General features: G+C 33.2%; 35 protein-coding genes and 1 tRNA gene (1 of these 36 only partly in view). 14 read left to right on the top strand and 22 right to left on the bottom strand.

Annotation, left to right across the window (positions count from 1 at the left end):
• Window positions 1-169: 169 nt before the first annotated feature.
• The 5 genes from M2326_RS01000 to rplM all read right to left on the bottom strand — a co-directional run bounded on the left by M2326_RS01000 (window position 170) and on the right by rplM (window position 3,418).
• The gene (locus M2326_RS01000) at window positions 170-388 is read right to left on the bottom strand and encodes a hypothetical protein (protein WP_264617693.1); all 219 of its coding nucleotides are present in this window, start codon (window positions 386-388) and stop codon (window positions 170-172) included.
• Between the two features lie 242 nt (window positions 389-630).
• Window positions 631-1,455, bottom strand: coding sequence for a translation elongation factor Ts (gene tsf / locus M2326_RS00995; RefSeq protein WP_264617692.1), 825 nt, complete (start codon window positions 1,453-1,455; stop codon window positions 631-633).
• Window positions 1,456-1,599: 144 nt separating this feature from the next.
• Window positions 1,600-2,409, bottom strand: coding sequence for a 30S ribosomal protein S2 (rpsB, locus tag M2326_RS00990; protein WP_264617691.1), 810 nt, complete (start codon window positions 2,407-2,409; stop codon window positions 1,600-1,602).
• Window positions 2,410-2,576: 167 nt separating this feature from the next.
• Window positions 2,577-2,963, bottom strand: coding sequence for a 30S ribosomal protein S9 (gene rpsI, locus M2326_RS00985; RefSeq protein ID WP_264617690.1), 387 nt, complete (start codon window positions 2,961-2,963; stop codon window positions 2,577-2,579).
• Window positions 2,963-3,418, bottom strand: a complete 456-nt coding sequence (gene rplM / locus M2326_RS00980) for a 50S ribosomal protein L13 (RefSeq protein ID WP_239862858.1) — start codon at window positions 3,416-3,418, stop codon at window positions 2,963-2,965. Before rplM ends, rpsI begins: the two co-directional genes overlap by 1 nt.
• A 561-nt stretch (window positions 3,419-3,979) precedes the next feature.
• Here rplM and M2326_RS00975 point away from each other — a divergent pair.
• Window positions 3,980-5,020: a LacI family DNA-binding transcriptional regulator gene (locus M2326_RS00975; RefSeq protein ID WP_264617689.1), complete on the top strand. Its 1,041-nt coding sequence runs from the start codon at window positions 3,980-3,982 to the stop codon at window positions 5,018-5,020.
• Between the two features lie 97 nt (window positions 5,021-5,117).
• On the opposite strand, the gene M2326_RS00970 is transcribed toward M2326_RS00975, so the two are convergent.
• The 4 genes from M2326_RS00970 to M2326_RS00960 all read right to left on the bottom strand — a co-directional run bounded on the left by M2326_RS00970 (window position 5,118) and on the right by M2326_RS00960 (window position 10,649).
• Complete coding sequence (locus M2326_RS00970; RefSeq protein ID WP_264617688.1) at window positions 5,118-5,930, bottom strand: DUF2490 domain-containing protein; 813 nt, start codon at window positions 5,928-5,930, stop codon at window positions 5,118-5,120.
• Between the two features lie 655 nt (window positions 5,931-6,585).
• A complete protein-coding gene (gene polA, locus M2326_RS00965) occupies window positions 6,586-9,429 on the bottom strand; it encodes a DNA polymerase I (protein WP_264617687.1) in 2,844 nt (947 codons plus the stop codon).
• A gap of 343 nt (window positions 9,430-9,772) precedes the next feature.
• Entirely contained in the window at window positions 9,773-10,030 is a 258-nt protein-coding gene (locus M2326_RS17565) for a DUF3781 domain-containing protein (protein WP_413603252.1), read from the bottom strand.
• Window positions 10,031-10,037: 7 nt separating this feature from the next.
• Complete coding sequence (locus tag M2326_RS00960) at window positions 10,038-10,649, bottom strand: YhgN family NAAT transporter (RefSeq protein ID WP_264617686.1); 612 nt, start codon at window positions 10,647-10,649, stop codon at window positions 10,038-10,040.
• An 843-nt stretch (window positions 10,650-11,492) separates the two neighbouring features.
• On the opposite strand from M2326_RS00960, the gene M2326_RS00955 reads away from it, so the two are divergent.
• On the top strand, window positions 11,493-12,725 hold the full coding sequence (locus M2326_RS00955; RefSeq protein ID WP_264617685.1) for a metallophosphoesterase: 1,233 nt from the start codon (window positions 11,493-11,495) through the stop codon (window positions 12,723-12,725).
• A gap of 73 nt (window positions 12,726-12,798) precedes the next feature.
• On the top strand, window positions 12,799-13,095 hold the full coding sequence (locus M2326_RS00950) for a thioredoxin family protein (protein WP_264617684.1): 297 nt from the start codon (window positions 12,799-12,801) through the stop codon (window positions 13,093-13,095).
• 6 nt (window positions 13,096-13,101) lie between these two features.
• Here M2326_RS00950 and M2326_RS00945 read toward each other — a convergent pair whose 3' ends face one another.
• Together M2326_RS00945 and M2326_RS00940 are read right to left on the bottom strand one after the other, a co-directional pair.
• Complete coding sequence (locus tag M2326_RS00945) at window positions 13,102-13,752, bottom strand: polysaccharide deacetylase family protein (protein WP_264617683.1); 651 nt, start codon at window positions 13,750-13,752, stop codon at window positions 13,102-13,104.
• Window positions 13,753-13,848: 96 nt separating this feature from the next.
• Window positions 13,849-17,139, bottom strand: a complete 3,291-nt coding sequence (locus tag M2326_RS00940; protein WP_264617682.1) for a glycosyltransferase family 117 protein — start codon at window positions 17,137-17,139, stop codon at window positions 13,849-13,851.
• Between the two features lie 238 nt (window positions 17,140-17,377).
• On the opposite strand from M2326_RS00940, the gene M2326_RS00935 reads away from it, so the two are divergent.
• From M2326_RS00935 to infB, 4 genes are all read left to right on the top strand, one after another.
• A tRNA-Gln gene (locus M2326_RS00935) sits at window positions 17,378-17,448 on the top strand.
• Window positions 17,449-17,754: 306 nt separating this feature from the next.
• The gene (rimP, locus tag M2326_RS00930; RefSeq protein ID WP_264617695.1) at window positions 17,755-18,219 is read left to right on the top strand and encodes a ribosome assembly cofactor RimP; all 465 of its coding nucleotides are present in this window, start codon (window positions 17,755-17,757) and stop codon (window positions 18,217-18,219) included.
• Window positions 18,220-18,232: 13 nt separating this feature from the next.
• Window positions 18,233-19,486: a transcription termination factor NusA gene (gene nusA, locus M2326_RS00925; RefSeq protein ID WP_108739346.1), complete on the top strand. Its 1,254-nt coding sequence runs from the start codon at window positions 18,233-18,235 to the stop codon at window positions 19,484-19,486.
• A 52-nt stretch (window positions 19,487-19,538) separates the two neighbouring features.
• On the top strand, window positions 19,539-22,388 hold the full coding sequence (gene infB, locus M2326_RS00920) for a translation initiation factor IF-2 (RefSeq protein ID WP_264617681.1): 2,850 nt from the start codon (window positions 19,539-19,541) through the stop codon (window positions 22,386-22,388).
• A gap of 577 nt (window positions 22,389-22,965) precedes the next feature.
• On the opposite strand, the gene M2326_RS00915 is transcribed toward infB, so the two are convergent.
• The 4 genes from M2326_RS00915 to rplU all read right to left on the bottom strand — a co-directional run bounded on the left by M2326_RS00915 (window position 22,966) and on the right by rplU (window position 26,958).
• A complete protein-coding gene (locus M2326_RS00915; RefSeq protein ID WP_264617680.1) occupies window positions 22,966-25,272 on the bottom strand; it encodes a glycoside hydrolase family 65 protein in 2,307 nt (768 codons plus the stop codon).
• Between the two features lie 37 nt (window positions 25,273-25,309).
• Complete coding sequence (pgmB, locus tag M2326_RS00910) at window positions 25,310-25,975, bottom strand: beta-phosphoglucomutase (RefSeq protein ID WP_264617679.1); 666 nt, start codon at window positions 25,973-25,975, stop codon at window positions 25,310-25,312.
• 269 nt (window positions 25,976-26,244) lie between these two features.
• Window positions 26,245-26,511 carry a 50S ribosomal protein L27 gene (gene rpmA / locus M2326_RS00905; protein WP_007137428.1) on the bottom strand — a complete coding sequence of 89 codons (267 nt, stop codon included), beginning with the start codon at window positions 26,509-26,511 and terminating at the stop codon, window positions 26,245-26,247.
• A gap of 24 nt (window positions 26,512-26,535) precedes the next feature.
• A complete protein-coding gene (gene rplU / locus M2326_RS00900) occupies window positions 26,536-26,958 on the bottom strand; it encodes a 50S ribosomal protein L21 (protein ID WP_264617678.1) in 423 nt (140 codons plus the stop codon).
• Window positions 26,959-27,194: 236 nt separating this feature from the next.
• Here rplU and M2326_RS00895 point away from each other — a divergent pair, with 236 nt between their 5' ends.
• Complete coding sequence (locus M2326_RS00895) at window positions 27,195-28,517, top strand: M16 family metallopeptidase (RefSeq protein WP_264617677.1); 1,323 nt, start codon at window positions 27,195-27,197, stop codon at window positions 28,515-28,517.
• Window positions 28,518-28,614: 97 nt separating this feature from the next.
• The gene (locus M2326_RS00890; RefSeq protein WP_264617676.1) at window positions 28,615-30,030 is read left to right on the top strand and encodes a M16 family metallopeptidase; all 1,416 of its coding nucleotides are present in this window, start codon (window positions 28,615-28,617) and stop codon (window positions 30,028-30,030) included.
• Between the two features lie 161 nt (window positions 30,031-30,191).
• Here the strand turns inward: M2326_RS00890 and M2326_RS00885 are convergent, their stop codons facing one another.
• The gene (locus M2326_RS00885; protein WP_264617675.1) at window positions 30,192-31,064 is read right to left on the bottom strand and encodes a DMT family transporter; all 873 of its coding nucleotides are present in this window, start codon (window positions 31,062-31,064) and stop codon (window positions 30,192-30,194) included.
• Window positions 31,065-31,160: 96 nt separating this feature from the next.
• Here M2326_RS00885 and M2326_RS00880 point away from each other — a divergent pair, with 96 nt between their 5' ends.
• Window positions 31,161-31,541 carry a heavy-metal-associated domain-containing protein gene (locus M2326_RS00880; RefSeq protein WP_264617674.1) on the top strand — a complete coding sequence of 127 codons (381 nt, stop codon included), beginning with the start codon at window positions 31,161-31,163 and terminating at the stop codon, window positions 31,539-31,541.
• A 77-nt stretch (window positions 31,542-31,618) separates the two neighbouring features.
• On the opposite strand, the gene gldD is transcribed toward M2326_RS00880, so the two are convergent.
• The 4 genes from gldD to mutY all read right to left on the bottom strand — a co-directional run bounded on the left by gldD (window position 31,619) and on the right by mutY (window position 35,128).
• Window positions 31,619-32,182 carry a gliding motility lipoprotein GldD gene (gldD, locus tag M2326_RS00875; RefSeq protein ID WP_264617673.1) on the bottom strand — a complete coding sequence of 188 codons (564 nt, stop codon included), beginning with the start codon at window positions 32,180-32,182 and terminating at the stop codon, window positions 31,619-31,621.
• 111 nt (window positions 32,183-32,293) lie between these two features.
• Window positions 32,294-33,589: a gliding motility-associated protein GldE gene (locus M2326_RS00870; protein WP_264617672.1), complete on the bottom strand. Its 1,296-nt coding sequence runs from the start codon at window positions 33,587-33,589 to the stop codon at window positions 32,294-32,296.
• A 23-nt stretch (window positions 33,590-33,612) separates the two neighbouring features.
• Complete coding sequence (locus M2326_RS00865) at window positions 33,613-34,056, bottom strand: single-stranded DNA-binding protein (protein ID WP_264617671.1); 444 nt, start codon at window positions 34,054-34,056, stop codon at window positions 33,613-33,615.
• Between the two features lie 37 nt (window positions 34,057-34,093).
• A complete protein-coding gene (mutY, locus tag M2326_RS00860; RefSeq protein WP_264617670.1) occupies window positions 34,094-35,128 on the bottom strand; it encodes an A/G-specific adenine glycosylase in 1,035 nt (344 codons plus the stop codon).
• Between the two features lie 134 nt (window positions 35,129-35,262).
• Here mutY and M2326_RS00855 point away from each other — a divergent pair, with 134 nt between their 5' ends.
• Both M2326_RS00855 and M2326_RS00850 read left to right on the top strand, forming a co-directional pair.
• Window positions 35,263-35,553, top strand: a complete 291-nt coding sequence (locus tag M2326_RS00855; protein ID WP_108739332.1) for an HU family DNA-binding protein — start codon at window positions 35,263-35,265, stop codon at window positions 35,551-35,553.
• Window positions 35,554-35,928: 375 nt separating this feature from the next.
• Complete coding sequence (locus M2326_RS00850; protein WP_264617669.1) at window positions 35,929-37,473, top strand: ribonuclease E/G; 1,545 nt, start codon at window positions 35,929-35,931, stop codon at window positions 37,471-37,473.
• Window positions 37,474-37,835: 362 nt separating this feature from the next.
• Here the strand turns inward: M2326_RS00850 and M2326_RS00845 are convergent, their stop codons facing one another.
• Both M2326_RS00845 and M2326_RS00840 read right to left on the bottom strand, forming a co-directional pair.
• On the bottom strand, window positions 37,836-38,999 hold the full coding sequence (locus M2326_RS00845; protein WP_264617668.1) for an MFS transporter: 1,164 nt from the start codon (window positions 38,997-38,999) through the stop codon (window positions 37,836-37,838).
• 1,654 nt (window positions 39,000-40,653) lie between these two features.
• On the bottom strand, window positions 40,654-41,043 hold the full coding sequence (locus M2326_RS00840) for an SPOR domain-containing protein (protein ID WP_264617667.1): 390 nt from the start codon (window positions 41,041-41,043) through the stop codon (window positions 40,654-40,656).
• Window positions 41,044-41,260: 217 nt separating this feature from the next.
• Between M2326_RS00840 and M2326_RS00835 the strand changes: the two genes are divergently transcribed.
• Together M2326_RS00835 and M2326_RS00830 are read left to right on the top strand one after the other, a co-directional pair.
• Window positions 41,261-42,580 (top strand): c-type cytochrome, encoded by a 1,320-nt coding sequence (locus tag M2326_RS00835; RefSeq protein WP_264617666.1) that lies wholly within the window; start codon window positions 41,261-41,263, stop codon window positions 42,578-42,580.
• Between the two features lie 84 nt (window positions 42,581-42,664).
• Window positions 42,665-43,629 carry the start of a TAT-variant-translocated molybdopterin oxidoreductase gene (locus tag M2326_RS00830; protein ID WP_264617665.1) on the top strand. It continues 2,092 nt past the right edge of the window, so the window shows 965 of its 3,057 coding nt (coding positions 1-965); its start codon is at window positions 42,665-42,667; the stop codon falls past the right edge of the window.

Genomic DNA, 43,629 nt, shown 5'->3' with positions numbered 1-43,629 from the left:
GCAAGAGGTTATAGAAATTCAGGAAATTTCATAAAAATGGTGTATTATTTAGGAAATGCCTAAAAATGCAATTCCACTATTTTAAGCGAAGAGCCAAAAAAGAGGTGGTATTATTTATTTTGTTAAATAATCTCTTTTTTGATATATTTTATTTCTAGGCTTCTGATTTTTATTTAGCTGAAATAGTATTACTAATCACATAATCACCATGATCCAAGTGAGTTTGTAGATCATTAATGTTTATTTCAATGTTACTAATCTTTGCAGGGTTGCTAGGTATTTTGTGACAAACAATGATTTTTGTGTTCTTTTTGTCCTCATTTTTAGTATTACTAGCAATTGTGAGTGCAACTAATACTATCCCGAATAATAATAATAATCGTTTCATAATGTTAAGGTTTTGAGTTATCTATTGGTAAAATTACTCAATGTTATTTCATTTGAAAATTTATTTGTCGAAGTGTTTATATTTCAGTTAAAATACATAAAATTGTTCTTGAACTATGGTTTTTTGATATGTTTAATTTTTATTTTCCTTTTTTTAAAGGGTTGTAAATTGCAACTTATGAAGTAAAAAAAATCCCATTCAACTTAATGAATGGGATTTAATATTTATGAGTATGTTTAAGATTATCCTAAAGCAGCTCTTTTGAAACCTGTAACGATAAGATCTTTATCTAAAGATTTAACATAAGCAGCAACGCTTAATTTGTTGTCTTTGATGTAATCTTGGTTAACTAAAGTGTTGTCTTTAAAGAAACGAGCCAATTTACCTTTAGCAATATTATCTAACATTGCTTCTGGCTTTCCTTCTTGACGTAATAAGTCTTTAGCAATTTCAATTTCTTTTTCAATTGTAGCAGCATCAACACCAGCTTCGTTCAAAGCAATAGGAGACATTGCAGCAGCTTGCATAGCAACGTTTCTAGAAACTTCTTCAGCACCAGCAGGAGCAGCAGATAAAGCTACTAGAGTAGCGATTTTGTTTCCAGAGTGGATGTAAGATCCAATGAAAGCACCTTCTAATTTCTCAAAAGTTCTGATTTCTAATTTTTCTCCGATAACACCTGTTTGCTCAATTAGTTTTTCAGCAACAGTGATTCCTTTGTATTCAGCTGCTAAGAAAGCTTCTAGAGTGTCAAAGTTCAAGGCTAAATTAGCTAATTCTGTAGCCATAGTTACAAAACTTTCGTTCATACCTACGAAGTCAGTCTCACAGTTTAATGTGATAACAACACCAGCAGTTTTGTCAGCATTAACAACGGCAATTGCAGCACCTTCTGTAGATTCTCTATCAGAACGATTTGCAGCTACTTTTTGTCCTTTTTTACGTAAGTTTTCGATCGCTAAATCAAAATCTCCGTCCGCTTCAACTAATGCTTTTTTGCAGTCCATCATTCCTGCGCCAGTAGCTGTTCTTAATTTATTTACGTCTGCAGCAGTTATTGTTGCCATTTCTTTGTATATTTTAAGATTATTTTTATGTAAAAAAAGAAATTCCAATCCTAAAATCCCAAATTCCAATTTTATTAAATCATCAATTAACAGTTGACTTTTTATATGGAATTTGGAATTTAGTATTGGAATATACTATTTAATTTATTCTTTAGTTTCAGTTGCAGGAGCAACAGCTTCTGGTGCAGCAGGTGCAACAGTTTCAGTTACTGGTGCAGCAGCTTTAGCAGCTGGTTTGTCAGTAGCTTCACCTTCTTTTTCAGAACCTCTTTCAGAAAGTCCTTCTGTAACTGCAGCAGTTACTAAAGATAAAATTTTGTCAATTGATTTAGAAGCATCATCATTAGATGGAATAACATAATCTACCTCACGTGGGTCAGAGTTTGTATCAACCATTGCAAAAACTGGAATGTTTAATTTTTGAGCTTCTTTTATTGCGATGTGTTCCGCTTTGATATCTACTACGAATAATGCAGCAGGTAATCTAGACATATCTGCGATTGAACCTAAATTTTTCTCTAATTTAGCACGTAGACGATCAACTTGTAAACGCTCTTTCTTAGAAAGTGTCATGAAAGTACCATCTTTCTTCATTTTATCAATAGTTGCCATTTTTTTAACAGCTTTACGGATAGTTACGAAGTTAGTTAGCATTCCACCAGGCCATCTTTCAGTGATATAAGGCATGTTTGCAGCTTTTGCTTTTTCAGCAACGATGTCTTTTGCTTGTTTTTTGGTAGCAACAAATAATATTTTTCTACCTGATGCAGCAATCTTTTTCATAGCTTCACTAGCTTCTTCGATTTTTGCTGCAGTTTTATATAGATTGATAATGTGAATACCATTACGCTCCATATAAATGTAAGGAGCCATATTTGGATCCCATTTTCTAGTCATGTGTCCAAAATGAACACCTGCTTCTAGTAAGTCTTTTACTTCTACTTTGTTTGACATTTTTTGTTTAGTTTACGTTCTGTTGATTAGCAATGTTCCATCTGCTTTTGGCTTTTGGCTTCATTTAGATGCTAAACTAATTCCTACCTCAGTAGGCAACAACAACATTGTTTTTTAATTCAAATAATAAACGAAGTCTTGTGCATAATTGAACAAGACAGGTAATATTAACGTTTAGAGAACTGGAATTTCTTACGAGCTTTCTTCTGACCGAATTTCTTACGTTCAACCATTCTTGGATCTCTTGTTAATAAACCTTCTGGTTTTAATACAAGTCTGTTTTCTGCGTTAACTTCACACATAACACGTGCTAATGCCATTCTTACAGCTTCTGCTTGTCCAGTTGAACCACCTCCGTAAACATTTACTTTTACATCAAAGTTTGTAGCATTATCTGTCATAGACATTGGTTGCATAACTTTGTACTGTAAAGTAGCTGTAGGGAAGTAAGTTGCGAATTCTTTTTTGTTTACAGTGATTACTCCTGTTCCTTCTGAAACATAAACACGTGCAACAGCGGTTTTTCTTCTACCGATTTTGTGAATAACTCCCATTACTTAAGATCGTTTAGGTTAACAGTTCTTGGTTTTTGAGCTCCTTGTTTGTGCTCAGTTCCAACAACTACATTTAGATTTCTAAAAAGTTCAGCTCCTAATTTGTTCTTAGGTAACATTCCTTTTATTGCTTTTTCTACTAAGGTTGCAGGGTTTTTTGCTTGCAATACTTTAGCAGTTAAAGTTCTTTGTCCTCCTGGGTAACCTGTATGACGCATGTAAATTTTGTCATCCATTTTTTTACCTGTAAGGTTGATTTTTTCTGAGTTGATAACGATTACGTTATCTCCACAGTCAACGTGTGGTGAGTAACTTGGTTTGTACTTACCTCTCAAAATCATAGCGACTTTTGAAGCAAGGCGACCTAAGTTATGACCATCTGCATCTACAACGATCCACTCTTTTACAGAGTTTGCTTTTGTTGTAGAAATTGTCTTGTAGCTTAATGCGTTCACAATAATAAATTTTAATTAAACATTCCATCCCCTATAAAGGGGTTGCAAAAGTACAATTAATTATTTTAAATACAAATACCATAATTGATTATTTTATTTATGGTTTTGACTGAGTATCAATTGTCTATTTTATTTCGTAGGATGTTGCTTTTGTTTTAGTATTTTGAGAAGTGCTTTGCTGCTATTGTTAATTTTTTTAAGATGTCTTTTTGTCTTTTTTATGGTGTTGATTAATTCATTATCTTGCGCTTTGGAATCTTATTTTTGATTCTGGCTTAAACGTTTTGCTTTAGGCTGAGTCTTATATAAGGTAAATGTATAATAATGTAAATAGAAATTCGGGTCTATAATCTGTATTTGTTATTTTGATACTATTGGTCTCGTGGATTCGGTATTGCGTGAGGGATAGAAGTGGAAATCCTTTTTTGGGCTTTTTTGCCCAAAAAAGATTGTAACGAATAGCCCGACCCGCTTTTTTTGCGGGACACGCCCAAAATAAATCAATTTAATAGTTTGGTAAGCGGACTTCTATTTTAAGAATATAAAAAAAATATCACCATTATGAAAGTAAAAGCAACTCTTAAGCAAATTGCAAAAGAACTTAATGTATCTGTATCAACTGTTTCTAAGGCGCTGAATGATAGCCCTGAAATAAGCGATTTAACTAAAGTTAAAATTAAGGAGTATGCTAAACTTAAAAATTATAAGCCTAATGTGATTGGTTTGAATCTTAAGAATAGAAAAACCAAGACTATTGGGGTGATTATACCCAATATTTTGAACTCTTTTTATGCAAAGGTTTTTAGTGGTATCGAAAAAATAGCTGACAAACAAGGTTATAATGTAATTACTTGTATCTCAAATGAATCTATTGTTAAGGAAATACATACACTGGAGATGTTGAGTAATGGTACAATTGATGGTTTTATTTTGTCAATCTCGGAGGAAGCTCAGAAATTACAAGACTACTCTCATTTTTCGACTATTATAAATGAAGGTACTCCAATTGTAATGTTTGACAGAATCGCAGATGAAATTGATTGCGATAAAGTTATTGTAGATGATTTTGATTCAGGTTTGAATGTTACTAAGCGATTGATTAAGTTGGGGTGTAAAAATATTGCTTTGATTTCGTCTATCGAAAATTTAAGCGTTGGTAAGTTAAGAGCTGATGGTTATTTGAAAGCATTGACTGATAATGGTATTACTATTAATGAAGATATTATCCTAAGAACAGATTGTGAAGAGGATATGAAATCAAAAATTGAAGCTATTTTTACTAATAATACTATAGATGCCATTTTTGCATTGGACGAAAATGATTCGGTGGCTGCTTTGAGAGTAGCTATTAAAAATGGATATAAAATTCCAGAGGAACTATCTATTGTTGGTTTTGCTGATGGAATTCTAGCCTCGAGAAGATTGTCTCCTAGTTTGAGTACCGTAAGTCAGCACGGTGTTGAGATAGGTGAAGTTGCTGCTAAGTTATTGATTGACCGTCTGGAGAACGAAGACGAAATAGAACCGCCATTTGAAACCATTGTTATCAAAACCAAATTAAAAGAAAGAGAATCTTCTCGTTCTAAAAAGAAAAAAAAATAATATTGAATAGTATAGTTGAATTTTTAAATGACAATAAAAACCATTCTTATTAAAACAAGAATGGTTTTTATTAGACACTATATGGCTGGTACTTTTTTTAGATTTTTGTAAAATCTATATTGTATGTATAGCCAACTGTTACGGTATGGTTGTTTTCTCGAGTTGTTCCATCGCTTTTCTCAGAGAATTGATTGAGATAGCCAATTTGAATATTTGATTCCTTATTAAAACGCCATCCCAATGCTGCTGATAGTCGGTTTTGATCAAAAATATTGGCAGCAACACGGTTACCAACATTAATGAAAATTTCATCGGCAACTGCTAGGAATAAAGTTTTGTCTTCCATTTTATTCTTGTTTAATGGAACTTGTGTTCTAAAGCGGTACCGTACTCTATGCCTCAGTTTCCAGTAACCTTCATCGGGGTCATCGTACCTTAAATAATTAGGCACTAGGATTGTTCCGTAATTCTCGAATGACTGTGTCCATCTTTGTTCTATCCTAAAACGACTATCAAAAGAGAAACGACCACTATTTTTATGATTGATGACTAATTGTTCCCAAATACGATGTTCATTAAACTTATAATCGTTGTATTTTGATGGTATTTGCTTAGCAAATTCTCCGTAGGCTGCCGTTTCTATGTGTGCCCATCCGGCAGTTACCATCACTTCTTTGTTAATGTGGTAGTCAATTCCAAATCGGAACATGCTTTGCATTGGATTTTTAAATCCTTGATTTCTACGCATTTGGTATTCTGTATGAAGTCCCCAGTGTTCAGTTAATTTATGGTCTCCGTTATATGATAACCAAATATTTGTTTGCTCTACTTTAGGATTTGTTTGTGCGAAAGTATAGGAAGTTGCTGTGATCAAAAGACTTAGACTAATAGTTTTTATTAAGTTTTTCAAATTGGTAATAGTTTTTAAATGGTTTTCTACAAAAATATCATTTACCTCAATTTAGATACTTAATTAAAATCTTAATTTAATGTTATATTTTTTATCGCTCGAGGTGATTAGAAGTGTTTGAATGTAGTTGGTTATAAGAGAGTGATTTTAAAAATGACTAAAAAACCAGTCAAGTAGAAAACAAGAATGGTTTTTATTGATTGATTTAATTTTGGAAAGACTCATGATAAAAATGATTAATACCAGTACCGTAAGTCGAAATGTTTACTGTTGTTTAGCTTTTAATAAATAACCATATTTTATTAGTTTCCAAGAAAAGTATAGCTCTAATATTGTCTTTTTGGGTCTGAAAAGTATGTCATAAAAGGTAAAGTTTTTAGTTGCTTTTTCTTGTACACCTAGTTCTTTAAGACCTTTTTTCCTTTGTTTTTGGTTTTTTCAATTTCGTTACTATTCACTTTTCTAGTGTAGAGTCTGTCATGGACTAGTTTGATAGCTTTTGGATTCCATTTTTTGGAGCACCTACAATTTCTATTAATTAAGAAGTTGTCCTGGCTTTTATTGAAGGTTTGAAATCGTCAATCATATTAAATCAAAAGCGTCAATTTTAAGTTATCTGCTACAAAATACCGTAAACTAGGACTGTGAATTAAAATCAATGAGCTTCTAACCAGTTTTTCCCCATACCCAAATCAACTACTAACGGAACATCAAGTTCAAAAGCAGTTTCCATTTCGTGCTTAATCATCGGTTGAATTTTCTCTAACTCATCATTATGTACATCAAACACAAGTTCATCATGTACTTGGAGCAGCATTTTTGATTTCCAGTTTTCAGATATTAGTTTATTGTGAATATTAATCATTGCAATTTTGATAATATCGGCAGCCGAACCTTGAATAGGAGCATTAACGGCATTACGCTCTGCACCACCACGCACAATTGCATTTTGAGAATTGATATCTTTTAAGTAACGACGACGACCTAAAATAGTTTGAACAAAACCATTATCTCTAGCAAAATCAACTTGATCGCTGATATATGATTTCAATTGTGGGTACGATTTGTAATAAGCCTCAATCAATTCAGCACTTTCCGATCGGGAAAGATTCGTTTGGTTTGAAAGTCCAAAGGCAGAAACCCCGTATATAATTCCAAAGTTAACCGTCTTGGCATGACTACGCTGTTCCTTAGTAACTTCTTCTAGTGGAATATTAAATACTTTAGCAGCAGTCGATTTGTGAATGTCTTCATTATTCTTAAAGGCTGCAATCATATTTTCTTCGCCACTCAAAGCTGCAATCACACGCAATTCAATTTGGGAATAATCGGCAGAAACCAAAGTGTAGTTCTCATCGCGAGGTACAAATGCTTTACGAATCAAGCGTCCTCTTTCCGTGCGAACGGGAATATTTTGTAAGTTCGGATTATTGGAACTCAAACGTCCTGTAGCCGCTACCGTTTGCATGTAGTCGGTATGTATGTGTCCTGATTTGGCATCTACTTGCGTAGGCAAAGCATCAATGTAGGTACTTTGTAATTTTACCATTTGGCGCCATTCGAGTATGTCACGTACGATTTCGTTATCGTTTGCCAAATAGCTCAAGACTTCTTCGCCGGTGGCGTATTGACCAGTTTTGGTTTTCTTTTGTTTCGGTCCTCCAATTTTTAACTTATCGAATAAAATATCCCCCAGTTGTTTTGGTGAAGCTAAATTAAAAGTCTCCCCAGCGATTTCATATATTTTTTGTTCGAAAATATCAATGTCTTTTTGCATATCAACCGACATGTCTTTCAAGAAAGTAACGTCAAGATTGATCCCTTCGGTTTCCATAGCGGCAAGTACAGGCACTAACGGAATTTCGATTTCGTCAAACAATTTTTGCGTGCCTGTTTTTTCTAGTTCAACTGCAAAAAGCTCTTTCAGTTGAAAAGTAACATCGGCATCTTCTGCGGCATATTCTTTTACTTCTTCGATGGCAATATCACGCATCGTTTTTTGGTTTTTTCCTTTTTTACCAATTAAGGCTTCGATAGATTTCGGTGAATATTTCAAATACGTTTCTGCTAAAATATCCATATTATGACGCATATCTGGGTTGATTAAATAATGCGCAATCATGGTATCAAACAATTTTCCAGCTACCGTTATATTGTAGTTTGCCAGAATCTTTAAATCATATTTTAGATTTTGACCAATTTTTTCGATTTCTGAATTTTCGAAAAAGGGCGTAAATTTCGTTGCCAAAAGTTGTGCTTCCTCCTGATTTTCTGGAAAAGGAACATAATATCCTTTTCCTTTTTCGTATGAAAATGAAATTCCTACCAACTCTGCATGTAATGCATCCAGACCTGTAGTTTCAGTGTCAAAACAAACGGAGGTCTGTTTTTGTAAATTTTGTAATAATAATTTTACTCCCAGATTACCTTGTACAATCTGGTAGGAGTGAGGTGTGTTTTCGAGTGTATTATAGAATGATTGGTGTGCTACTTCTGTATCTTGACCAGAAGTAGTTGCCGAGAACAAATCAAATTGATCTTCGTTTTTTGGTTGTGGTTTTTTATATAATTTATCGTCAGTAGGTGCATTGTCTGTATTAGAACCAGAAGTTTGTTTTCTAAAGATAGCATCAAATTGTTCCGCCATTCTTCTAAACTCCAATTCGTTAAATAGTTCGTCTGTTTTTTCTACATCTGGAGTCGAAAGTTCATAATCATTTTCGTTAAATGTCACTGGACAATCTAGTAAAATTGTAGCTAGTCTTTTTGATAACAGTCCGAGTTCTTTATTTGCTTCTATTTTAAGTTTTATAGCGCCTTTCAATTCGTGGGTGTTATCCAGAAGGTTTTCCATAGAGCCATAAGCTGCCAAGTATTTCTTCGCCGTTTTCTCGCCAACACCAGGTAATCCTGGAATATTATCGGCAGCGTCGCCCATCATACCTAGAAAATCAATTACTTGTTCTGGTCTTTCGATTTCAAATTTAGCCAAAACTTCTGGAACTCCCCATATTTCAATACCGTTACCCATACGAGCAGGCTTGTACATGAAGATATTTTCAGACACCAATTGGGCAAAATCCTTATCAGGAGTCACCATGTATACTTTGTAGTTTTCTTTTTCTGCTTGCTTGGCAATGGTACCAATCAAATCATCGGCCTCAAAACCCGCCACTTCGATAATCGGAATGTGCATTGCATTTAGTAATGCTTGAATGTATGGAACTGCAATCTTAATCGCTTCTGGAGTTGCGTCACGATTGGCTTTATATTCTGGGAAAAGCTCGTTTCTTAAATCACTTCCGCCTTTGTCAAATGCCACCGCCAAATGGTCTGGTTTTTCTCTCTTAATCACATCCATTAACGAATTCATAAATCCCATAATGGCCGAGGTGTCCATCCCCTTCGAGTTAATTCGTGGGTTTTTGATAAAAGCATAATAGCCTCTAAAGATTAAGGCATAGGCATCGAGAAGAAAAAGACGTTTTTGAGCAGACATAATAAAAATAATTTGACCGTAAAAATAAACAAAGGTTTTTAAAAACAGTCATTTTATCAATCCATTATTAAAATTGCAAAATCATTTAGGTACACCAGAAAAGAAAAAAGGGTTTTGTTGTATTTACAAGTAGAAATCCCTTATCTCTGTTGTTGTAATGATATCTTCCTCGTTGCCGCAGATTGCTCCAACTAATTTTATCGAATTTTAATTGTAATTAAGTGAAATACTCATTCACGCAAGATTGTTAAAAATAAAGTAATTTTTTTGTAATGTTATTTTAAAAATTTCATCAGAATAGGCTAGACATTCAAAGCGTAATCAAATTTATGTGAAATTGATTTTAAACAATTCGATCCACTGTAATAACTCTAAAAGTGTATGAGTTCACAGTAATTTTGATATTATGCTCAATATTAGAAACATAAAAATTTTTTCCTATTTTGACGTAATCTAGTGTTGGAGTTATTGTTAGAATTTTCAGTAAATGATATTCTATCTCAGTATTAGATAAATTACTTTTCAGTTTTTTGTTTATTCTGCCATAAACAAGGTCAGTATAGCAAATATTTGCAATAATTTCATGTTTACAACTTCCCATTTGATACTTATTGTCCTTTAGTTAAAAACAAAATTTTGATTCCGTTTATTAGCATTTGTACAGCCATCATCACCAAAATCATTCCCATCAAACGCTCAATAGCTTTCAAACCACGTTCCTTTAATATTTTGAAGAAGAAGGGAGCACAAAGTAAAATTAAAGCACTCGAAGACCAAGCTAGTAAAAGGGCGTACAGCCAGTTCACCATATGTTCTGGCTCATTTTTGGTCATTAAAATTAACATAGCTAATACCGATGGACCTGCAATCATAGGTATCGCAATAGGAACGATAAATGGTTCACCATCAGCTTGTATACCCATAATACCTTCTTCACGAGGAAATATCAATCGTAGTCCAATAATTAACAACACTATTCCACCTGAAATTGTAACCGATTCTTGCTGAAGATGTAGAAAAGTCAAAAGATTTTGTCCTCCGAAAAGGAAAATAATAAGAATAAACAAAGCTATCAAAAGTTCTCGAATGATGATAAAACGTTGTCTTTTGGGTGCTATACCCTTCAGGACAGATAGTAATACAGGAATATTTCCAATCGGGTCCATTAAGAAAAATAGTAAGACAGCCGCTGATAGTATAGAACCTCCTAGATTATTCATGTTTGTATATGGTTTATTTTGCAGTAGTATTAAGGTTCTCCTTTTGGTATACGTGAGTAGTGTAAGCCTCAAAGATAAGAAGCGGTAAAGGTATTAAAAAAGCCCAAACATAGTCGCCATTAGAAAAAAAACAGGAAATGATTAAAATAAGTTTATAACTAAAACACTGTTTTGTATAAATTGAAATTGCTAAAATATATTTCTAATCAAAACATTTGTGAAATTGATTATTTTATCTTGATCATGTTTGTTTAGAAACTATTGAATTATCTTATGAAATCCTTCCGCATTGATGTAGTCTATGTTTTTAAATGAAAGGAATGATTTTAAACAACTAATAGGAATCATTTCCATTAGTTTCTTTATTTTCAAAATTAAACAAGCTACATGTAATAACTATTTATATTTTAAACCGTAATAGTATGTCGTTTAAAAACCTCTCAATTTTATAACTGTTGCTTTGATAAGTAATTATGGTTAACTTCTGTAGTTTTAATAACGACAGCTGTAAGCAGTTGTATTTTAATTTTGAGATGAAGTTTTTGCTGCCTACTCCTAAATATAATTGTTGTGGGAAATTGTAAATTATGTCATTTATGGCTTGTAAATTGATACTTCTACTTAAAATCATTGTTTCTTATCTTGGGCGTAGTTGGACTCTCTTTTATATCGGTAAATTTTTATGAGATATACCGAAGAATAGGAAGGTAAATTCTTAAAAAAAAGCACTAAAGCACTAGTTCCTAAAATAAGCAATGAAATCAAGGCTTCTAGCGTTAAATTTTATTTAATAGCAAAGGGTTTCGTTGATATAAATCGTTATTTTGTGTAAAAATTGTTGTAATGGGTCTTAAGTTATTGTTTTTCTTCGTTTTACTATTGATTGTGGAGGTTTATGCCTTTCAAGCTTTCAAAACAGTCCTTAGGGGAAAATGGATGTTGATTGGATATTTGGTGATAAGTATTGTATTATTTATTTATATTCTTTATTCATTTTTGAGTTTTGATCGTTCTGTGGGGCAAACTCAGCATACAATGTTTACAATGGGACTGATGTTATTGGTTTTTGTTCCAAAAATCATTTTAGCTTTGGTTCTTTTAGGCGAAGATTTGTACCGATTAATTTCGGGGATGTTTCGTGCAGCAGTAGGAGATTCATCTGAAGGTTTCTTGGAAGCACGACGTACTTTTGTGAGTCAGATTGGACTGGGGTTGGCTGCAATTCCATTCTTTTCGTTAATTTATGGTATGACTATTGGGAAATATAACTTTAAGGTAATCAAGCAAACCATTCATTTTCCCGATTTACCAATCGAGTTTGATGGTTTTACAATCACACAAATCTCAGATGTTCATTCGGGTAGTTTTGATGATCCCGAAAAAATAAGTTATGCCATTGATTTAGTAAACCAACAAAATTCAGATATGGTCTTGTTTACGGGGGATATCGTGAATACGCATGCCGTAGAAATGGATCCTTGGATTGATACCTTCAAACGGATTCATAATCCCAAGTACGGTAAATATTCTGTTTTGGGAAATCATGATTATGGAGAGTACATTGACTGGAAAACGCAAAAGGAAAAAGATGACAATTTTGAAGCAATAAAAAAATTGTATGGTGATATTGGATTTGAATTGTTACTAAATGAACATCGCTTTATTGAGAAAAATGGTCAAAGAATAGCCTTGATAGGGGTGGAGAATTGGGGACATAATTTCAAAAAAGTCGGTGATATTAAAAAAGCGGCTCAAGGAGTAGCTCAGGAAGATTTCAAGGTCGTAATGAGTCATGATCCTTCTCATTGGGATTATGAATTGAAACAAGATCCAAAAAATTACCATTTGACACTGTCAGGTCATACACACGGAATGCAGTTTGGAATCGAAATTCCGGGTTTCTTTAAGTGGAGTTTGGCTCAATATATTTATCCGCAGTGGGCCGGTTTGTACGAGACTCTAGGTCGTTATGTATATGTGAACCGTGGTTTTGGTTTTCATGCTTATCCAGGAAGAGTAGGAATTATGCCTGAAATAACCGTGATTGAACTAAAAAAAGGGGAGAAAGTGTCTTAATTCGTTAAAAATGTTACATTTGTAAAATAATAGCTATTATTTTAGTAAATTTATATATTAAAACGTTGTTTTTATGTCAAAATTTGGAGAACTTATAAGCGCACAAGTACCTGTGTTAATCGATTTTTATACGGAGTGGAATGAATCTTCTTTGTCGATGCATCCTGTAATCAAGGATGTTGCGGCAGCTTTGGGTGACAAGGCAAAGGTGATTAAAATTGATGTAGATAAAAATCAAGAATTGGCCGATGCACTACGAATTAAAGGTTTGCCAACTCTGATGATCTACAAAGGTGGACATATGATTTGGAGACAATCTGGTGAACTGGATGCTAATAGTATTATTGCTATCGTTCAAGGACAACTGTAATTCATTTTACGAGACTGTTGCACATTGTAAATTATTTTTGTCAATAAAATTCAAAACTTTAGGTAGGGTGTATTTCAAATTTGGAAATGCTTTCACGCTATCATGAAATATAATAATACTTCCAGATTGAATGTTTGAAATCACATTTTCAAGACATTTTTCTTTTGTAATAGAGAGGTCAAAATCGGCGCTCAGTACATCCCACATAATTATTTTATATCCCTGTTTTTTTAAGGCATTAATTTGTGCTGTCTTTATTTTTCCATACGGTGGTCGAAATAGACTTGTAGGTAAGTTGGTGTTGCTTATAATGTGTTTTGAAATACTATTAGCACAAGCAACAACACTTTTTATATAAAGATCTTTGGTAGTTGCCCATCCATTGGCGTGGTCATTGGTGTGGTTACCGATAGCGTGTTGCTCCTGAATGATTCTCTGAAACAATTCGGGTTGTTGTTCTATATTCTTACCAATACAAAAAAAAGTTGCTTTAGCGTTGTGTTTCTTTAGTAGATCAAGCACCCAGCTAGTGATTTCTGGTGTGGGGCCATCATCAAAGGTGAGGTAAACTTTATTCTGCTCATTAGGTAGATCCCAAACGTATTTTGAGAATATTTTTTTCAGGATCGAATGTGTTTTTACCCAGTAAAAGCTCATGTTGATTTGTTTATTTTTAGGAATTATTAAGGTATAAAAAATGCAGCATTCTTAAAAGAATTGCTGCATTTTTTTTAATATTAATGTAACGTCAATCTATTTTATTTTGTCTCTTCCAAAACGAGTAAACATTTCGATATAAGTGTTGAATGTTTTTTTATTTTTCTCGAAGAAGACCAAATCACCATTTGCTTTCATAACTTCAATTAAACTTCTGTAGCGTTCAATGTCAGTAACGATATCCATCGCGATTTCAGATTGTTCAGAAGGTGTTAATTTGCTGTAATAATTAAAGTTCTCCTGGTATTTGTTTATCAATTTGTTTAATAAATCGTGTGCTTTGGTTATATTGTTGGTTTGGTAATAACCTTTTGCAAAAGGCTCTACAAGAGAATAATAACCAAATTTATCCAATGGCATTTTAGTCATTGCTAGTTCAATGATATTTTTTGCTTTTTGCATTTTGCCTTCAGCAATCAATTTGTCCATTAAACGGGCAAGGTTAGTTCTATATGTGATACTTTCTCTTCTAGTTTCAGGATCATGATAGATTTTATCACTATCACTATTGCCCCAATCCCATGCCATTACATTCTTGTACATTTTCTCAGAATCAATTTGTCCCATGTCTAGTGGACTGCCTTCTTTTGAAAATGGAGTTCTTATGGGGATCAATTTATAAACCATACCATCAAGTTGCAGGTATTCTTTCATCCATAAATAATCTTCAGCATCGTATGCACCACCACTAAAGTAGACAGGGCGTTTCCAATTATTGTTAGATATAAAATCCAACATCATCAAACGGTTTTTGTATAAAGCACTTCCTTTAATATCGATGTCAATGTATGGAACGATAGAGTCGTATTGGCTCGGAGCCACAACTTTATTTTTGATTATTGTGTTTTTATCAATAGGGATTCTAATTTTATTCGTTGGGAAAAAATGGATTGTTTGTCCGTTTTGTAATCCAACTGTTGATTTTGGATTTTTAATAAAATCCAATATAGCCTTCAAATCCCATCTGCTTTCTGTTTTTGGTATGTAGGCAACGTAGTCCAACTTGTCACCTACATATTGATCGTGGGTGAATGAGATTGGTAATCCATCAGATTCATAGGTTTTCATTTTCATTTGATCAATGTACCAATCGGTCATGAAAAGGCTTGTATTGACAATTTTAATGTCGGTCCTTATCTTCTCGATTTCTTGTGCGTACCAAAGCGGGAACGTATCGTTATCACCAATGGTGAATAATACTGCATTGGGATCACACGAATTCAAGTAGGCTTTAGCCATTGAAAGGGCTGTGTATTTATCAGAACGGTCGTGATCGTCCCAGTTTTGAGCAGCCATGATAACCGGTGCTGCAAGTAAGCTAATTGATATAATAATCGGGCCAGCAATTTTTGGTGATAGATAGGTTTGTAAACTTTCGTACAAGGAATACACACCTAGACCAATCCAAATTGCAAAAACATAAAAGGAGCCTACAAGTGCATAATCTCTTTCTCTTGGTTCGAAAGGTCTTTCGTTAAGGTAAATTTTTAAAGCAATTCCCATAAATAAGAAAAGCATTAGTAATACATAAAAGCTTTTTCTTTCTTTACTGGCGTGATACATGATACCAATCAAGCCTAAGATAAACGGAATAAAGAAATACGTATTTCTACCTTTATTGTTTAAAACATCAGAAGGTAGGCTAGCTTGTGAGCCTAAGTGAATTTCATCAATGAAATTAATTCCACTTAACCAGTTTCCATCCATAGAGTCATAGCGTCCTTGATTGTCGCTTTGTCTTCCTACGAAATTCCACATCAAATACCTCCAGTACATATAACCAAATTGGTATTCAACCATAAAACTAAGATTATCAACTGTTGTAGGTTTCTCGATAATTAAATATTCACCATAACTTTTTAAGAACTTTACATAGCCTTCGTTGTCAATTTGTTTTTGAGCATAGGCCAATCTGAATTCAGAAACTGTTTTTTCAACTTCATTTTTTAGCTGTGCTATGGCTTTGTTGTAATCTTCCTCAGAAATTTTATTAGCATCTATCCCATATTTCGCTAGATCTTGTTCGTACGGATAATTAGGGTTGATTTTAAATTCAGGCGCATGAGTGAAGTTAATGTAGTTCTCAATATGTTCTGAACTCCACATTCTTGGTAGAAAAGTTTTGTGGTAATCATCGCTATTTTGAACGGCATTTTTGTAGTTGTTTACAATAACGTATTTTCCTGTTTTATAATCTCTCTCATAGTTGGGAGCTTTGTCCAGGTAAGGTTTGTCAGGATCCAATCCTGCGAATGTTTCTGTGTATTGAGGACCGTAAAATAATGGGTTTACACCATATTGTTCTCTGTTGTAGTATGCTAAAACCTCTGCAGCATCAGATGGTTTATTTTCGTTTATAACTGTGTTTGCATTCGCTCTTATAGGGAGCATCATCCAAGTAGAAAATCCAATTAGGATAAATAATATGCATAAAAGTAAAGTATTGTAATGAACTAGTCCATTTTTTTGAGTGTAGCTTAAGCCAAAATAAAAGAAGGCTATTAGTATAAGACCAACCAGAATGGTACCAGAGTCAAACGGCATTCCTAAACTGTTGACCATGAAAATTTCGCTTTTTCCGAAGAAAGCCATAGTAAGCGGTAATAATAATTTAAAGATAAATAATAATACAGAAATCACGACTACATTGGCAATAAGGAAATTTTTGATCATTACTGTTTTGTAGTTTTTAAAGTAATACAGCAAACCAATAGAAGGTATGGTCAACAAAGCCATGAAGTGTACACCAAATGAAAGTCCGATGACTAATGAAATTACAAGTAACCATCTGTTTCCTCGTGGCGTATTCATTTCTTGTTCCCAGCGCAAGCCTAGCCAGAAAAGCAGTGCTATAAATAACGAGGCCATAGCATATACTTCGGCTTCAACAGCATTAAACCAAAAACTATCAGAGAACGTATAGGCTAATGCCCCAACAAAGGAGCTACCTAGAATTGCAATATAATTTTCTTTTGAAATTTCTTTTTCAGAATCGCTTGCAATCATCTTTTTTAAGATCATAGTCGAAGACCAGTACATAAATAGGATGGTGAAAGCACTAGAAAATACAGAGGTCATATTGACCATTAATGCTATATGTTGGATATCTGTTGCAAACATGGCAAAGAAAGCACCAATCATTTGAAATAAGGGTGCTCCAGGAGGGTGACCTACTTCTAACTTTGCAGATGTAGCGATATATTCACCACAATCCCAAAAACTCATTGTAGGTTCAACCGTTAAACTGTAGGTAATTAATGCGATTGCAAAAGTGACCCAGCCTATAATAGTATTCCATTTGTTGAAATTGAATGCTGCCTTATTCATGTATCAAAATTTAGTTTTATTTTAAGTTGCAAAGAAAATGTTTTTTTATGGAAACTGAAGACCATTAACAAAAAATTCTAGTAAACATAAGGTAAACGATAAAGTATTGATTATTAATCTGTTTCGTTGTTGGTGTCGTTTAATTTAAAAAAAAATGAAATTATTTTAAAAAAAAGGGTCGAAAAAGTTTGCGCAAACTAAATATTATTATAAATTTGCACCCGCAACAAAGAAATATTGGTCTATGGTGTAATGGTAACACAACTGTTTTTGGTGCAGTCGTTCAAGGTTCGAGTCCTTGTAGACCAACGAAAAAAGCTTCTCAATTGAGAAGCTTTTTTTTTGAATTAAATCTAATGCAAAGTCTTTAAAGAATTTGAATAGTCGTTTTGATTGATGTTGTTTGTCTTTAAAGGTGATTGTAAACTCAGTTTTTTATAATGATAGCACGGAGTTTACTGTAAGAAAAAGAGTTTGTTTTTGGTCTTAATAGGTAAGATGTCGTTTATGGACAATCTATTTTTTTTGATTTATAAAAAAAACACTATATTTGCAGCGTTATTTATTAAAATCTAGATAATGAGGGGACTAATAGTCCCCTCTTTTTATAAAAATATGGTGTTTAAAGAAAAAATAAATTCATTGCTATTGGAAGCATTATCAGAAAGACCTTCGCTTTTTTTGATAGACGTAGTAATCACAGATGCTTTTAAAGTAATTGTGACGATTGATGGTGATGATGGGGTAGTTTTACAAGATTGTATTGATGTGAGTAGAGCGGTTGAGAGTAATCTAGATCGTGAAGATCAAGATTTTTCTTTGGAAGTAGCTTCTTTTGGAGTTGGTAGTCCGCTGAAATTCGTTAGACAATACAAAAAAAATGTAGGTAGAACCTTGATTGTGAAAACAGCAACAGAAAATATAGAAGCGGAATTGGTAGAAGCTAATGATGATTTTGTAATTTTGTCATGGGAAGCAAGAGAACCTAAGAAATTGGGAAAAGGAAAGGAGACAGTTCAAAAAAGACTGGAGCTATCATACGGAGATATAAAAGAAGCAATTGTTACAGTAACATTTTAATTAAAGAATTCGCATGGAAAATTTAGCATTAATCGATTCATTTTCAGAGTTTAAAGATGATAAACTTATTGATCGTGTAACGCTTATGGCAATTTTAGAAGATGTATTTAGAAATGCATTGAAGAAAAAATACGGTTCAGATGATAATTTTGATATTATTATAAATCCTGATAAAGGAGATATGGAAATATGGAGAAGAAGAGTTATCGTTGCTGACGAAGATCTAGATTTTGAAAACGAAGAAATTACGCTTACTGAAGCAAGAAAAATTGAAGCCGATTTTGAAATTGGTGAAGAGGTTTCTGAAGAAGTAAAATTGATTGATTTAGGGAGAAGAGCTATCTTGGCTTTGCGTCAAAACTTGATTTCTAAAATTCATGAACATGACAATACAAACCTTTATAAGCAATTTAAAGATTTAATTGGCGATATTTACACCGCAGAAGTACATCATGTTCGCCCAAGAGTTGTAATTTTGGTCGATGATGAAGGAAATGAAATTGTTTTACCAAAAGAAAAACAAATTCCTTCTGACTTTTTCCGTAAAGGAGATAATGTTCGTGGAATTATTGAAAGCGTTGAATTAAAAGGAAATAAACCTCAAATTATTATGTCTCGAACTTCTGAGAAGTTCTTAGAGAAATTATTTGAACAAGAAATTCCAGAAGTTTTTGACGGTTTGATTATGGTTAAAAATGTGGTAAGGATCCCAGGTGAAAAAGCAAAAGTAGCTGTAGAGACTTATGACGATAGAATTGATCCAGTTGGTGCTTGTGTAGGTATGAAAGGATCTCGTATTCACGGAATTGTTCGCGAATTAGGAAACGAAAATATAGATGTTATTAATTTCACTAGTAACATACAATTGTATATTACAAGAGCATTAAGCCCTGCAAAGGTTTCTTCAATTAAAATTAATGAAGAAACTAAAAGAGCTGAAGTGTTTTTGAAGTTAGAAGAAGTATCTAAGGCTATTGGTCGTGGAGGGCATAACATTAGATTAGCAGGTCAGTTGACAGGTTATGAATTAGATGTTATACGTGAAGGTGATGTGGCTGGAGCTACTGCAGATGAGGATGATGTTGAGTTGACAGAATTCTCAGATGAAATAGAAGCGTGGGTAATCGAAGAATTTGCCAAAATTGGTTTGGATACAGCAAAAAGTATCTTAGCTCAAGAAGTAAATGATTTGGTTAGAAGAACAGACCTAGAAGAGGAAACAATTCTAGATGTAATGAAAATATTGAAAGAAGAATTTGAGAGTTAGGCTCCAAATACTTCTAGCAACACAACGAAAAAGGTAATATTAAAAAGGTTTTATGTCTGAAGAGAGAATTATTAGAATAAACAAAGTTTTAAGAGAATTGAATATTTCTTTAGAAAGAGCTGTGGATTATCTGAAAGATAAAGGGATTAGCATTGAGTCTAACCCTAACACAAAAATTTCTGATAATGAATACAAGGTCTTGTGCGGTCAATTTGCTGGTGACAAAGGAAAAAAAGAAGCTTCAAAAGAAGTAGGGGAAGAAAGAAGGAAAGAAAAAGAGGCTTTACGTGTCGAAAGGGAGAATGAAATTGAAGACAAACGTAAGCAGGATGAAGAAGAACGCTTGAAACAACAAGAAGTAATCAAAGCGAGAGCAGTGGTTACGGGACCTGTTCAGGTAGGGAAAATTGATCTTAATCCTAAGAAAAGTGCTCCTACAAAAGCAGTTGTTGAACCTGTCAAAGCGGTTGTTAAACCTGTTGAAGTAGCCAAAGAAAAAGTGGTTGCAGAAAAGGTTGAACCAAAAGAAGTTGTAGCAGAAAAACCTGTTTCAGACAAAAAAGAACCAAAACCCGCAGTTGTTGAGCCAGTAGCTCCCAAAAAAGAAACTCCAAAAGTAGAAGTGAAAGCAGCAACGCCAGTTGTTGAAGAGGCTCCTGTTGAAGAAGCTATTGCTACTCAATATCAAAAGTTATCTGGTGCTAAGCTAACAGGTCAGACTATTGACTTGTCTCAGTTTAACAAACCTAAAAAGAAAAAAGAAGAGCCAAAAATCACACCTAATAAACCAGGTGCTGCAGGTGCGGCGAATAAAAATAAACGTAAAAGAATTGCTCCTAAACCGGGCACGCCAAGACCTCCTGGAGTTCCTGGTGCACCAAATCCTAATAAGATTACGCCAAATACAGGTGGTGGTGGTTATAATGCGAACAGAAGTTCTAGACCTGGTTTTGTTAAAGGAAACAGACCTGCTATTGTTGCGAAAGTAGAGCCTACTGAAGAAGAAGTTAAAAATCAAATTCGTGAAACTTTAGAGAAACTACAAGGTAAAAAAGGTGGTAAATCTAAAGCAGCGAAATACAGAAGAGACAAGCGTGATACGCACCGTCAAAAATCTGATGATGAGCAAAGAGCAATTGACGAAGGAAGTAAAACAATTAAGGTTACTGAGTTTGTTACTGTAGGTGAAATTGCAATCATGATGGATGTGCCAATTACTAAAGTTATTGGGACTTGTATGTCACTTGGAATCATGGTTACCATGAACCAACGTTTGGATGCAGAAACATTAACTATTGTTGCTGATGAATTTGGTTATGAAGTTGAATTCATAACAGTTGACATCGAAGAAGCGATTACAGTTGTTGAAGATAAAGAAGAAGATTTAGTATTTAGAGCGCCGATTGTTACTGTAATGGGTCACGTAGATCATGGTAAGACCTCTTTATTAGATTATATACGTAAAGAAAATGTAATTGCAGGTGAATCGGGAGGTATTACACAGCATATTGGTGCTTATGGTGTAACTCTTGATAGCGGTCAAAAAATTGCATTCTTGGATACACCAGGTCACGAAGCATTTACTGCGATGCGTGCACGTGGAGCTCAAGTTACCGATATTGCTATTATCGTTATTGCTGCGGATGATGATATCATGCCACAAACAAAAGAGGCAATCTCTCATGCTCAAGCTGCAGGTGTACCAATAATTTTTGCGATAAACAAAATTGATAAGCCCAATTCAAATGTTGAGAAAATCAAGGAACGTTTGGCAAGTATGAATTTACTAGTAGAAGACTGGGGTGGAAAAATCCAATCTCATGATATCTCTGCGAAAATCGGTACTGGTGTTCCAGAATTATTAGAAAAAGTATTACTTGAAGCTGAGATTTTAGATTTAAAATCAAATCCAAATAAAGCTGCTCAAGGAACGGTTGTAGAGGCATTCTTGGATAAAGGTAAAGGTTATGTGTCTACAATCTTAGTACAACACGGTACTTTGAAAATTGGAGATTATATGTTGGCTGGTAAACACCACGGTAAAATCAAGGCCATGCATGATGAAAGAGGGAATTCAGTGTTAGTCGCTGGTCCTTCAACTCCTGTATCTGTATTAGGTTTAGATGGTGCTGCAACTGCAGGTGATAAGTTTAATATTTTTGAAGATGAAAAAGAAGCAAAACAAATTGCTGCTAAACGTTCTCAATTAATGCGTGAACAATCTGTACGTACACAACGTCATATTACACTTGATGAAATTGGTCGTCGTATCGCATTAGGTCAATTTAAAGAATTGAACGTGATCCTTAAAGGGGATGTTGATGGTTCTGTTGAGGCACTTTCTGATTCGTTCTCTAAATTGTCTACTGAAGAAATTCAAATTAATATCATTCATAAAGGTGTTGGAGCTATTACTGAAACTGACGTTATGTTGGCTTCTGCTTCTGATGCGATTATTATTGGATTTAATGTTCGTCCTGCTGGAAATGCTAGACAATTGGCTGATAAAGAAGAAATCGATATCCGTTATTATTCTATTATTTACGCAGCTATCGATGACTTGAAAGATGCAATGGAAGGAATGTTAGCTCCAGAAATGAAAGAAGAAGTTCTTGGTACTGCTGAAATTAGAGAGTTATTTAAAATCTCTAAAGTGGGTACTATTGCAGGATGTATGGTTATGGATGGTAAAATTCAGAAAAATGCTAGAATCAGAATTATACGTGAAGGTGTTGTGGTTCATGAAGGTGAATTAATCGCATTGAAACGTTTCAAAGATGATGTGAGAGAAGTAGCAAAAGGATACGATTGTGGTATCCAAGTAAAAGGTTACAACGATGTTGAAGAAAGAGATGTAATCGAATGTTATCATGAAGTAGCAATCAAGAAAAAACTAAAATAGAATTATTTTATAAATATAAAAATCCCGAGCAATCGGGATTTTTTGTGTTTACTACTTTTTGTTCTTTATTTGAGATTTAGTTAATTTTGGATTTTGTCGTATGATAGTATTTATTTATCGTTTAAGGACATCAATCAATTAATAATTTAAATATGATGTACTTAAAAAGCTAGTAATATACAACAGAGTAGTTATTTCTATGATTTGTTCATCATCAAAGACGGATACTCGTCCACGAAAAATGAAAGTAGACAAACTAGGAGAATTGGTCAAATAATAATCCATTAATATCAACATGTTGTGAAAATGGATAAGGATTGAATATTTAATAAATTGAGACTAATGATCCTTTGAATAGTTTTTTTTCTAAAGTGGATATCAATAAATATTATTTTTTTCAACTGAAGGAGTAGAAAAAGCTCCTAAACTAGTTAGAGAAATTTAAGATGAGCAAAAAATAAAATAAATTTTCTTTTCGTTTTTTATTTATTGTAAGTATTATTTGGTGTTTTTCAAGATAAAAGATAAAATTAAAAATCCCGATTAATCGGGATTTTTTAATTTTATATACTTGTAATTAAGTAGTTGCTGTTTTGTTTGGAGTGACTGTCAATTCATTTCCATTTACATTTATAATAAGACCTTTGTTTCCATCTACTGTAAACATAGATTGTGTAGCGGTGACTTTTACCGTTACAATTTGATGTCTAAAATTAATTTTAAACGAATATCCTTCCCATTGTTTAGGGATTTTTGGTGTAAAGTGTAATATGTTATTTTTAATCCTCATTCCTCCGAATCCTTCAACGATACTCATCCAGGTTCCTGCCATGGAAGTTATGTGGCAACCTTCTTCCACTTCTTTGTTATAATCGTCAAGGTCAAGTCGAGAAGTACGCAAGTAAAACTCATATGCCATGTCCATTTTGTCTAGTTTTGCGGCTTGTATAGAGTGTACACATGGAGATAGTGAGCTCTCATGAACGGTAAAAGACTCATAGAAGTCAAAATTACGTTCTAATTCTTCGCGAGTAAAGTGATCTTCAAAAAAGTAAAAACCTTGCAGTACATCAGCTTGCTTAATGTATGGAGAACGTAATACACGGTCCCAAGACCATTTTTGATTAATAGGTCGTTGTTTTTTGTCTAAATCTTTAACTCTTATCAAATCCTTATCCAAAAACCCATCTTGCTGTAGGTAAATACCTAGTGTATTCGATTTTGGAAAGTACATATTTTCGGCTACCTTGTTCCATTCTTTAATTTCGGTATCGCCTAGTATGACTTTTTCTATGATCCGCTTATGGTCTGTTGGGTATTCGATAGCTACTTTTTTCAATTGTGCTGTCGTATAGTCGATACACCATTTGGCAATGTAATTTGTATAAAAGTTGTTGTTAATGTTATTTTCGTATTCATTAGGACCAGTAACGCCTAAAATTACATACTGATTTTTTTCCATTGAAAAATTGGCTCTTTGGTGCCAAAAACGAGCTATTCCAATTAAAACTTCCAATCCTTTTTCAGGAATATAGGAGTAATCGTTAGTGAAGCGATAATAGTTGAAAATGGCAAAAGCTATTGCTCCATTGCGATGAATTTCTTCATGGGTAATTTCCCATTCATTATGGCACTCTTCACCGTTCATAGTAACCATTGGGTAAAGTGCTGCACCATTTTTAAAACCTAAATTGTGTTCTGCATTTTCAATTGCTTTGTCCAATTGATTGTAGCGGTAGATCAATAAATTACGAGCTACTTCTTGGTCCTTGGTTGCCATATAAAATGGTATACAATAAGCTTCAGTATCCCAATACGTAGATCCTCCATATTTTTCTCCTGTAAATCCTTTTGGACCAATGTTTAGTCGGCTATCTTTTCCTAAATAAGTCTGGTTTAATTGAAAAATATTGAATCGAATACCTTGTTGCGCTTTGATGTCTCCGTCAATTGTGATGTCTGACATTTCCCAAATTTTAGCCCAAGCTTGTTTTTGGTCTTCTAGTAATTGATCATAGCCAATAGTTAAAGCTTTTTTTATTGCACTTTCAGCAGCTTCTTGTGTATTCTTATGATTTAGTGAAACAGTATAACCACCTAACTTTTGTATTGAAGATTTTGTATTTTTCGAAACAAATACTGAATAACTAAATTGTGTTTTATCTACTAAATTATTAATACTATTAGGTGATAAATTTAAATTTTTCTCATTTTCAAAAATACTATTCTGCATGAATGTAGTAACCTTAAAATGAGTTTTAAAAGTTTGAGCAGTTACAAACCCTTCATTTTGGTTATTTATCACGCCCAAAGGTTCCCAGAATTTTTCTTCCCAGTTAGTATCTTCGTTGGTTACCCCTGCATCAATATAAGGTTTGTAGGTTATTGTGGCGTCTTTATTTAGCGGTGTTATTTCAAAATTGATAGCGCCAATTTCATCTTCATTAATAGAAAGGAAGCGTTTTGATGATACCGAAATTTGAGTTCCATTTTGTAATGTTGCAATGAATGAACGATTGTACCATCCTTCTTTCATGTTTAATTCTCTACGGTAATTCACTACATTAAGACAATTGTTTAGGTCAAGAGCTTCTCCATTGATTTCGATGTCGATTCCAATCCAGTTAGGTGCATTTAATACCTTTGCAAAATATTTTGGATATCCATTTTTCCACCATCCAACTTTGGTTTTGTCGGGGTAGTAGATTCCAGCTATGTAGCTTCCTTGAAAAGTTTTGCCACTATATTTTTCTTCAAAATTAGCACGTTGTCCCATGGCACCGTTACCTATACTGAATAAACTTTCGGATGATTTTATTCTTTCGGGATCAAAGCCCTCTTCTATAATGGACCAGTTGTCTGGTTGGATATAATCTTGGTTCATTTCTCTTTTAATTTAGAATTAATGGGATATTATTGTTTTAAACTCTTTTTTGTATAAGAATATCTATAAAATGAGTGCCTATATGGGTGAAATCTTCAAAAATATATTTAGCTTCGTGTAATGTTTTTTCATCTCCAATTCCAATACTGACCATTTTGCTGATATTTGCAGCTTGAATCCCTGCAATAGAGTCTTCAAATACGATGGAGTTTTCTGGTGAGATGTTTAGTTTTTTTGCTGCAATTAAAAATACTTCGGGATCGGGTTTTGCATTGGTAACATCGTTTCCGTCTACAATAGCATCGAAATAGGATAATATGCCTGTTTTTTCAAGTATAGGTCTAGCATTTTTGCTTGCGGAGCCAAGTGCTATTGGTTGCCCTATTTGCTTTATATATTTTAAAATAGCTAAGACACCAGGTAAAATTTCGCTTTCATTCATATCTACTAGGCATAAAAGGTAGTCCTCATTTTTTTGAATTAGCCATTTATTTTTATCTTCTTGTGAAGCTTCTACTTTACCAAGTTCTAGGATGATGTCTAGTGATCGAATACGGCTTACACCTTTAAGTAATTCGTTATGTTCGTGCGTAAAATTAATACCCAGTCGGTCTGCTATTTTTTTCCAGGCCAAAAAATGGTATTTGGCAGTATCTACAATTACTCCATCTAAGTCGAAAATAAATGCTTTTTTAGTTGTCATGATTAAGTGTGATTAACATAATTCTTATTTAGTAGTTATTGTAAATATAATTTTTTTTTTACAAAGTGACCTTTATACTTAATGATTAAATTGATAATTAATGCAATGATCGATAATTTTTGAGAAAATTTAATGTTATTTTTTTTTCAACTTTATATTTTTGATTTTTTTTAATCTAAAACTAATAATCTAAGTATTTAATTTCGATTTAAATCAAAAAAAAACCCAATTCTTTCGAATTGGGTTTTAATATAAATTGAGTAAATCAATTATGCTTCAACTTCGAATGGAAGTATTGATACATAAGATTTGTTATCTCTTTTCTTTTGGAACTTTACAATTCCAGGTACTCTTGCGTGTAATGTATGATCTTTAGAGATATATACATTTTCACCTGGGTTGTGTTTTGAACCTCTTTGTCTTACGATGATGTTCCCTGCAATAGCAGCTTGTCCACCAAAAATCTTAACACCTAAACGTTTTGATTCTGATTCTCTACCATTCTTGGAACTACCGACACCTTTCTTGTGAGCCATGACGTATTAGTTTTAATATTGTTATTATTCTTGAGTATCTTCTTTTTTAGCTTTTGGAGCTTTTTTTACTTTTGGAGCTGGTGCTTCTTCAGTACTTGCTTCAACCGCTGCTTTCTTAGTTGCTTTTTTAGCACCTGAAGCAGTAATACCTTCAATTACAATTTGAGTAAGATATTGTCTGTGACCGTTTCTCTTTTTGTATCCTTTTCTTCTTTTCTTTTTGAAAATGATAACTTTATCTCCTTTTAAGTGTTGTAACACTTTAGCTTCTACTGAAGCACCTTCTATAGCTGGGGCGCCTAAAGTTATATTACCATTGTCATCTAATAAAAGAACTTTGTCAAAAGAAATTTTTGAACCTTCTTCACTAGCTAAACGGTTAACATAAACCTTTAAGTCTTTGCTTACTTTGAACTGTTGCCCTGCTATCTCTACGATTGCATACATACCGATTGATTTATAAATTTTTAAGGTTGCAAATATACAATTATTATTTTACTGTGCAATTACTTAAATGAAAAAACAATCTCTTTTATTCAATCTCTTAGTTTTGTTAGGGTTTCAATGGTGCCGTAACTTTCTTTTAAAGTAAAATATTGTTAATAAGGATTCATTAATAACGAAAATAAAGTATTTTTGGTCTAATTATTTAGGTAATCAAATTACAATTTTTATTAATCCTTATGAAAAAATATATAATGATAGCAAGTACTGCTCTTATGTTAGGCGGGGTAGCTTCGGCTCAAAAAATAGCTTTCGAAGAATACAACCTCGACAATGGATTGCATGTAATCTTGCATCAGGATAAATCGGCTCCTGTTGTGGTAACCTCTGTAATGTACCACGTAGGTTCTAAAGATGAAAATCCTAATAAAACTGGTTTTGCACATTTTTTTGAACATTTATTGTTTGAAGGTACCAAGAATATTAAAAGGGGAGAGTGGATGAAACTTGTAGCAGCCAATGGTGGTGTGAATAATGCCAATACATCTGAAGATCGAACTTATTATTATGAAGTCTTTCCTTCTAATAGTTTGGAGCTTGGTCTTTGGATGGAGTCAGAAAGGCTATTTCATCCAGTTATTAATCAAATTGGTGTTGATACTCAAAAGGGTGTAATTAAAGAAGAGAAAAGATCACGCTCAGACAATCAGCCTTATGGTGCGGTAATAGATGTTGTTAAAGAGAATATGTTTGCAAAACATTCTTATCGTTGGCCTGTGATTGGCTCTATGGAACATTTAAACTCGGCTAAATTGGAAGATTTTAAAATGTTTAATCAAAAATTCTATGTTCCAAATAATGCTGTTTTAGTTGTAGCAGGTGATTTGGATATTGCAACAACTAAAGAGTGGATTCAGAAATATTTTGGATACATTAAAAAAGGAGCGACTTTTGAAAGACCAATTGTTGATGAAGTACCTATTACTCAAACAATAAAAGCTAATTATCAGGATCCAAATATTCAAATTCCGATGTTGGTGGCTTCATATAGAACACCGTCTATGAAGACTAGAGACGCTCGAGTGTTGGATTATATTTCAGGTTACTTGAGTGATGGTAAAAGTTCGAAGTTGTATAAGAAAATGGTAGATGATACTAAAGTAGCCTTGCAAGTAGGAGCTTTTAATTACAGTCAGGAAGATTATGGTATGTATATTATTTATAGTTTGCCTATGGCTGGATTCTCTGCAGATGATTTGCTTAAGGAAATTGATGAAGAAATTGTGAAGGTTCAAACTGATTTGATTTCGGAAAAAGATTTTCAGAAATTACAGAATCAATTCGAAAATCAATATGTTAATAATAACTCGAGCGTAGAAGGCGTGGCTGAAAATTTAGCGAAGTATTACATGCTCTACGATGACATCAATTTGATTAATACCGAAATTGATATTTATCATTCGATTACAAGGGAGGAGATTCGTGAAGTGGCAAGGAAATATTTGAATCCAAACCAGCGCTTGCTCTTAGATTACGTTCCAACTACCGAGGCTAAGAATTAATTTCATTATAAAGTCGTCAATAGTACGTGTGTTGTTGTAAGTGTTTATAACTAAATGCAGTACCGTAAATGATTTATTAAAAATATATTTCAGATATATGAAAAGACACAGTATATTATTCATCCTATTATTGTTCACAGCTACTATGCAATCACAAGATTATAAACAACCGAAACAAGGCAAGCCGCCTGTTGTAAATGTCAAAAAACCACAAGCCTTTACTATGTCAAATGGATTAAAGGTTATGGTGGTCGAAGATCATAAGCTTCCTAGAGTTACATTTAATTTAACAATAGATAATCCTCCTTTTGCTGAGAAAGATAAAAAAGGTGTTGATGATCTGACCAGTAGTCTTATGGGGAATGGAAGTGTTAAGATCTCGAAAGATGATTTTAATGAAGAATTAGACTTTTTAGGTGCTAATGTGAGTTTTAGTTCTCACGGAGCCTACGCTAATTCATTATCAAAATATTCTGGTCGTGTTTTAGAATTACTTTCTTTTGGAACCTTGTTTCCTAATTTTACACAAGTAGAATTGGATAAGGAAAAAGCAAAAATGCTTGAGAGTCTTAAATCGCAAGAAAAAAGCGCACCAGCAATTGCTAATAGAGTAGTAGATGTTTTGACTTTTGGAAAAAATCACCCGTCTGGGGAATATCTTACGCAAGAAACAATTGAGAATGTGAATGTAGAAGATATTCAAAAGTATTATGATGCTCATTTTATACCCGAAAACGCATACTTGGTTGTAATTGGTGATGTTAAATTTAACGATGTCAAAAAAAGTATTGAAGCTCTTTTTGGAAAATGGAAAAAGAGAAGTACCCCAGAAGAGCTTTATCCAGATCCTGTAAGTGTACCTGCGCTAGAAATTAATTTTGTAGATGTACCAAATGCTTCACAATCCGAAATTTCTTTGGTGAATACTGTGCACTTAAAGATGAATGCGCCAGATTTTTTTCCGGCTGTAATCGCCACGCATATTTTGGGGGGAGGTTATAATAGTAATTTAAATATGAATCTTAGAGAAGCACACGGTTGGACATATGGCGCTAATTCGTCTATTGGAATAGGGAAGTATATTGATAAGTTGAAGTCTTCTTCTTCTGTTCGTATCAACGCTACTGATAGTGCAGTCGTTGAGTTTGTAAAAGAAATCAAAAAATTGCGAACTGAAAAAGTATCTGATCAAGTGTTAAATGATGTCAAAGCGGGGTTTATTGGTCGATTTGTGATGAATTTTGAAAAACCACAATCGATTGCTCGATATGCTTTGAATACTGAAATCGATGAGTTACCAAAAGATTTTTATGAAAATTATATAAAGTCTATTACAGCAGTAACGCCAGATGATGTTTTGAAGGCAGCAAATAAGTATTTTTTAATTGATAATACTCGAATTATTATTGCAGCAAAAGGAGAAGAAGTGATACCAGGATTAGAAAAACTGGCTATTCCTATTACCTATTTTGATAAGTTTGGAAATCCTGTAGAAAAACCAAAACACAAATAATTTTTTTAACAAGACTAGTATTATAAGCTTAAATGCGGATAAGAGATTCCTACATTAATATAGTAGTTTCTTGTTGTATTGGTGGAGACTAATGTAAAACCATTCTAGAACGTATTCATTGTTTATAGCAAATGAATTTGTTCTGGAATGGTTTTTATTTTTTAATCCTGTCTTCTAGCAGATAAATAAACTCCAATCAGAATGACAAAAGCACCGAAAAATTGTATGGGAGTAAGGGTTTCGTTGTCTAATATTCCCCAAAAGAAGGCAATCAATGGTATAAGATAAGTTACAGAAGATGCAAATACTGGAGAAGCAATTTGTATAAGTTTAAAGAATAGAATGTTAGCGATTCCGGTACCTAATACACCTAATATAAGGATGTAAAAAATGGATGTCTGTACTTTTTCTATTTGCATGGTTTCAGTAAAACCAGTAAAATAGAGAATAAGGACTGCGGGTACAAATAGTATGGCAAAGTTACCAGTAGTAATGCTTAAGGGACTTATGTCTGATAAATAATGTTTGATGAGATTTACATTTATAGCGTAACAAATCGATGCAATAATGATAAGGAGTGCGTAATAATAGTTTTGTTCTGGGTGGTTCATGGCGCCGTTGAGTACGAGAAGTAAACTGCCTGCTAACCCTATAAATACACCCCAAAGTTGGCGTTTTTGAAAGCCAACCTTGAAGGCAATCGCGCCAATAATTAACGTATTTAATGGGGTAAGTGAATTTAAAATGGCAGTGATTCCGCTATCGAGTTCTGTTTGTGAAATCGCAAAAAGGAAAGCAGGCAAGAAAGTGCCACAGACTGCGGTAAGAGCTAGGTACTTCCATTTGTTGCGAGGGATTTTGAATACAGCTTTAAATCCTATAATTAGTAGAAATAGTGAAGCAAATATAATTCGTAAAGATCCCACCTGAAGAGCAGTTAAGCCAATAAGACCGCGTTTGATGAGTATAAAAGAACTACCCCATATAAGCGCTAAAACTGTTAGATAGCCCCATTTTATTTGCTTTGATTCCATTGTATTTTTTAATTTAACCCAAAATTGTAATTATTTTATGAATTATCGATGCTAATTTGAGTAATTTTGTAATTATTTTTTAAACAATTATATCATATGAAAATTATAAAATCAATTGCTTTATTGGTTATTGCAGGAGTTGTTTTTACAAGCTGTAAAAAAGATACTGAAGTTGCAGAGAAAATAATCCCTCAAAATGCACACGCTGAAGCTCCAATGATAAAGAAAGAAATAGCTGCTGAAAATTTGCAAACTGCAACTTTTAAAATAGACGGTATGGTTTGTGCCATGGGTTGTGCGAAAGCGATTCAAGATGATCTTACAAAGTTGGATGGTGTTCAAGCAGCAGAAGTTGATTTTGATAAAAAAATTGCCTCTGTATCTTTTGATAAAACCATTCAAAATAAAGAATCTCTAATAAAAACTGTACAGGCAGAAGGAGATGGAGTTACATATAAAGTGTCCAATTTTAAATAGTTTCTTTTAGACTTTTAAACACAAAAAAAACCATTAAGAAATTATTTCTTAATGGTTTTTTTTGTGTTTAAAAAAAATCACTTCCATTTTAATGTTTCCATAAGTCTTTGCATATCATTTTTGATATAGCTGGCTGCAGGCATAATTGAGTCAAAATTTGGTTTTGCATAAAAATATACCGATCCCGTGATGAAATGTTTTATGCTATCAGTAGCATAAAACTGAGAGTTGGTCGCGGCATTTCCGTTTACTTGATAAAACATCCCATAAACTTTTTGGTCAGGATTTAAATAAGGTTGCTCTAGTATATCATCTGCTTTTATTACATGTTCGTAAGTTAGTTTTTGTGCGTCACGCAGCAGATTATTGATGTTGCCAGTTACGGGTTTATAGGTAAGGTAAATGGTTGCTTTCATTTTTGGGTAGGTAATGCTAAAGCCACAATCTTTATCTGCTGTAATAACTGCTTTTTCATTGATGTCAAACGAATAAGGGCAATTATTTGCAAAAGCGGCATATTTAGCTTCGGGATAATCTAGTCTCAAATAGCTAGATGGTTTAGGTAAAATATTGTCCTTACAGCTTACAAATAAGGTGAGTGCAAAGAACGGAATTAGAAAAGCAATCTTTTTTTGTAGCATAATATTTTTTAATACCTATTGATTCTCCTGGTTTCACTATGAAACGCTAATTTGATCGATTTTAGTCTAAAGTGTATGATGTAATAGCTGTTTTTTTTTTTTTTTAAACGGCTAGTCTATTGTAGTTTTTATTTGTTTGATTCGTTTGTTGTCAACGGTTTCTACTTTGAATAAGCAGTTTTCAAAAATTATTTTTTGCCCTTTTTTTGGGAAATTTCCAACAATTTCGAGTAAAAATCCAGCTAAGGTTTCTGCTTCTCCTTTTTTTGATTCAAACAAGTCTTCGTTAACTTCAACTATTCGATAAAAGTCTTTTAAATTAATTTTACCTTCAAAAATATAGTTTTTATCATCAAGCTGAGAATAATTAACATCTTCATCGTCAAATTCATCACTGATATCGCCAACTATTTCCTCAATAACATCTTCAAGGGAAACCAAGCCTGATGTTCCACCATATTCATCTACTACTACTGCTAAGTGGTTTTTCATGTTTTGGAAATCTTTGAGTAAATTGTCTAGTTTTTTGTTTTCAGGGACGAAAAAAGGTTCTCTGATAAGTGAGGCCCAGTTGAATTCTTTTTTATTTATATAAGGTAATAGATCTTTAACAAATAATATACCTTCGATCTGGTCAATGTTATCGCGGTATACGGGAATTCTAGAGTACCCTTTTTCGATAATTTTCGGGCATATCTCATCAAAGGTTTCTGATATTTCAAGTGCGAATACATCAATACGTGGACTCATGACTTGTTTGGTGTCTGTGTTTCCAAAAGAAACAATTCCTTCTAGTATTTTTTGTTCTTCTGATGAAGTGTCATCGGAGGAGGTTAGTTCTAATGCTTGTGAAAGCTGATCTACGGTAAAGCTAGTTTTTTGTTTCCCTAATTTATTGTGTAAAAAAACGGTTGCGCTACGCATAGGGAGACTTATTGGAGAAAGTATTTTTTCTAAAATAATAATGGGTAATGCTACAAATTTGGCAAACTTTATATTGTTTCTACTTGCGTACACTTTTGGGAGTACTTCTCCAAATAAAAGTAGTAAGAAGGTAACGACAATCACTTCAAGCATGAATTTGATTACAGGCGAGTGTATGTTTGAAAATAAATCCCCTCCAATAAATGAGAAAAGGATAACGATACCAATATTTATGAAATTATTAGCTACTAAAAGAGTAGCTAATAATTTTTTTGGACGTGTTAACAGGTCAGCTAGGATTTTTCCTTTGGACTGGTCATCTTGTAATGAGTCGTCGATGTCTTTTTGTGAAAGCGAAAATAAGGCAACTTCTGCTCCAGAAACTACTGCCGAACAAAATAGTAGTGCAAGTAATGCAATGGAACCTAATAATAGATCTGTGTCTATTGTATATGCGAAATTTAAACTGGGCTCTGGGTCCAAATTACAAAGAATTAGTTAGACAATTAAAACGGCAAATCATTTATAGGTAAGTCGTTATTATTTTGAGCGTCAAAGTTAGTGTTTTTTGCGGATTCAGTTGGAGAATTTTGTTTGTTGTTTTCACTCTCTTTTTTAGTGTTCAAAAAAGTGAATTCTGTGACCTGAATCTCTGTGGTATGCTTGGTTGAGCCGTCTTCAGTTTGCCACTGACGCGATTTAATTCTGCCTTCAATATAGATTTTATCTCCTTTGGTTAAATATTTTTCGCAAATTTCGGCAGCTTTGTTTCGAACTACTAAATTATGCCACTCTGTCGAAGTGATCTTTTCATTGGTGGTTTTGTTGATATATACCTCATTGGTAGCCAGCGAAAATCTTCCAATACAATTTCCTCCGTCAAAATAGTGCATCTTAATATCTTCTCCAAGAAAACCAATAAGCATCACTTTGTTTAATGTCCCGTTCATTATCTTTTACTGTATTAAACTCAAAGATACATTTTTTTTAAATTCCCTCTATGAAATTGTGAAGGACTATCGGGAAAGGAAAGGTTTTTAAAGTCGTTTGGTTTATCCCGTTTGGTAGCTTCCCTTTTATTTCAACTTTCCAGAATTTAATATTTAAATGTTGGTGTGATAATTTATGTATGACCCTTTTGTGGTCGTACTCATATAGGCTTATGATGTCGTTTAGGGCATATAGTTTCTTAATTATCGCTTTTGAAACAAAGTCATAATTTTCCTCTTTTTCAGTTTCTATTAATGGAAATTCATATAAGTTGTGCCAAATTCCTTTTTGAATTCTTTTTTGTATTAAAGTATGATGTTGCTCGTCCTCCACTATAATGTAATTGAAGTAGCGGTTTCGTATCTTTGTTTTTTTTAATTTTACAGGTAAGCTATCTACTTTTTTATTTTGGAGTGCAAGGCAGCCATTATTGAATACACAAATTGAACAATTAGGGCTTTTTGGTGTACATTGTAGGGCACCAAATTCCATTATAGCTTGATTGAAGATTGCAGGATTATCATCAGGTATGAGTTCAGTGGCGAGTGCGGTAAATTCTTTTTTAGTAGCTGCTTGCGAAATATCAGAATCAATGTCAAAATAGCGTGCTAAAACCCGGAAAACATTTCCGTCCACTACGGGGACAACCTCGTTGTAAGAGAAAGAGGCGATAGCGGCAGCGGTATATTCACCAACTCCTTTTAGTTTTAATAAGTCATTATAATTGCTTGGGAATTGCCCGTTTAATTCAAAAGCTATATATTGTGCCGTTTTGTGTAAATTTCGAGCACGAGAATAATAGCCAAGGCCCTGCCACAATTTTAAAACTTGCTCTTCATCTGCATTTGCTAAGTCAAAAATAGTTGGAAAATTTGTTGTAAAGGAGGAAAAATAAGGCGTTCCTTGTGCTACTCGGGTCTGTTGTAACATGATTTCAGACAGCCAAATATGGTACGGATTGGTTGTATTACGCCATGGTAAATCGCGTTTATTTTGTAAATACCAAGTAATTAGTGTTTTATGAAAAGTCATTGTAAAATATTTGTAAACAAAAGTAAAAGTTTATATGATTAAAATTTAATGAATTAGCTTGATATATTGTATTTTAAATTCCTATATTTGCACACTCAAAAAAAATTATTACAAAATAATAAATAGGAAAGATAATGACGAAAGCAGATATCGTAGCAAAAATTTCAGAAAAACTAGGGCTTGAAAAAGGAGATGTTCAAGCAACAGTTGAAACTTTTATGGAAGAGGTTAAAAACTCTTTAGAAACTGGTGATAACGTTTATTTAAGAGGTTTTGGAAGTTTTATTGTTAAAACTAGAGCAGAAAAAACAGGAAGAAATATTTCTAAAAACACTACAATCAAAATCCCTGCACACAACATTCCAGCTTTCAAACCTGCAAAAGTTTTTGTAGAAGGAGTAAAAACAAATAACGAAGCAAAATAATATTATTAATCATAAAATCTAAAAGATTATGCCAAGTGGTAAAAAAAGAAAGAGACATAAGGTAGCAACTCACAAACGTAAAAAAAGAGCGAGAGCTAACCGTCACAAGAAGAAAAAGTAGTTTATAACTACTTTTTTCTTTTTAAAAGTTCATTGAAATTGAAAATTAGTAATCAGTCTTCCGTTTTTAGTATTCAGTTTACTGATAGCTATCAACTGAAGACTGCTAGCTGATTTTCTTCGGGTTAAAACCTGTTTAAATTATTGTTTAATCCATCCTTGAGAAGTTGATGGTTGGTAGTTGATTGTTGTTGGATTTAATCTAGCAACCCACAACCAATAACCAACAACCCATTCACGGATAAAAATTTACAAATGAATAAAGAATTAATCATTCGATCTAGTTCTGATTTCGTAGATTTTGCCTTATTAAAAGATGGAAAACTAATTGAATTACACAAAGAAGAAGAAAAAAGCAACTTTCAAGTTGGTGATATATTTATTGCCAAAATAAGGAAACCTGTTGCTGGTCTTAATGCTGCTTTTGTAAATGTAGGCTATGAAAAAGATGCCTTTTTACATTATCACGATTTGGGTCCTAATTTATCTTCCCAACTGAAGTTCATAAAACTTGTAAGCGCAGGTAAAATAAAAGATTTCTCCCTAAAAAACTTTCAGTTTGAAAAAGAGATAGAAAAAGATGGCTCGATTACAGCAGTAATCAATGCCAATCAATCTATCTTAGTGCAAGTTGTCAAAGAACCTATTTCTACCAAAGGACCAAGAATAAGCGCTGAGCTTTCACTGGCAGGTAGATTTATTGTTTTGGTTCCTTTTTCTGATCGCGTTTCTATTTCTCAAAAGATAGAAAACAAAAAAGAAAAAGACCGTTTGAAAAAGCTTGTGCAATCCATCAAGCCAAAAGGATTTGGTGTTATTGTTCGTACAGTAGCCGAAGGCAAAAATACAGCCGAATTAGAAAAAGATTTGCAGAACCTGCTAGACAGATGGACTGCAATGTGTAAAAAATTACCAACAGCTCATCATCCATCTAAGGTATTAGGAGAACTCAATAGAGCTTCTTCAATATTAAGAGATGTTTTTAATGATACTTTTAGTAGCATTCAAATTGATGACGAAGAGTTGTACAATCAAACAAAAGATTACTTGCAAGAAATTGCACCTTCAAAACAATCTATTGTTAAGTTTTATCAATCAAAAGACACTCCGATTTTTGAAAAGTACAATGTAGAGAGACAAATCAAAACATCCTTTGGGAAAACTGTTTCCATGAGTAAAGGTGCTTATCTTATTATAGAACATACTGAAGCTCTTCACGTTATTGACGTAAATAGTGGAAATCGTTCTAATAAAGCTACCAATCAGGAAGATACTGCAATGGAAGTAAACATGATAGCTGCCGGCGAAATCGCTAGACAATTACGTCTGCGTGATATGGGTGGGATTATTGTTATTGATTTTATCGATATGTCAAATCCAGAAAATCGTAAAATATTATTCGACTTCCTTAGAGAAGAAATGAATGATGATAAAGCAAAGCACAAAATTTTACCCCCTAGTAAATTCGGACTAGTCCAAATTACAAGACAAAGGGTAAGACCAGAAGTAAATATAAAAACTAGAGAAGAAGATCCAAACGATGTGAACGGTGAAATTGAAGCACCAATTTTAATCATCGATAGAATTAAATCTGACTTAGATAGAATATTAAAAATCCACAATAATGTTGTGTTAAATGCTCATCCGTTTGTGGCTGCATACCTCAGTAAAGGTTTTCCATCATTACGTTCAAAATGGTTTTTTGAACATAAGAAATGGGTGAAAATCATACCACGTGACGCTTACACGTATCTAGAATATCATTTCTATGACAAAAGTGGAAATGCTATAAACGAATAAACAAAGACCGCCTGTCGTAAGATAGGCGGTTTTTTTGTGTCTTGTTGTTACTGTGAAATTTAAATAATCCCATAATAATAATAATAATAATTTCGAATATAAAATATATTATTGATAGGCACTATTCTTATGCTGTAAAGAGTTGGTTGTTAATCTAGATAATTATGTACAAATAGGATTAAATATTGACCTTATTATTAATTGAATTGTGATTACTCATTAGTTATATTTTAAAATTATTGATTGCTTTAATGCTATTTATGTTTTTAGCAATAGTCAGATTGTATATAACTTTTGAGCATAAAAAAAACTGCCAATTGCTAAAAAGACAGTTTTTTTATTATAGCTTATATGTTCTGATGCTAAATTTTTAAATTCAAAAGGCGTCGTTTTCTTTGTATAAAAACTAAGGTAAAGACAACGCCAGAGAGGGCCATAGTAACTCCAACTAAATTAGGGGAAGCATAATTGAATCCTGCTGTCAATGGTAGGCCTCCCAAAAATGCTCCTAGTGCATTACCCACATTAAAAGCAGCCTGAATAGTTGCAGAGGCAATCATTTCAGCTCCTACTGCAGTTTTTATCATTAACATTTGTACTGGAGCTATTATAGCAAATGATAGACAACCAGTTGTGAAGACTAACATCAAACTTATATATAGATTTGTTGATAGAAAGAATACTAAACCCAAATCTAATGCCATGGCGAGTAGTATATAAATAATTGTTTTTTCAGCAGAGTATTTATCTGCTAATTTCCCTCCTATAACATTTCCAATTACCATTCCTATTCCTGCTAGTATCAAAATAAAAGGTACGTCAGCTTCTTCAAAACCAGATATTTCAGTTAGTAAAGGTGCAATGTAGCTTATCCAACAAAAAAATCCACCAGATCCTATAGCTGTAATCATGATGACTAGCCAAGATTCTGGTTTTTTGAAAAATTCTAATTGACTTCTAATATTGCCTTCTTCTTTGATTTTTAACTCTGGCATCCAGAATTTAATGCTCAAAAAAGTAATTATTCCAATTACACCTACTATAATAAAAGTATATCGCCAAATATAATGATGTCCGATATAGGTTCCAATGGGAACTCCTACTACATTGGCAATTGTTAGACCCAGGAACATGAGTGATATTGCTTGGGCTTCTTTTCCTTTTTCCGCAAGTCGGTTGGCCACCACAGCGCCTACACCAAAGAATGCGCCATGTGGTAATCCTGATAAAAACCGTGATAAAAATAAAAAATTATAGCTTGGTGCTATTATGGATAAAGAGTTGAAGATAGCAAGTAACGCTGCGAGGATTAATAGTGTTTTTTTGGGAGGTAAATTTCTAGTAAGAATGACTAGAAGGGGAGCTCCTATGACAACCCCCAATGCATAAGCTGAAATTAAATATCCAGCTACAGGAATGCTGACATTTAAATTTGTGGCAATGTCAGGTAATAGACCCATCATTACAAATTCTGTAATTCCAATCGTTAATCCGCCTAGGGTAAGGGAAAGAAGGCTCTTTTTCATTTTTTATTTGTAGATTTTTTGTGTCTACAAAAATATTCAATATACTAACTACATTAGTTATAATTTTGCATTATTTAATTGTAAAAATAGTTTTTGCGCAATCTGAAGTATTTTAATACATTGGCTTTCGATTAATTTAAAAATGATCACTTTTTAACTATTAGTACAAAATTATACCTATTGTGAGATTGTTTATATTCTAAAAGGAAAGTGTGTTTATTTTTTTAATTCACTACTATTTGTTTTAACTAGAGTAAATATCTATCGTGTAATAGTTTTTTGTTAAATACTATAGATAATTATAGGTGTAGCAGAGTATTTAAAGAGAAAGTATTTGATTTAGGTGTTCCTTATAAATCTATTTTAAAGAATACGGTTCAAATTATTATATTCTATAGAGGTAAAGATGATATTTCTACTTCGCCAATTGTAGTATATCAGTCATTAACAAATTTTGGATTGATAAAAGAAAAGCTGTCAAATATGAAATGATTTTAGGGTCAACAACTTTATAGTTCATTTCTTCAAAGTTATTTGTTTAAGTAATGAAGAGATTTACTATGTCGCGTAGTGTCAGTATTAAAATCAAATTTTTGAATATCTCTTTCCCTTTACTATTATTATTTAATAAAAATCTTTTAATCTATATAGTTTATTAGTAGTGTGATTTTATATAAAGAGTAGTCTAATAGTCTTTTTATTGTTTGACATTAGATTTAAGTTTAAATTATCAAGTGAGAGTGTTTAATAATCTGTATTCATCTGGTGATATTGCCTTGTTAAATAACACTTTTATCTTTTTTTTGATTTATAGATAATGATTTTTATCACCCAAATGTTTCATTATAGCCGATTATTAATGAATCAAGGAATAAATTTTAATATTTTTTATACTAATTGGTTGAGTGCATATTTTAAGATAATCTAATTGATTAAGGTTGAATAGTACTAAGTTTAATGGTTTTTTTTATGAAAATAATAACAATTAGAGCCTCTCTTTTGATTTGGCACCCTTTGATTGTATTGCTATAGTTAGTCACTTTGTATACAGGATGTGTAAAACAGATTGAGGCCTAATTATGTTCATCAATACTTTTTAAGTTTTTTATTCGTCTGATTTGGGTACTTAATTGTGGTTTATTGAGAGTATTCTTTATATCTATTGTTTTATTTGAACTCTTAGAAATTTATTTCTTGTACTTTGTTCAGGTACTTTTGATGTAGGTAACGTACTTTTAAGTAGTGGCTTAGTATGTAGAGGTAGGGGTTGTAGCTTTAATTTTTAAAATTCACCTTAATAAGAAATAATCTGTTATCAGAGTTATTGATTTTATTATTATAAAAATTATTTACCTAGGTGTTGATATGAATAGTCGTATCGTTCTGTCTTTAGCATTGGTCTATACTGGCCTTTATATCTTAGTAGAAGTTTTTATTTTTTATAGTTGTAAACCGCTTAAGTAGTAGCTACAATACTTATTTTATTGCTTGTTTAAATTGCAAATTAGGTCTGGATATTTTATTTATATTGAATTGTAATAATGTTACCTCTGCTTATATAATGCAATAATGTAGGGCGAGAATATTGTTTGAGATAGTTTGTTTAGCTAGTATAAGGCTATTATGGTTTAATTAATTGAAGATTTTTGCCATGCTAATTTTGAGGTTTTATTATTAGCATATTTGGATATTTTTTTTTGATGTTTAAGCTGTAGCGAACCGTTTCTAGTTTTGTTCTGAAGTTGCCAATCCAGACTTTATAGTTTGGGGTAAAGAATATAATTGTTCCATCAAGATCACCATATTCCTGTTTGCAGTTATAGAGAGTTTTTTTTGCTCCTTCGCTATTTCCGGAATAAACTTGAATCGTATAGCGCTCATTAGCAACTATTGAGCTGTTTATCTTCCTTTTTTCACTAAGCAACTGAATAAATTTATCATCCTGTTTGATGTTTGTATTTGTTACCTGTGCAGATGTAATTGTTGTAGTAATACAGAGTAAAATACTAGCGGCTAGGCTATTTTTAAATGTTAAAATTCTCATAATGTGATGATTTTTAGACAAAAGTAAGACTTAATGACGTAATGTAAAAGTAAAATATTATTTAGAATAAATATAAATTGGAAATAAGACTATTTTAGGTTTTTGTGAATAGTTCATAAGTCGTATTTTTGTCGAGATTTATAATAAAGGTGTAACTTTTTAAGGCAGTAATGTATTAAAAACTGTGCCAATTTTTAGTAGATAATCATTATATAATATGAAAAAGGTGGGTAACCATAATTCGATCTCAAGGAAATTATTTTTAAGCTTTGCTTTGTCGCTAGCTTTTTCCTTAACTTCCTTTGCTCAAGATGCTGCTCCTGCAGCTGCAACTGAAGCTCCTGCGGCCTCGCAAGGTGCCGATCCTGTAAAAGGAAAAGAACTTTTTAATTCTAACTGTGCTGCATGTCATAAATTGGATGCAAAATCTACGGGGCCTGCCCTAAGAGGTGTTGCTGCAAAGCACGAAATGGCATGGATCTATAAGTGGGTGCATAATAGCTCTGACGTAATTAAGTCGGGCGATGCTGCAGCGGTTAAATTGTTTGAAGAAAATAATAAAGCAATAATGACTCCGTTCCCTCAATTATCAGAAGGGGATATTGATAATATTATTGCATACACTTCTGAAGTTAAGGCTGAGGCTCCTGCTCCGGCTGGTGCAGTTCCAGGTGGTCCTGCTGCTACTGATAGTGGAGTTTCTAATAATATAATTCTAGGAGCACTTGCTCTTGTAATGGCGATGTTAGTTGTAATGTTGTTCTTGGTGAACAAAGTACTGACTAAGGTTGCTAGGGCTAATGGAATTGAAGTAACTGAAAAAGAAAAATCTATTCCAATATGGAGAGCATTTGCTAAAAACCAATTTTTGGTTTTGGTTACTGCTATCTTTATGTTGTTGGCAAGTGGGTACTTTGTTTATGGTTTCTTGATGCAAGTTGGAGTTGATCAAGGATATGAGCCAATTCAACCAATACATTATTCTCATAGAATTCACGCCGGTGATAATGAGATTAATTGTAAATACTGTCACTCTTCTGCGAGAGTAAGTAAGAATTCAGGAATTCCTTCATTAAATGTTTGTATGAACTGTCATAAGAATATTTCTGAAGTTGCTGAAAGTACTGCTACTCCAGAGTACAGTAAAGCATTCTACGATGAGCAAATTCAAAAATTATATACTGCAGTTGGATGGGATAAAGCGACTCAAACTTATACTGGGAAATCACAACCAGTAAAATGGGTACGTATTCATAATTTACCTGATTTTGTTTACTTTAATCACTCTCAGCACGTTACTGTTGCAGGTATAGAATGTCAAACTTGTCATGGTCCAGTTGAGACTTATGAAATCCAAAGACAATTTGCTCCTTTAACAATGGGATGGTGTATTAATTGCCATAGAAAAACGGATGTTAAAATGGAAGGTAATGAGTATTATACCAAAATACATGAAGAGCTTTCTAAGAAGTATGGAGTTGATAAGTTGACTGCTGCGCAAATGGGAGGTTTAGAGTGTGGTAAATGTCACTACTAGATTTGTAAATTGGTTCGAAATATAGCCAACTTTCAAATTACTTATAAAAGAAAATAATAATTAAGATTCTAATATTTATATAAAATGTCATCAAACAAAAAATACTGGAAAAGTGTTGAGGAGCTAGACGTAAATAGTTCTATTGTTGAGGCGCTTAAAAATAACGAATTTGTTGAAGCTATTCCTACGGATGAATTTCTAGGGAATAATGAAGCATTGTCTTCTTCTTCTACATCACGTCGTGATTTTTTAAAGTACGTTGGATTTAGTACTGCAGCTGCTACGCTTGTTGCTTGCGAAGGTCCTGTACACAAGTCGATACCTTATGTATTACAACCAGAACAAATCATTCCTGGTGTAGCAGATTATTATGCTACTTCAATGTTTGATGGTTTTGATTTTGCAAATCTTCTTGTTAAAACACGTGAAGGGCGTCCTATTAAAATAGAAAATAATACTATTGTTGGAGCTAAATTCGCTGCAAACGCTAGGGTTCATGCGTCTGTGCTATCATTATATGATAGTATGCGTTTGAAAGAACCTAAGGTTGAAGGGAAACCTGCAACTTGGTCAGCGGTTACTTCAAAAATTAACTCAAGTCTTATTGATGCAAAAGCTAAAGGTGGTCAAGTGGTCCTTTTGACTAATACATTGGCGAGTCCTTCCACAGAAAAATTAATTGCTGAATTTATATCAAAAAATCCAAATGCAAAGCATGTGGTTTATGATGCAGTATCATCTTCGGAAGCTTTAGATGCTTTTGAATCTGTTTACGGTGATAGAGCTTTAGTGGATTATGATTTATCAAAAGCTTCTTTAATTGTATCTGTTGGTGCTGACTTTTTAGGAGATTGGCAAGGTGGTGGATATGATTCTGGATATGCACAAGGTAGAATTCCTAAAAACGGAAAAATGTCACGTCACTTCCAATTGGAATCGAACATGACTTTATCTGGTGCTGCTGCTGACAAACGTTTGGCAGTGTCTACTGCTGTTCAAAAGCAAGCTTTAGTTCATATCTATAATATAATAACAGGTGCTTCTATTCC

It is taken from the genome of Flavobacterium psychraerolatum (assembly GCF_025960985.1).
In the GTDB taxonomy this organism is placed as follows: Bacteria; Bacteroidota; Bacteroidia; order Flavobacteriales; family Flavobacteriaceae; genus Flavobacterium.
This window is presented reverse-complemented; position numbering and strand designations above follow the sequence as displayed.

Coding starts and splice junctions, on each gene's coding strand:
- M2326_RS01000 (WP_264617693.1), bottom strand. CDS start 388: ATGAAACGATTATTATTATTATTCGGGATAGTATTAGTTGCACTCACA.
- tsf (WP_264617692.1), bottom strand. CDS start 1,455: ATGGCAACAATAACTGCTGCAGACGTAAATAAATTAAGAACAGCTACT.
- rpsB (WP_264617691.1), bottom strand. CDS start 2,409: ATGTCAAACAAAGTAGAAGTAAAAGACTTACTAGAAGCAGGTGTTCAT.
- rpsI (WP_264617690.1), bottom strand. CDS start 2,963: ATGGGAGTTATTCACAAAATCGGTAGAAGAAAAACCGCTGTTGCACGT.
- M2326_RS00975 (WP_264617689.1), top strand. CDS start 3,980: ATGAAAGTAAAAGCAACTCTTAAGCAAATTGCAAAAGAACTTAATGTA.
- polA (WP_264617687.1), bottom strand. CDS start 9,429: ATGTCTGCTCAAAAACGTCTTTTTCTTCTCGATGCCTATGCCTTAATC.
- M2326_RS17565 (WP_413603252.1), bottom strand. CDS start 10,030: ATGGGAAGTTGTAAACATGAAATTATTGCAAATATTTGCTATACTGAC.
- M2326_RS00960 (WP_264617686.1), bottom strand. CDS start 10,649: ATGAATAATCTAGGAGGTTCTATACTATCAGCGGCTGTCTTACTATTT.
- M2326_RS00955 (WP_264617685.1), top strand. CDS start 11,493: ATGGGTCTTAAGTTATTGTTTTTCTTCGTTTTACTATTGATTGTGGAG.
- M2326_RS00950 (WP_264617684.1), top strand. CDS start 12,799: ATGTCAAAATTTGGAGAACTTATAAGCGCACAAGTACCTGTGTTAATC.
- M2326_RS00945 (WP_264617683.1), bottom strand. CDS start 13,752: ATGAGCTTTTACTGGGTAAAAACACATTCGATCCTGAAAAAAATATTC.
- M2326_RS00940 (WP_264617682.1), bottom strand. CDS start 17,139: ATGAATAAGGCAGCATTCAATTTCAACAAATGGAATACTATTATAGGC.
- rimP (WP_264617695.1), top strand. CDS start 17,755: ATGGTGTTTAAAGAAAAAATAAATTCATTGCTATTGGAAGCATTATCA.
- nusA (WP_108739346.1), top strand. CDS start 18,233: ATGGAAAATTTAGCATTAATCGATTCATTTTCAGAGTTTAAAGATGAT.
- infB (WP_264617681.1), top strand. CDS start 19,539: ATGTCTGAAGAGAGAATTATTAGAATAAACAAAGTTTTAAGAGAATTG.
- M2326_RS00915 (WP_264617680.1), bottom strand. CDS start 25,272: ATGAACCAAGATTATATCCAACCAGACAACTGGTCCATTATAGAAGAG.
- pgmB (WP_264617679.1), bottom strand. CDS start 25,975: ATGACAACTAAAAAAGCATTTATTTTCGACTTAGATGGAGTAATTGTA.
- rpmA (WP_007137428.1), bottom strand. CDS start 26,511: ATGGCTCACAAGAAAGGTGTCGGTAGTTCCAAGAATGGTAGAGAATCA.
- rplU (WP_264617678.1), bottom strand. CDS start 26,958: ATGTATGCAATCGTAGAGATAGCAGGGCAACAGTTCAAAGTAAGCAAA.
- M2326_RS00895 (WP_264617677.1), top strand. CDS start 27,195: ATGAAAAAATATATAATGATAGCAAGTACTGCTCTTATGTTAGGCGGG.
- M2326_RS00890 (WP_264617676.1), top strand. CDS start 28,615: ATGAAAAGACACAGTATATTATTCATCCTATTATTGTTCACAGCTACT.
- M2326_RS00885 (WP_264617675.1), bottom strand. CDS start 31,064: ATGGAATCAAAGCAAATAAAATGGGGCTATCTAACAGTTTTAGCGCTT.
- M2326_RS00880 (WP_264617674.1), top strand. CDS start 31,161: ATGAAAATTATAAAATCAATTGCTTTATTGGTTATTGCAGGAGTTGTT.
- gldD (WP_264617673.1), bottom strand. CDS start 32,182: ATGCTACAAAAAAAGATTGCTTTTCTAATTCCGTTCTTTGCACTCACC.
- M2326_RS00865 (WP_264617671.1), bottom strand. CDS start 34,056: ATGAACGGGACATTAAACAAAGTGATGCTTATTGGTTTTCTTGGAGAA.
- mutY (WP_264617670.1), bottom strand. CDS start 35,128: ATGACTTTTCATAAAACACTAATTACTTGGTATTTACAAAATAAACGC.
- M2326_RS00855 (WP_108739332.1), top strand. CDS start 35,263: ATGACGAAAGCAGATATCGTAGCAAAAATTTCAGAAAAACTAGGGCTT.
- M2326_RS00850 (WP_264617669.1), top strand. CDS start 35,929: ATGAATAAAGAATTAATCATTCGATCTAGTTCTGATTTCGTAGATTTT.
- M2326_RS00845 (WP_264617668.1), bottom strand. CDS start 38,999: ATGAAAAAGAGCCTTCTTTCCCTTACCCTAGGCGGATTAACGATTGGA.
- M2326_RS00840 (WP_264617667.1), bottom strand. CDS start 41,043: ATGAGAATTTTAACATTTAAAAATAGCCTAGCCGCTAGTATTTTACTC.
- M2326_RS00835 (WP_264617666.1), top strand. CDS start 41,261: ATGAAAAAGGTGGGTAACCATAATTCGATCTCAAGGAAATTATTTTTA.